This is a genomic window from Nocardia carnea (genome assembly GCF_029869215.1).
GTDB lineage: Bacteria > Actinomycetota > Actinomycetes > Mycobacteriales > Mycobacteriaceae > Nocardia > Nocardia carnea_B.
Genome location: NZ_JARWPM010000297.1, coordinates 1 through 43,822 on the forward strand (window position 1 = coordinate 1; position 43,822 = coordinate 43,822).

39 protein-coding genes are annotated in these 43,822 nt (G+C 69.8%); 22 read left to right on the forward strand and 17 right to left on the reverse strand.

The features are described from left to right. Positions 1–41 precede the first annotated feature (41 nt). Positions 42–647: a UdgX family uracil-DNA binding protein gene (locus tag QH276_RS20940; RefSeq protein ID WP_432278803.1), complete on the forward strand. Its 606-nt coding sequence runs from the start codon at positions 42–44 to the stop codon at positions 645–647. A 13-nt stretch (positions 648–660) separates the two neighbouring features. Here the strand turns inward: QH276_RS20940 and QH276_RS20945 are convergent, their stop codons facing one another. Beyond that, positions 661–2,238, reverse strand: coding sequence for a Na+/H+ antiporter (locus QH276_RS20945; RefSeq protein ID WP_280396537.1), 1,578 nt, complete (start codon positions 2,236–2,238; stop codon positions 661–663). Positions 2,239–2,480: 242 nt separating this feature from the next. On the opposite strand from QH276_RS20945, the gene QH276_RS20950 reads away from it, so the two are divergent. Genes QH276_RS20950 through QH276_RS20965 form a run of 4 tightly spaced genes read left to right on the forward strand, consistent with a single transcriptional unit; the run spans position 2,481 to position 7,236 of the window. Then, positions 2,481–4,331, forward strand: a complete 1,851-nt coding sequence (locus QH276_RS20950) for an SCO2524 family protein (protein WP_280396538.1) — start codon at positions 2,481–2,483, stop codon at positions 4,329–4,331. 10 nt (positions 4,332–4,341) lie between these two features. After that, on the forward strand, positions 4,342–5,256 hold the full coding sequence (locus QH276_RS20955; RefSeq protein WP_280396539.1) for an SCO2523 family variant P-loop protein: 915 nt from the start codon (positions 4,342–4,344) through the stop codon (positions 5,254–5,256). After that, positions 5,256–6,263 carry an SCO2522 family protein gene (locus QH276_RS20960; protein ID WP_280396540.1) on the forward strand — a complete coding sequence of 336 codons (1,008 nt, stop codon included), beginning with the start codon at positions 5,256–5,258 and terminating at the stop codon, positions 6,261–6,263. The genes QH276_RS20955 and QH276_RS20960 overlap by 1 nt, the downstream gene beginning before the upstream one ends. Positions 6,264–6,276: 13 nt before the next feature. Next, positions 6,277–7,236 carry an SCO2521 family protein gene (locus QH276_RS20965; RefSeq protein ID WP_280396541.1) on the forward strand — a complete coding sequence of 320 codons (960 nt, stop codon included), beginning with the start codon at positions 6,277–6,279 and terminating at the stop codon, positions 7,234–7,236. Between the two features lie 9 nt (positions 7,237–7,245). Here QH276_RS20965 and QH276_RS20970 read toward each other — a convergent pair whose 3' ends face one another. Further along, the gene (locus tag QH276_RS20970) at positions 7,246–8,070 is read right to left on the reverse strand and encodes a hypothetical protein (RefSeq protein ID WP_280396542.1); all 825 of its coding nucleotides are present in this window, start codon (positions 8,068–8,070) and stop codon (positions 7,246–7,248) included. A 16-nt stretch (positions 8,071–8,086) separates the two neighbouring features. Then, positions 8,087–8,548 (reverse strand): GNAT family N-acetyltransferase, encoded by a 462-nt coding sequence (locus QH276_RS20975; RefSeq protein WP_280396543.1) that lies wholly within the window; start codon positions 8,546–8,548, stop codon positions 8,087–8,089. Between the two features lie 341 nt (positions 8,549–8,889). Here QH276_RS20975 and QH276_RS20980 point away from each other — a divergent pair, with 341 nt between their 5' ends. Then, positions 8,890–9,576 (forward strand): NUDIX hydrolase, encoded by a 687-nt coding sequence (locus QH276_RS20980; protein WP_280396544.1) that lies wholly within the window; start codon positions 8,890–8,892, stop codon positions 9,574–9,576. Positions 9,577–9,591: 15 nt separating this feature from the next. Here the strand turns inward: QH276_RS20980 and QH276_RS20985 are convergent, their stop codons facing one another. The 7 genes from QH276_RS20985 to QH276_RS21015 form a co-directional block, all read right to left on the reverse strand. Continuing rightward, positions 9,592–9,879, reverse strand: a complete 288-nt coding sequence (locus QH276_RS20985) for a hypothetical protein (protein ID WP_280406865.1) — start codon at positions 9,877–9,879, stop codon at positions 9,592–9,594. A 58-nt stretch (positions 9,880–9,937) separates the two neighbouring features. Further along, a complete protein-coding gene (locus QH276_RS20990) occupies positions 9,938–10,648 on the reverse strand; it encodes a phosphodiesterase (protein WP_280406866.1) in 711 nt (236 codons plus the stop codon). Next, positions 10,641–11,495 carry an SDR family oxidoreductase gene (locus tag QH276_RS20995; protein ID WP_280400816.1) on the reverse strand — a complete coding sequence of 285 codons (855 nt, stop codon included), beginning with the start codon at positions 11,493–11,495 and terminating at the stop codon, positions 10,641–10,643. Before QH276_RS20995 ends, QH276_RS20990 begins: the two co-directional genes overlap by 8 nt. Positions 11,496–11,531: 36 nt before the next feature. Further along, entirely contained in the window at positions 11,532–12,593 is a 1,062-nt protein-coding gene (locus QH276_RS21000; RefSeq protein ID WP_280400815.1) for an NAD-dependent epimerase/dehydratase family protein, read from the reverse strand. 390 nt (positions 12,594–12,983) lie between these two features. Continuing rightward, a complete protein-coding gene (locus QH276_RS21005) occupies positions 12,984–15,431 on the reverse strand; it encodes a molybdopterin oxidoreductase family protein (protein ID WP_280400814.1) in 2,448 nt (815 codons plus the stop codon). Between the two features lie 43 nt (positions 15,432–15,474). Further along, the gene (locus QH276_RS21010; protein WP_280400813.1) at positions 15,475–15,987 is read right to left on the reverse strand and encodes a carboxymuconolactone decarboxylase family protein; all 513 of its coding nucleotides are present in this window, start codon (positions 15,985–15,987) and stop codon (positions 15,475–15,477) included. Continuing rightward, a complete protein-coding gene (locus tag QH276_RS21015) occupies positions 15,977–17,062 on the reverse strand; it encodes an NAD(P)H-dependent amine dehydrogenase family protein (protein WP_280400812.1) in 1,086 nt (361 codons plus the stop codon). The genes QH276_RS21010 and QH276_RS21015 overlap by 11 nt, the downstream gene beginning before the upstream one ends. A gap of 222 nt (positions 17,063–17,284) precedes the next feature. Between QH276_RS21015 and QH276_RS21020 the strand changes: the two genes are divergently transcribed. The 3 genes from QH276_RS21020 (at position 17,285) to QH276_RS21030 (ending at position 20,254) form a co-directional block, all read left to right on the forward strand. Continuing rightward, positions 17,285–17,764, forward strand: a complete 480-nt coding sequence (locus QH276_RS21020; protein WP_280400811.1) for a hypothetical protein — start codon at positions 17,285–17,287, stop codon at positions 17,762–17,764. Next, positions 17,761–18,978 carry a flavin-dependent oxidoreductase gene (locus tag QH276_RS21025; protein WP_280400810.1) on the forward strand — a complete coding sequence of 406 codons (1,218 nt, stop codon included), beginning with the start codon at positions 17,761–17,763 and terminating at the stop codon, positions 18,976–18,978. The genes QH276_RS21020 and QH276_RS21025 overlap by 4 nt, the downstream gene beginning before the upstream one ends. A 127-nt stretch (positions 18,979–19,105) precedes the next feature. Next, complete coding sequence (locus tag QH276_RS21030) at positions 19,106–20,254, forward strand: hypothetical protein (protein WP_280400809.1); 1,149 nt, start codon at positions 19,106–19,108, stop codon at positions 20,252–20,254. A gap of 12 nt (positions 20,255–20,266) precedes the next feature. On the opposite strand, the gene QH276_RS21035 is transcribed toward QH276_RS21030, so the two are convergent. Then, a complete protein-coding gene (locus QH276_RS21035) occupies positions 20,267–21,043 on the reverse strand; it encodes an AraC family transcriptional regulator (RefSeq protein ID WP_280400808.1) in 777 nt (258 codons plus the stop codon). Between the two features lie 139 nt (positions 21,044–21,182). Between QH276_RS21035 and QH276_RS21040 the strand changes: the two genes are divergently transcribed. The 5 genes from QH276_RS21040 (at position 21,183) to QH276_RS21060 (ending at position 25,663) form a co-directional block, all read left to right on the forward strand. Further along, positions 21,183–22,049 (forward strand): alpha/beta fold hydrolase, encoded by an 867-nt coding sequence (locus tag QH276_RS21040; RefSeq protein ID WP_280400807.1) that lies wholly within the window; start codon positions 21,183–21,185, stop codon positions 22,047–22,049. 238 nt (positions 22,050–22,287) lie between these two features. Further along, positions 22,288–23,061: a DUF72 domain-containing protein gene (locus tag QH276_RS21045; RefSeq protein WP_280400806.1), complete on the forward strand. Its 774-nt coding sequence runs from the start codon at positions 22,288–22,290 to the stop codon at positions 23,059–23,061. 228 nt (positions 23,062–23,289) lie between these two features. Then, the gene (locus tag QH276_RS21050; protein ID WP_280400805.1) at positions 23,290–24,264 is read left to right on the forward strand and encodes a TIGR03557 family F420-dependent LLM class oxidoreductase; all 975 of its coding nucleotides are present in this window, start codon (positions 23,290–23,292) and stop codon (positions 24,262–24,264) included. Between the two features lie 97 nt (positions 24,265–24,361). Next, a complete protein-coding gene (locus tag QH276_RS21055) occupies positions 24,362–25,444 on the forward strand; it encodes a Vms1/Ankzf1 family peptidyl-tRNA hydrolase (protein ID WP_280400804.1) in 1,083 nt (360 codons plus the stop codon). A 27-nt stretch (positions 25,445–25,471) separates the two neighbouring features. After that, complete coding sequence (locus QH276_RS21060; RefSeq protein WP_280400803.1) at positions 25,472–25,663, forward strand: hypothetical protein; 192 nt, start codon at positions 25,472–25,474, stop codon at positions 25,661–25,663. A 295-nt stretch (positions 25,664–25,958) separates the two neighbouring features. Here QH276_RS21060 and QH276_RS21065 read toward each other — a convergent pair whose 3' ends face one another. After that, on the reverse strand, positions 25,959–26,753 hold the full coding sequence (locus QH276_RS21065; protein WP_280400802.1) for a VOC family protein: 795 nt from the start codon (positions 26,751–26,753) through the stop codon (positions 25,959–25,961). A 347-nt stretch (positions 26,754–27,100) separates the two neighbouring features. Here QH276_RS21065 and QH276_RS21070 point away from each other — a divergent pair, with 347 nt between their 5' ends. Genes QH276_RS21070 through QH276_RS21085 form a run of 4 tightly spaced genes read left to right on the forward strand, consistent with a single transcriptional unit; the run spans position 27,101 to position 31,658 of the window. Continuing rightward, positions 27,101–28,480 (forward strand): GntP family permease, encoded by a 1,380-nt coding sequence (locus tag QH276_RS21070; protein WP_280400801.1) that lies wholly within the window; start codon positions 27,101–27,103, stop codon positions 28,478–28,480. A 21-nt stretch (positions 28,481–28,501) separates the two neighbouring features. Next, positions 28,502–29,743: a CaiB/BaiF CoA transferase family protein gene (locus tag QH276_RS21075; RefSeq protein WP_280400800.1), complete on the forward strand. Its 1,242-nt coding sequence runs from the start codon at positions 28,502–28,504 to the stop codon at positions 29,741–29,743. Continuing rightward, positions 29,740–30,669 carry a hydroxymethylglutaryl-CoA lyase gene (locus tag QH276_RS21080; RefSeq protein ID WP_280400799.1) on the forward strand — a complete coding sequence of 310 codons (930 nt, stop codon included), beginning with the start codon at positions 29,740–29,742 and terminating at the stop codon, positions 30,667–30,669. Before QH276_RS21075 ends, QH276_RS21080 begins: the two co-directional genes overlap by 4 nt. Further along, complete coding sequence (locus QH276_RS21085) at positions 30,666–31,658, forward strand: 2-hydroxyacid dehydrogenase (protein ID WP_280400798.1); 993 nt, start codon at positions 30,666–30,668, stop codon at positions 31,656–31,658. Before QH276_RS21080 ends, QH276_RS21085 begins: the two co-directional genes overlap by 4 nt. 170 nt (positions 31,659–31,828) lie before the next feature. Here QH276_RS21085 and QH276_RS21090 read toward each other — a convergent pair whose 3' ends face one another. From QH276_RS21090 to QH276_RS21105, 4 genes are all read right to left on the reverse strand, one after another. After that, complete coding sequence (locus QH276_RS21090; RefSeq protein WP_280400797.1) at positions 31,829–32,608, reverse strand: IclR family transcriptional regulator; 780 nt, start codon at positions 32,606–32,608, stop codon at positions 31,829–31,831. 107 nt (positions 32,609–32,715) lie between these two features. Next, positions 32,716–33,168 (reverse strand): Ig-like domain repeat protein, encoded by a 453-nt coding sequence (locus tag QH276_RS21095; protein ID WP_280400796.1) that lies wholly within the window; start codon positions 33,166–33,168, stop codon positions 32,716–32,718. Between the two features lie 104 nt (positions 33,169–33,272). After that, positions 33,273–34,736 carry an MDR family MFS transporter gene (locus tag QH276_RS21100; RefSeq protein WP_280400818.1) on the reverse strand — a complete coding sequence of 488 codons (1,464 nt, stop codon included), beginning with the start codon at positions 34,734–34,736 and terminating at the stop codon, positions 33,273–33,275. A 241-nt stretch (positions 34,737–34,977) separates the two neighbouring features. After that, a complete protein-coding gene (locus tag QH276_RS21105; protein WP_280400069.1) occupies positions 34,978–36,432 on the reverse strand; it encodes an FAD/NAD(P)-binding protein in 1,455 nt (484 codons plus the stop codon). Between the two features lie 150 nt (positions 36,433–36,582). Here QH276_RS21105 and QH276_RS21110 point away from each other — a divergent pair, with 150 nt between their 5' ends. Next, positions 36,583–37,746 carry a helix-turn-helix transcriptional regulator gene (locus QH276_RS21110; RefSeq protein WP_280400068.1) on the forward strand — a complete coding sequence of 388 codons (1,164 nt, stop codon included), beginning with the start codon at positions 36,583–36,585 and terminating at the stop codon, positions 37,744–37,746. A 40-nt stretch (positions 37,747–37,786) separates the two neighbouring features. On the opposite strand, the gene trpB is transcribed toward QH276_RS21110, so the two are convergent. After that, positions 37,787–39,028, reverse strand: a complete 1,242-nt coding sequence (gene trpB, locus QH276_RS21115) for a tryptophan synthase subunit beta (protein ID WP_280400067.1) — start codon at positions 39,026–39,028, stop codon at positions 37,787–37,789. 396 nt (positions 39,029–39,424) lie between these two features. Here trpB and QH276_RS21120 point away from each other — a divergent pair, with 396 nt between their 5' ends. The 3 genes from QH276_RS21120 to QH276_RS21130 all read left to right on the forward strand — a co-directional run bounded on the left by QH276_RS21120 (position 39,425) and on the right by QH276_RS21130 (position 43,609). Continuing rightward, positions 39,425–40,795, forward strand: coding sequence for an NAD-dependent succinate-semialdehyde dehydrogenase (locus QH276_RS21120; protein WP_280400072.1), 1,371 nt, complete (start codon positions 39,425–39,427; stop codon positions 40,793–40,795). Next, on the forward strand, positions 40,792–41,856 hold the full coding sequence (locus QH276_RS21125; protein ID WP_280400066.1) for a tartrate dehydrogenase: 1,065 nt from the start codon (positions 40,792–40,794) through the stop codon (positions 41,854–41,856). The genes QH276_RS21120 and QH276_RS21125 overlap by 4 nt, the downstream gene beginning before the upstream one ends. A 595-nt stretch (positions 41,857–42,451) precedes the next feature. Beyond that, complete coding sequence (locus QH276_RS21130; RefSeq protein ID WP_280400071.1) at positions 42,452–43,609, forward strand: cytochrome P450; 1,158 nt, start codon at positions 42,452–42,454, stop codon at positions 43,607–43,609. Positions 43,610–43,822: the final 213 nt, after the last annotated feature.

Genomic DNA, 43,822 nt, shown 5'->3' on the forward strand with positions numbered 1-43,822 from the left:
TCCCCCCCCCGGCGGGCGCCCCCGGGCGCGCGGGTAACCCGGTGGGCGCGGCCGCGTGCGCCCCCGCCGCGCCCGATCTGCCCGCCGGCGGGGGGGCCGCGGCGGGCTGCCGCGGCTGCGACCTGTACCGCAACGCGACACAGACCGTGTTCGGGGAAGGCCCTGCGGACGCCCGCGTGGTGATGGTCGGCGAGCAACCCGGCGACCAGGAGGATACGAGCGGCCTGCCCTTCGTCGGACCGGCCGGGCGGCTGCTGGACCGGGCGCTGGGCGAGGCGGGTTTCGACCGCGGCGAGATCTATGTGACCAACGCGGTGAAGCATTTCAAATTCGTCGAGCGCGGAAAACGCCGGATCCACAAGCAGCCGAGCCGCACCGAGGTGGTGGCCTGCTCGGCGTGGCTGGCCACCGAACTCGAGCTGGTGGACCCGGAGCTGGTGGTCTGCCTGGGCGCGGTCGCGGCCAAGGCGGTGCTCGGACCGGCCACGACCGTCGGTGAACTGCGCGGCCGGGTTGTGGCGCGCGGCGCGTACGGTGTCACCGCGACGGTCCACCCCTCGTCGGTGCTCCGCGCCCCCGACCGCACGACCGCCTACGCGGATTTCCTCGGCGATCTGGCCCATATTCGCGAAACCGCCCTGCGCTGACCCGCCTTTTCCGCTATTTCGGCCCGAGATCGAGTCGCCGGGTGACACGGTCGACCAGGTCGGGCGGCATCCCGGGTTCCCGGCGCGCGTCCATCGCCGCGCGCCGCCCGGCCGCCCTGAGTTCGGCTCTGACCCGTTTGACGGTGGCGGCCATCCGCGCAGTGCGTTCGGCCTGGGCGCGTGCCTCGTCGCCGGCTGCTTCCGGGTCGGCCCGCGCCGTCCGCTGCCGTACTCCCTCCCGGAGGCGCTCGTAGAGTTCGTCCGGTATGTCCTCGGTCTCGGCGAGTTCCTTCAAACGCGCCAGCTCCGCGTCGACGACCCGCTCCCACAACCGGCGTTCCAACTGCCGTTCGGCCCGGGTATCGGCGTGCACGCCGGTGAGCCGGACGATCAGCGGCAGGGTCGGCCCCTGTACCAGCAGCGTGAACAGGACCACGGTGAACGCGGTGAACAGGATCTGGGTGCGACCCGGGAAATCGGCGCCCGCCTCGGTGAGCAAGGGGATCGCCAGTGCCAGCGCCACGCTCGCCACCCCGCGCATCCCGGTCCACCAGGTCACCACGGTTTCCCGCCAGGTGTACGGTTCGTCGACGTCTTCGTCGTGCCACCGTGTACCGCGCAACCACAGGGTGATCATCAGCCAGGCCAGTCGCAGCCCCACGACCACGGCCAGTACCGCGCCGGCGCCCGCGACCAGTTGCGGCCATTCGTCACCGGTCGCCGCGAGTACCGCGCTGAGTTCCAGGCCGATCAGTCCGAAGGCGAATCCGCTGATCAGCAGTTCGGTGATATCCCAGAACGAATCGCCGACCACCCGGTAGCCGGTATCGCCGAATTCGGTGGCCGCGTCGGTCAGGTAGAGCGCGCAGATCAGCACCGCCAATACGCCCGACCCACCCCATGATTCGGCGAACCCGTAGGCGGCGAACGGCAGCAGCAGGCTCAGCGCCACCTGCCAGGTCGGCTCGGCGAGCCGGCGGGTGAGTTTGCTGCCCGCCAGGCCCAGTGCCCATCCGACGGCCACGGCGACCACCGCCGAGACCACGAATTCGAGGCCGGCGTGGGCGGCGGAGAAATGCCCGGTCACCACTGCTTGGACCGCGACGGAATAGACGACGATCGCGGTGACGTCGTTGAACAGGCCTTCCCCACCGAGCACCACGACCAGCCGCCGCGGTAGGCCGAGCCGGCCGGCCAGGGCCGTCGCCGCGACGGGGTCCGGTGGGGCGACGATGGCCCCGAGCACCACCGCCGCGGCCAGTGGGAGCGCGGGGTACCAGGCATGGAACATCGCGGCCACCGCCGCCGCGGTGGCGAGCACCAGGCCCACCGCCCGCAGCACGATCGGTTCCCAATTCTCCGCGAACTGCCGCCAGGAGGTCCGGCGTGCGGCGGCATAGAGCAGCGGCGGCAGTACCAGCGGCAGGATGAGATCCGGTGGCACCCGGACCTCGGGGACGAACGGCAGCAGCGCGAGGACGCAGCCGAACAGGGTCATCAGCACCGCGGAGGCCACACCGATCCGGCGGCCCACGGCCTCGGCGAGAACCGCGGCGAACAGGATGACGAACGTCAGCACCAACTGGTCCATGACCGTCCAGTCTGCGGCTCCGCGTGCGCGCAATGCCGCAGCGGAGCCGAAACCGGCATCCGGCGTGGCGTGCCCCCGGTCTCGGCCGTGACCGGCCGGAAATCGGAAGAATATGTCCGGCAGGCTATTTCACGGCAACCGCGGAACTCTCCGTTTCCTTGGCCTTGCGAACGAATTCGAGGCACACTCTAGATATCAGAAGGGTCGACGCGGCCGGTCGGACGCGGGGGCGAGGGGCACAGATGAGAATCAGGCCGCGGCAACAGCTGTTGGATCTGTGGCAGGCGGTACTCGCCTGCTCCTACCGGGACGAGACATGGACCTGGGGTGGCCGGGACGGGTCGAATTCGATCAGCGACGCCGAGCAGCTGCTGTGCCTGTTGTATCCGGCCACCGAACTCGACACCTTCGCCGTGGACCAGCCCAACGATATGGCGGTCGATACCCGGCTCGCCCTCGAACCGTTCGGTGAGGAGACCAGGATCGGTGGTGTCCTGGTCGGCCTGATCGAGGACTATCTCCAGCGCTACACCGGGCCCGACGGCGAACCGCTCTTCGCCGCCGGCAGCTATCTGCACACCGCCGGCGACGAACCGCTCACCGAGCAGCAGCGCAACCTCGAGGTGGTCGACTCCTATTCGATGTCGCTGAGCCTGTGTATCGCCGCGCTCCGTTTTCTGCGCGGTTACCAGCGCTTCGTCAGCGGTGAGGTGCGCCGCGAGGCCCGCCGGCTCAGCGAACGGATACCACAGGTGATCGACGCCGTGGGCCTGCGGCTCACCGCGGCGATGGCGGGTCTGGTGCGCAGTTTCGTGATCCACACACCGGAACCGAAATCCGAGGCCGGACAGGCCATCCTGCATATGCTGAACCAGAACAACGCACCGGCCGACGAGGTGATCGGGCGGCTGTCGGCGCGACTGGAGCGGTTGCGCGTACAGGCGGCGAACGAGGTCCGCCTCAGTCAGGCCAGCGAGGTCGATGTCGCCGACGACGAGCGGCTCTTCGAATGCGGCTGGGGCTGGGGTATCGTCCGCACCGCCGAACCCATCGAATTCGTGCCGGGCCGGGTCGGCCGGGCCGCGGGGCATGCCGAACCCCGTCCCTACCTGTATTTCACGGCCGTGGCGCTGGACGGTATCGACGATCTGTCCTCCCAGCGCATCCGGGAACTCGATCTGCTCACCGACGAACAGCGCAAACTCGCCGACGCACTGCAGCTGCGCTTCGAACTCGCCCGCAACTACTGGTCGACCGTGGCCCAGTTCGGCGGCGGCCGGTGGCCGCTCGAGGACATCCCGTGGCGCACCTCCGACGGTGAGGAGTCGGACTATTTCAGCCTGACCGTCACCGCGATGCTCATCCAGGACCTCGTATACCGCGACAGCACCGAGGATCTCGCGCGGACGGTCGCCGTCTTCGATCAGCTGGCCCGCCGGGGACGGATCACCAGCCGGCTCACCGCCGGGGACGCCGCGGCGATCCTGCACTTTCCCGGGGTCCGGCTGGGCCTGTCCGGCAGTGAGGACGTCAGCGGCGGTGCCCCGCTGCACTGGTATGTGCCCGATTTCGTGACGATGATGCTGAAACGCTGTCTGCAGGCCGCCCGGTTGCGCACCGATGTCGCCACCCGCGACCAGCTGATGGCCCTCGCCGAAGCGGCCATGGATCATCTGGACCGGCGGGTCGTGCGGGAGGGACCGTATGCCGGGCTGTGGGACGATCCGGTCGCGGTGCTGGGGCCCACGGTGGCGGCACCCGCCGGGCCGTCCTGGTTCGTCACCGAACGGGTGATGGAATGCCTGGTGATCGCCTACGACACCTTCCGCGAACCACCGCTGGCCCCGACCAGTATGGTCGCGCGCGCCATCGACCTGATGAGTGAGGCGGAGCATCTGCTCAATCAGGAAGAACTCGAGGTGGAAGGCGATGACCTGACCCCGAAACAGGCCGCGGTCAACCGGATCCGGCAGTCGCTGGACCGGGCCCGCACGGTGTTGCGTGAGCGGCCGGGCACCGCCTACAGCCTGGCGACCCAGGCCCTGATCCAGCTCGACGAACTGGCGTACGCGCGCCAGGACGCGACGCGGTGAGGCGGGAGAGGTGCTGATCTTCTCCACGTCCGACAAGGGCGGCACCGGACGCTCGGTGACCAGTTGTAATCTGGCCTACCGGCTGTGCGTCTCCGGCCGTAACGTCGCCTATGTCGACTTCGATTTCGGCTCCCCCACCGCCGGCGCGCTCTTCGAGATCAGCGCGGTGGAACGTGGTATCGCCGATGGTGGGGTGCACTCCTATCTGCTCGGCGAGAGCGGAACGGTGTCCCGGGTCGATGTGGGCACCGCCACCGACCGCGCCGAACTCAAACGGATCGGGCCCCGCGCCGGACGGCTCGTCCTGTTCCCCGGGGACGAGGGCGGCGCCGAATTCCTGACCTCCGGCGATGCCGTGGTGACGCGCTGCGCGGAACTGCTGGTCGCGCTGGAGCAGGAGTTCCGGGTGGTGTTCGTCGATCTCAGCGCGGGCCGCTCGGTCGCGCTCGAGCTCGCCCTGCAGGCCACCGCACTGCCACAGCTGCGCCGCCGGACGGCCCGCTGGCTGATCTTCCATCGCTGGACCCGCCAGCACATCCTGGCCGCGGCCGGGCTCGTACACGGCCCGCACGGCCTGTTGCAGACCGGCGCGGTCTGCGGTCACGATCCCGAGGAGTTGCTCGGTTCGACCCGCTATGTGCGCACCGCCGTCCCGGCCGCCCATTCGCAGCCGACCGCCCAGCGGGCGGCCCAGGCCGCCTGGTTGCAGGAACAGGATGTGGCGCTGCGCCGGCTGGCCACCGCGAACCGGCTCGGTTCCACCGCGGTCCTGGGCGCCACCCCCATGGAACCGGTGCTGCAGTGGCGCGAGCAGTTGATCCTCGACAGCGATGTCAACGCCCATATCGCCAATCCCGAAACCGCGCTGGCCTATACCGAGCTGGCCCGCCGGCTCGTCGATATCGCCACGTGGGAGCGGCTCTGATGCGAGACAGCCAGGCCTACAGCGAGGCCACCGAACAACCGCGGATCGAGCCGGTGCCGTTATCGCATCTGTCGATCGAGGTCGGTCATTTCTATCTCAACGACATCCTGGGCGATCCGGACCGGGTCCGTGCCGAATTCCGCCGGATCGTCCCGCTGGTGGCGGCGTTCGTCGAATCGGCCCGCGTCCGGTTCGGTCCCGGCGTCCGGGTCAGCACCTGCTATCTCATCGACGACTATTTCCAGCCCGATACCGATCCCGCCGAAGTGCTCGGCAAACTGCTCGGCGCGGCCGCCGAATCGGGTTTGACGATCGACTATCTCGCCCGCGAGTCCGGTTGCTGGCAGGCCTCGCCGTTCGCCGACGGCGTGCCGGCGGGCGAGCCGATCCCGGTCGCGGAAATGGTGGCCGCACGGATCGTCGCCGAACCGGCGCCCCCGGACACCGGCCGCCGCCCGCCCACCGCCGAATCGGGCTGGTTGTGCAACGGCCGCCGCTCCTCCGAACACGAACAGGCGCAGGCGATGCGCAGCCGTGCCTATCAGCCGCCGGAGGAATTCGGCCGGCGCGAGCATTCGATCTTTCTCGATGTGCAACTGTGGAGCAATCAGGTCGTGGCGGGGCGCACGGAGACCCGGTGGTCGTGCCCGTTCCTGGCCGCGGTGTGGCATCTGCTGCGCCTCGGGATGCTGCGCTACCACGGGGAGGTGATCGCGGAACCCCAGCAGTGGCACGGTGAACCCTGGCCGCGCCGCTGGCACGAGGTTCCGCCGGTGGTACAGCTCGAGCCCGGCGCGGCGCCGTTCGCGGCCTACCAGACGCTGTCGATGCTGCCGAAACGCTATATCGGAATCGAGCACGCGGTGCGGCTGGTGCTGGATCATCTGGATCTCGACGACGATGTGGTCGAGCAGACCATCGCGGCGGGCGCTGCCGAAGCGGTCCCGGTGACCGTCCCGCGCAAGATCAGCGAGCGGCTGTCGCACCTACTACTCGACGGGTCCTGAGATGGTGTCGGCCGTGCCCCTCGTCGTTCTCGGCGAGGTGCGTACCTGCCTGCTGCCGTCGGCCGCCGCGCTCGCCCGGGACGAGGCGGGGGAACTGCTGGCGCTCATGCCCGGTCGCGCGGTCCGCTGGCGGGAGCGGCCGGGTTCGCTCGGGGTCTCCCCCACCACGGCGGTCGGCGTCGATTGCGACCTCCCGCTGGGCGCGGAGACCGCGCGCATCGTGGGTACCGTGGCGACGAGCATCGCGCTGACCGGTGGGCGGGTGCTGCAGTCCTCGGCGCACACCCGGGTCCAGCGGGCCGCGGAACGCCGGCGGCAGACCTGGTCGCACTACATCAGCCAGAAGGGCGTCACCGAGGTCATCACCCGGATTCCGGAGCGCGAAACCGCCGGAAGCTTGTTTGCCGAAACGTATCTCACGCAGCCGCCGGAGGCGAAACATCTCGACCTGGCCTCGATCAGTGAACGTCAGCTCGCCCGGGTCCGCGCCGACCCCCGGCTCGACCAGAATCCGCCGGTGCAGGCCGGCACGACACGGTTGCGCTGGGCCGCGCGGATCGGTGGCAGTGCCGGTCCCACCGCCACCCTGCATCTGAACGACGACACCGTCCGATCGGTCCGGCTGATCCTGCGCGACGAATCCGATATCGCCGCGGCCCAGCGTTTCTGCGAGGATCTCGCGGCACACGACTGGCTGCTGACCGTGCTGGCCGGTGCGCTCGACGAAGCGGACCGTTACCCACCGCACAGCCGCGAGCGGATGGATATCCTCGCGCCCGCCCTCGAACATCTGTCCGGGTTGTGGATGCCGGGGGCCCATACCCCACCGGTACTGCGCGCCCTGTGGAAGGACTTCCAGAACGATCCGGGATTCACCAAGCAGTGGACCACGCTGACCGGCCGGTTGCGCGACAATATCGCGGTGGCCACGTTACATGCCCTGCGGCACAAAGTTTTCGACACCGACTGGTAGCCGGCGGCATCACATCCGGAACCACTTTCGCACCAGGAGGGCGAAGAACACCGACATCGAGACGACCCCTGTCCATCCCTCCACCACGAACAACGTCCGCGCGATCCCGGACAGATCCTTGGTGTCGTCCTGCCCCGGTGGGCTCAGGAAGCTCGTCACACCCAGGTAGATCGTGGTGCCGACCTCCTGATCCAGCGGCAGCGCCAGCGCGATCCCGGTGAACACCGAGATCTGCGCGACCACCCAGCCCAGCAGCCAGGAGGGCCGATAGCCGTGCCCGCACAAGATATCCGAGCCGAACCCTGCCCACCGGCGCAGACCCACCGGCAGCGACCGCGTCTCGGCCCGGGCGAGTAGCAGGCCGCACCGGTCCTCCGACTCGTTGTCCTCGTTGATCCGGTACAGCGCCATCGCCCGCCGGTAGGCCAGCACCGCGTGGCTGGGCAAGCGAGCCGCCGTCAGCTGGGCGCCGAGCTGTTCGTATTCCTCTGCCAGCAAGGTGTTCTGCCGGCTGCTGAGCCGCAGCGGCCCACGGAATTCCACCTCGGCGGCGAGCAGGGCGGCCACCACCGCGCTGGGTACGCGCCATTCCTCCTCGTCGGCGGGCGGATGCCGGGCGGCTTCGTAGAGATGCGGGAACACCAGGGTGTCGGAGTGCCGGCGGCGGGTACTCGGCGGATCGTAATCGTCCAGCACGGCCTCGACGTGGGTGGCGAACTCGTCCAAGGCCATCCGGCCGGGATGCTGTTGCCGGTCGAGCTGTTCTGTGTAAGCCGCTGCGTGCCTTGCGATCCGGGTCGACACCGACGCCACGAACGGCGAGATATCGCCCATGACGCCAGTGTAGCGATCAGGGACACAGTTGGTATTCGTAGACGTCGCGCGGTTCGCCCGGACCGAAATAGGTGTCGTGGTGTTCGACGAAATCGAAACCGGCCTGTTTGAACAGGCCACCGGCCGCATGATTGTCCGGGCGGACGGTGAGGAAAACGGTCTTCGTGCCCAGCTCGCGGCATACGTGCAGGGTGTGGTCCAGCAGGGCCCGCCCGTAGCCTGCACCCTGGTACCGCTTGGCCACAGCGAAGGTGAAAAGCAGTGCGCGTCCTCGCTTTTCGAGAGTGAGGGCGTAGCCGATGACCGTTCCCTGCAGTTCCGCGACGAGCCATTCCCCGCCGTGTAGTTCGAAGAGCTGGCGCAGCATCAGGTACAGGTAGGGCTCGGCGAAGACCTCGGCCTCGATGGCCGCGATGTCCTCGAGGTCGGCAAACCGGGCCTGCCGGTATTCCGGCTGCGGCGCCTCCGCGATATCCATGTGCTCCCTAATGCCAGGGCATAAGCCGTCCGATTCCAGCCTAGAACGCAACGCACGAACCGCGTCAGTCTAGAGCTGCTGCGCAATCGTTCTGTAACCCGCCGGTTCTCTTTCCGGCATACCCGGCGACGGCCGATCGACACGGCCGCCCGGTCACGAACCACCTCACCCACGCGACGGCGGACACGCGCCGGCGGGCGGCTACCGCCCGGTGAGATCTGCCAGGCGGGGTTACCCGGATCCCCCGCGGCCGGCCGAGCCCTTCCGGCGCGGGATCAGCCGCGACCGCGGGAAGATCCCGCGGTGTGGGAGCGGCCCGGACGGCCGATCGCGGATGCGGCATGATCGAATTCATGGCCGCCGACCCGGGACCTCGGGTCCCCGAAAATATCGAAGAGTTCCGTGCCCTGGCCCGTACCCGGCTGGCGGCGTTCCCGCGGATCGCGATGCCGGACGCGGCGACGACCCGCCGCGCCGCCGTCGCGCTGTGTGTGGTGGACAACGGCGGATCGCTCGCGGTGATCGTGATCAAACGGGCCTACCGGGGTCGCAATGCCGGGCAGTGGGGCCTGCCCGGCGGGCGCGTGGAACGCGGGGAAACGCTGGAACGCGCGGCCGCCCGCGAATTGCACGAAGAGCTGGGGCTGATCGCCGACCCCGCCGATACGCTGGGCATTCTCGACGATTTTCCGGCCGCGTCGGGTTTCGCCATCACCCCCATCGTCACCACACTCGCCGATATCGCGGATCTGCATCCGAATCCGGATGAGGTGCATTCCGTGCATTTCGTGGACCTGCACAGCCTGGCCGCCGACGGTACGCCGCACTGGGTGCGGCGGGACGGGCCCGCCGATTCCCCGGCGACCCCGGAGACCGGGCTGTTGCAGATGCGCCTGGCACCCGAGATGACCATCCACGCGCCCACCGGCGCCATGCTGTGGCAGTTCCGCGAGGCCGTGCTGCTCGGCACGCCGTCCGAGGCCGCCCGGGTGGCCCATTTCCACCAGCCCGATTGGACTCATCACTGAGTTACCGGGCGGCGGTCAGTGCCGGCGCGGTGGGGCGTCGGGTGCCGCGCCCGATCGCTGGCCTTCCGGGGTGATATCGGGCTGTTCCTCGGCGAGCCGTTCGTCGAGGGATTCGCCGGCCCGCTGCTCGCGGGGCGGGGTGGCGTAGCGGTCGGCCGCGGACCAGTCGTCGGGCGGATCCATCCCTTCTTCCAGCGGGTCAGCGGCCAGTTCGTCTTCGTCCAGCTGTTCCTCGGTCGGCGGGACGCTCGCCCATTCCGACACCTCGGCGGATTCCTGACCGGTATCTTCGGTTCCGTTCATGGTCGCCGGGTTGCCCCGGGTGGCCGGTCGAAACAGGATGCGGCCGAATTCGGCCGGTTCAGGGCTGGGTGCCGATCGCCCGGCCGGTTTCGCGATCCTCGGCGCCGCGGCCGCGGCGACTGCCGGTGTAGGCGGCCTCACGGATCCGCTGCACCACCTGCGGGACCGGTTCGACGTCGGCGGGATGGTTGAGCATCGGATCGAAGAAGTCGGTGCGATGTTCCTCGGGATCGGCTGCCCGCAGCGCCAGCTCACCGGCGAGTTGCACGCCGCCGCGCATTCCCGCCACCCCGATATCGAAATCGACCTGGCGGTCGCGCAGATGCTCGTCGAGGTCCGTGAGCGACGCGCTTGCGGGATGCGATCCGGCGGGATCGGCGAAGATCCAGCGCAGACCGGTATCGGGGAACCGGTACGGCAGCAGCGAACCGTAGCGGGCGTGTGACCAGCCGCGGGCCGGTGTCACGACGAACCTGCCCGCCATCCCCCGGCCGGTGGTGGCGAGGGCGAAATCCCAGGGGTGTTCGTCGCGGTCGAGGACGCGGAAGGCGAGGCCGAGGATATCCGGAAGGCCGCCGGGGGTGCCCGTCCCCTTGGACAGCCGCGCGATCACCGCGCGGTCGCCGGTGCCGAACAGCGGGGCGAATTCCGGTTCCGCACGGAATCGGCCGGTGAGGCGTACGCCGCGCGGATGGAAGAACCGGGCATGGCGCACCCGGGCACCGGTATCGAAGGCGGTGCGTACGACGGGAGTGATGGGGTCAGGCATCGGCCACCTCCTGTGCCGTATCCGGCCGGCGCCAGCTCTCGTCGCCGACCAGCTGACTGGTTTGCGGGCCCATGAGCAGCATGCCGCCGTCGACGACGTAGGAGGCGCCGGTGACGTATCCGGCCGCCGGGGTGGCCAGGAACGCCACCACCGAGGCGACTTCGTCGGCATGACCGGGCCGGCCCAGCGGTAGTCCCGGCCGGGGATGTTCCCGCGGATCGGCATCCTCCTGGCCGGTCATCGGGGTCGAGATCTCGCCCGGCGCCACCGAGTTCACGGTGATGTGGTGTTCGGCCAGTTCGAGCGCCAGCACCTTGGTGAGTGCGCCGAGACCCGCCTTGGCGGCGCAGTACGGCGCCGCCCCGACCTTGGGCGCGTGCTCGTGGACGCTGGTGATATTGATGATCCGGCCGCCGCGGCCGGCGTCGATCATATGCCGGGCGGCGCGCTGGGTGCACAGGAAAGCCCCGTCGAGGTCCACGGACAGCACATGCCGCCAGGTGTCGAAGTCCATTTCCATCGCCTTCTGCGCGGACCCGGTGCCCGCGGCGTTCACCAGCACGTCCACCCCGTCCAGTTCCGCGGCGAGTTCGTCGATCGCGGCGGTACTGGTCGGCAGATCGCCGAGGTCCAGGCGGCGGACCGCGGCGCGCGCACCCCGGTCCCGGGCCAGCGCGGCGGTGTGCTCGGCCCCGGCCTCGTCCGAGTGGTAGGTGATTCCCACATCGACACCGCCGCCGGCCAGCGCTACCGCGACGGCCCGGCCGATCCCCGAATCGGAGCCGGTCACGACGGCGCGCAGCGGCGCGCCGACACGTTCTTTCGGTAGTGGAGCGATAGTAGCCATGGCCTGCGGCTACCCGGTCCGGCCGCGGTGACACAGTTATTCGTCGACCGGATCGCGGCGACCGACTCCGGAGGAGATCTCCCGGTGCCGCGCCGCGCCGCCGGCCTCCGCGGCCAGCGGTGGCGTCGGGCCGCCGGCCCCACGGCGGAAGGCGTCGAGGAACTGCCGCAGCGTATCGGTGGCCGCGGTCTGCGGGGTCCAGTCCAGTTCGGCCCGGGCGCGCTCGGTGCTCATCACCGGCAAGCACATGAGCGCGTCGAACAGGCCGGGGTTGGCCGGGACGAGTCGCAGGTGCCAGGCCGCGGCCAGTGCGCTGCGCACGGCGCCCTGCGGGATCGCTACGGTGCGCAGTCCCAGCGTGCGCTCGACCTCGGCGCGGTCGAGCAGTGGTTCGGCGGCGAGGTTGAACGCACCGCGCACGTCGCGGACCACCGCCGCCGCGTAGGCGCGGCCGACATCCGCGGTGTGCAGGGTCTGGAACCTCAGCCCGCGCGGATACGGCAACACCGGGAGCAGGCCGGGGCGGATCAGCCGGTTGGGGACGAACGGCCCGGCGAAGAGGCGGCGTTGTTCGGCGGCCGAGGCGTCCTGGAACAGGAAAGCGGGCCGCATCCGCACCACCCGGCATCGGCCGTGCCGTTGTTCGAACAGGTCCAGCAGCCGCTCGACGTAGGCTTTCTCCACCATGTAGGAGGCACCGGGCCAGCCCTCGGTCGGCCAGGCCTCGTCGACCGGCTCGTCGCCGGTGGCCGGTGAGTACGCCCCGATCGAGGAGGCGTAGATCAGCGCCGGTACTCCGGCGGTGGCCACGGCGTCGAGCACCCGTTCGGTACCGCCCACGTTCGTCCGCCAGGTTTCGATCGGCTGCCGGGTCGGCTGGAACGACCAGGCCAGATGGATCACCGCGTCCGCGCCCCGGAACAGTGCGCCGAGATCGGAATGCCGCACATCGGCACTCACCCACTCGACCCCGCCTCTCTCGCGGTCGGGCCGGCGGCGGGCGAGGCCCGCGATCGAGGTCACCGCCGGTTCGCCGGCCAGGGCGTCGAGCACCGCGATCCCCACATTGCCTGTCGCCCCCGTCACGACTACACGCATCGGCACTCCTTCGAACGGTCGGATCGGCGACGTACCCTCTCCGGCGCGCACGACACCCCGGGTCGCCCATCGATTGCCGCGCGCGATTCGCACGCAACCGATTCGTTGTAGTGCCCTGCCCGCGGGCCTCGTGATCTCCTGACCGGCGGGTGCCGCCGGCCCCGCATCCCCGCCGACTCGGTGATCGGACAGCGAAGGGCTCGGCCCATGAATCCGCTACCACTGCGAGCGCTGTGCCACGACCTGTCGCGTGGCGCCCCGCCCCGGTAGCCGTGCCGCTGTCCTCAGGGACCGCATTCCCCCCGGCGGCTCAGCCGGGCGTGCCGGACGTTCGCTCGGCCACCGGCAGCGATCGTTCCCGCGGGATATGGCACCGCGGGAACGAATATCTCAGCGGCGACTGCCCGCCGGGGCGGGAGTTTCGCTGCGGACTTCCGCATCCGCTCCCCCGGCCGTGCGGCGGATCGCGCCGTCCAGCGGGGCCGACGCCGTAGTGGTCGGTGCCGGGGCGGGGCCGGTCCCGGGACCGAGGCGGCGGATGGCGGCCGCGGCGGTTTTGAAGAGCGGCTGTTTGGACACCGGGTCCCAATCGGTGACGGTGAGTTCGTTCGCCGCGCGCTCATGCCCCGCGCCCTCGGCGTCCCAGTAGCCGTAGTGGAACGGCAGGAACAGCACACCCGGCCGGATGCCGCTCAACCGGGCGCGGCCGTGCACGACTCCGCGCGCGGTGGCGACCTCCACCGGATCGCCTTCGGCGATACCCGCCCGCGCGGCGTCGGCACCGGAGATCTCCACCCACACCTCGGGCGCGGCCGCCTGCAGTTGCGGGACCCGGCCGGTCTTGGTGCGCGTGTGGAAGTGGTAGAGGGTCCGGCCGGTGATCAGCGCGAACGGCCGCTGCTCATCGGGTCGTTCGGCGGGCGGCAGAAATCCGGCGGACTTGATCATCGCCTTGCCGTGGGGGTTCAGGGCCCGGTACTCCTCGGGTTCCAGCGGGGTACCGGTGATCAGATCCTTGCCGTAGGACTCGCAGTAGTCCGGGGCGCTCCAGAAGTTCCCGTCCGCGTACAACCGCTCGGTGCCGCCCGGGGCGTTCTCGGTGCACGGCCACTGGATCCCCGAATCGCCGCGCAGTTTCTCGTAGGTGAGACCTGTGTAGTCGCACGGCCGCCCCGCCGAGCATTGTTTCCAGGCGTCGAACGCGGATTCGGCATCGTGCCAGGAGGGCAGGGGTGCGCCGGCGCGGTCGCGGAAATCCATCCGGCGGGCGTAGTCCAGCAGGATGTCGAGATCAGCGCGTGCCTCGCCGGGCGGTTCCACCGCCTTGGCGGACAGGTGCACGGTGCGGTCCGCGTTGGTGAAGGTGCCGGTCTTCTCGCCCCAGCCCGCGGCGGGCAGTACGACATCGGCCAGTTCGGCGGTTTCGGTGCGGAAGATGTCCTGCACCACCAGGAACAGCCGCTCCTGGGACAGGATGTCGCGGATCCGGGCGAGTTCGGGCAGCGAGACGGCCGGGTTCGTGGCGCTCACCCACAGCATCCGCAGGCTGCCCTGTTCGGCGTATTCCAGCATCTGCATCACATGCGTCGGCGGGCCGTCGTGCGGAATCCGCCCGGGCGCCACGTTCCAGATGCGGGCCAGGTCGGCGATATGGGTGTCGTTGGCCCAATTGCGGAATCCGGCGATATCACCGTCCGCGCCGCATTCGCGGGTGTTCTGGGCCGTCGGCTGGCCGTTCATCTGCAGAATTCCGCAGCCCGGCCGGCCCAGCATGCCGCGCAGCAGATGAATGTTGTTGACCTGCACCGCGGCGGCCGTCGCCTGATGCGACTGGTAGAAACCCTGCAGCACCGTGGACAGCAGCCGCCGCGCGGACCCCAGCAGCCGCGCGGCGGCCCGGATATCGGCGGCCGGCACGTCGCATATCCGTTCCGCCACCTCGGGCGGGTACTCCGCGACCTGTTCGCGCAACCGGTCGAAACCGACCGTATGCGCATCGATGTACTCCCGGTCCAGCCAGTTGCTGGTGACGATCTCGTGCAGCAGCGCGTTCATGAGCGCGAGATTGGTGCCGGGCAGTGGGGCCAGGTGCACCGTGGCGTGCTCGGCGACCGGAGTGCGGCGCGGATCCACACACAGCAGCGCGGGCGGATCGTCGCCGGCGAGCCGATCCAGTATGCGCGACCACAGCACGGTCTGCGTTTCGGCGACATTATGGCCGAACAGGGCGATCGTATCGGCGTGGTCGATATCGGTGTACGAGCCGGGCTGGCCGTCACATCCGAAGGATTCCTTCAACGCGGCGGCCGCGGTCGCCGTGCACAGACGGGTGTTGCCGTCGACATGGTTGGTGCCGATGGCGCCGTGCGCGATCACGCCGAGCGTGTAGTACTCCTCGAGGAACAACTGCCCGGAGGTGTAGAAGCCGAGCGCGGACGGGCCGTAATCGGCGAGCAGGTCCGTGCTGTGCCGCACGATGCGCTGCATCGCGGTATCCCAATCGGTTTCGACGAGCGTGCCGTTCTCCCGGATCAGCGGCCGGGTGAGCCGGTCGGCCGCGGCGTTGGCCTGCCAGCCGAACAGATCCTTCGGTCCGAGCCGGCCGCGGTTCACCCGGTCGGTACCGCGGCCGCGGACACCGACGATGCGGTCGCCCCGGACGGCGATATCGAGCGCGTCCCCGTTGGAGTGCAGTACCGACGCCGACGGCACCCAATGCACGGTATCCGGGTCGACGCCGTCGGCCAGGTAGGTGTCCACCCGGGCCGGCCAGGGTTGTCCGGGGGCGTACGGCGTCCGGGCGCCCCACGGTTCGGCGATACGGTCGCGAGTGTCCATACCGCGCGCGTACCCAGCGCGGGTGAGCTCAACAGGAGCCGGATCAGGCGCCGGGACGGGCGGCCGGAGAACCGCCGGAATGCCCCGGCAGGACGCATACCGCATCGAGGCCCAGGACGTGGTTGAGCCGGCCGAAGGCGAGCCACGAACCCAGGCACATACTGAGCTCCACGATTTCGGCCTGGCTGTAGTGCGCCGTCATCCGGGACCAGAAGTCCTCGTCCAGATTGTGGTGGTCCAGGGCGTAGCGCTCGGCGTATTCGGCGGCCAGCCGGGCCCGGTCGTCGAGGGCGCCGGTGACCCGCCAGTCGGTGACGGCGTCGGCGAATCCCTCCTCCACCTTCTGCCCGTCGCGTTCGGTGCGCCAGTCCAGGCAGAAGACGCATCCGTTGATCTGCGCGATCCGTAGGCGCGCGGCCTCGAATTCACGCAGTCCGAGCGTGCTGTGCTCGTACACCGCCAGCGAGAGCTTCGAGGCGGCGAGCCCGATACCGGGCACCATCTCACCCCAGACGTAGCCGATCGGATCCTTGCCTTCGGGGATGTCAACGCGCATGGGTGTTCCTTCCGAGCTTGCCGGCCGCCGGCCGCAGCGGGACGTCGAATGCGTCGTACAGTCCGGGTGCGGCGCCGACGAGCCAGTCGATCGCGCCGACGAGGCGCCCGACCGCGGTCGCGTTACCACCGGCCGCGTAGTTCCCGCCCTCGTCGGTGGCCTCGACCGTGACCTCGATCCGCGGGCGCCCTTCGATGATCACCCGGTGCGCGCCCGACCCGTTGGGCGGGGCGGGCCACTCCGGTGCGCAGGACGGGTGGATGCGGGTGATGTGCTCGACCACGATCCGCGGTTCGCCGCCCACGATGCCCTGCACTTCGAACCGCATCGCCCCCTGGGTGCCGGCCTCGAAAACGCCCATCGTCGCGGTCTCGACCGAGGTCTGCAGCGGGAGCCGCTGTACCGTCTCCCGGATCTCGTCCAGCTCGACCCCGAGCGCCCGGGCCATGAGCCGCACCTGCCCGCCCCAGACCATGGCCGGCACCCCGGGCGCCACCATGGGGGGCACCTGGTCCATGGGCTGCCCCATGCCCACCAGGTAGCGGACCGAATCGGGCTGGTCGTAGGTGGAATAGTCGAAGATCTCCTGGCAGCGCACCACGTCGACGACGCTGCCGAGGCCGCTGATCAGCACCGGCAGGACATCGTTGCCCCAGCCGGGGTCGATCCCGGAGACGAACAGCGATCCCCCGCCGGATTCGACGGCGGCCAGTACGGGGTCGCGGACCTCCGGCGGCGCGCTGCGCTGGTCGTAGAGGGCGTACAGCGCCGGGGTCACCACCACCGCGCCGGCGCCGACGGCCCGGACGATATCGGCGAGCGCGGCATCGGGCCGGATATCGCCCGACGCGGCATACACCACGGCAGCGGGCGAACTCGCCAGAACGGCATCGAGATCGGTGGTGGCGGCGACGCCGAGCATGCGGTCCAGGCCCGCCAGTTCGCCCGCGTCCCGTCCGCGCTTCGCGGGATCGTGGACGACTACGGCCGTGAGCGTCAGGTCCGGGTGGGCATCGACCGCGCGGATCGCGGCCCGGCCCACATTGCCCGTGCCCCAGACGACCGTCGTTATCATCGCCGGATTCTAACAAGCGCTTGGTTGTGAAGGAGCAAATCGAGAGTTCCCCCCGCGATCGCCCCGCGACAGCCCGTCACCGGCCGTGATACCCGCGCGAGCACGACGTGTCCGATATCTCCACCGGTGGAGATGCCGCCCGTCCGCCACCCCCGTAGTGTCCATTCCGTGGCGGAATTCCCAACGGACACAATAGTTTCGGGCCTACCGCCGGTTACCCGAATGTTACTGCGCGCTGACGGTTCGATGACGCGATTGCTGGAAGCCCTGATCGACCGGCCGCTCGCGCTGGACCTCACCGATCAGCACGTCACCACCGGCGGCTGCCTCTCGCCGCCGGTCCGCGCGGCCCTCGGCTGCGCCGCGACCGAATCCGTCGTCATCCGCACCTCCACGCTCGTCACCGCCGAGGGGGCCGCGGTCTCGCTCAACAAGGTGGCGATCGTCGCCGGTGACGACGAACTCACCGCGCTGCTGACCGACCATCGGCTGCCCATCGGGCACAGCCTGGCCGCCGCCGACCGGTATCTGGCCCGGACCGTCCTGGGTTCCGGTGTCGCGCGCTGGCCCGCCTGTGATGGCCCGGAAGATCTGCCCTGCGTCTACAAGGAGAGCGTGCTGCGCGACCAGCGGTCCCGGCCGGTGGCACATCTGCACGAACGCCTCAGTCCGAGCTTCGTACCACTCGAGGAGAAACGATGAAGGTCCTCGTCGTCGGCGCCGGTATCGGCGGCCTGACCACCGCACTCGGGTTGCACGACGCCGGGATCGACGTCCGGGTCATCGATCGGGTGCGGGCATTGCGGCCGCTCGGAGTCGGTCTCAATCTGCTCCCGCACGCGACCGCCGCGCTGACCGAACTCGGGCTCGGCGACGCGCTCGCCGCGAATGCCGTCGCCACCTCCGAACTGATCCATTTCGACCGGTTCGGCAACGAGATCTGGCGCGAGCCGCGCGGTATGGCGGCGGGGCATCCGTTCCCGCAGTATTCCGTGCACCGCGGGCGGCTCCAGCAGTTGCTGCTCGATGCCGTCCGGGAGCGCCTCGGAGACGGCGCGGTCCGCACCGGCTGCCGCTTCGCCGGCGCGGTCCAGGACGACACCGTCGTGCGCGCGGAGGTGTACGAGGGGGACGGCGCGGCACCGGTGGAACTCACCGCGGATGTGCTGATCGGCGCCGACGGCCTGCACTCCGCGGTTCGCGCCGGGCTGTACCCGGAGGAGGGACCACCGCGCTGGAACGGTATCCGGATGTGGCGCGGGGTGGCCACGGTGCCGCCGTTCCTGACCGGGACCTCGATGGTGATGGCCGGGAGCAATCACGCCGCGAAACTGGTCGCCTACCCGCTGTCGCCGCCGGCCGGGCCGGGCGACCGCGTCCCGGTCAACTGGGTGGCCGAGGTCCGGATGCCGGAGGGCGGACAAGGCGAGGCGAATTGGACCCGCACCGGCCGGCTGGGCGAGGTCGCGCCGTACTACCGCGACTGGCGAATCGGCGATCTCGACGTACCGGCGCTGCTCGCCGCGAGCGAGACCATTCTGGAGTACCCCATGGTCGATCGAGACCCGTTGCCGCGCTGGACTTTCGGTCGTATCACCCTACTCGGCGACGCCGCGCACCCGATGTATCCGATCGGGTCCAACGGCGGATCCCAGGCGATCCTCGACGCCCGGACCGTGGCGGCCGAACTCGCCGGGGCGGCCGATCCGGCCGCCGGTCTGCTGGCCTACGAATCGGCGCGCCGGGAGGCCGCGAACGCCGTGGTGCTGGCGAACCGGGATATGCCGATGGACCGGACGCTGCGGATCGTCGCGGAACGCGCGCCCGACGGGTTCGAGCGGATCCAGGACGTATTGACCGAGGCGGAACTACGGGCGATCACCGACGGTTACCGCCGTACCAGCGCGGTCCGCTGACCGGCGGGTCACGGTCCGGGGAGGCGGTCGCGCCGGTGGGAAAGGCGATCGGTTCGGGCACGTTCCTTACCGAATCCTCATCGGGAGGCGGGTGATTCCGCCAGAAACCGACCGTAGAGTCCGCGCCGTGATCCGAATCCCCGCCCGGGCGGCGTCCCTGGCCCTCGTCGTTCTCGTCGGCGGTGCCGCCGGCGCCACCGCCTGTACCCGCGCCACCGCCGCGCCGACCGGTATCGCCCTGGTCAACGCCGATACCGGACCGACCGGCGCCCGAGTTGTCGACGCGGTGCGGCAGACCGGCGGCTACGACTGGCACGCGCTTCCCGCCGGCGCCGCGCAAACCGGCGACTACGCCGCGGTGATCACCCTGCCCGCGGACCTCACCGACGCCATGGCGACCTTGGCCGGTGACGCACCGCGCCGCGCCCGGCTCACCGTCGAGTTGCACGACGACGCCGATACCGGCACCGTGGACGGCGCTGTCGCGAGCGTTACCCGGCAGATCGGTGCCGCCGGGATCACGACGGCGCTGGAGGCCACCGCCCGCGCCCGCACCCATATCTCCTCGGCACAATTCACCGCCCAGCTGCTCGGCGCGGGGCTGAGCGCGGCGGTGGCCGGCACCGAACAGTTCGACGCCGGATCCGCGCAGCTCCTCGACCTGGCCGGGGTCGCCGAAACCGGTGTCGCCCGGCTGACTTCGGCCATCGACAGCCTGACCGCCACGCTCGACGACGTGGCCGGGCAGGCCGTTGCGCTGGCCACCGCCCTGGATGCCACGGATATCACCACGACGCAGGCCCGGGACGCGGCGGCCGCCACCACCGCCGTGCTGGACCGGATCCTTCCGCTGCTCCGTGGGCTGCCCCTCGCCGGCGCGGACCCACTGGCCGATGTCATCGCCGAACTGCAGGCCGGCCGGGATATCTCCGATCAGGCGGCCACACTGTTGACCGCACCCGGCGGCACGGAAGCCGGCACCGGACTCGGCACCGCACTGCACGATCTGGCCGGCCGGCTCGCCTCGATCTCCGATCAGCTCGGCCAGGGCAGTGCCCTCGCGGGCGACCTGCCGCAGCGCGCCGAGGCGGGCGCGGCACAGCTGCTCGAGGCGGCCGGCCTCCTGGAATCGGGAATCGGCCGCATGCAGCACATGGTCGCGCTGCTCGGCACGGAGACGACGCAGGCCGCGGCGGCGATCGCACCCGCCGGCGCCGCAGCGCAGCCGGCGCTGGCGCAGGCGCTCAGCGACCCCGTCGAGGTGGTCCGGAAATAGGCGCGGCGGTGGTCACTGTTCGATGATGTGCAGGTCCCCGCCGATCCGGGTGAAAGCGGTGGGGGTGAGCCCGAACATCGCCCGGAAGGTATCACTGAAATGCGAGGGGGAAGCGAAGCCGGCGTCCGCCGCCGCCCGGGTGAGGTCGTGCCCGGCAGCGTAGGAGCGGGCGATGTGCACCATCCGCGCCCACTGGACGTAGCGGCGGAAACTGGTCCCGGTCTGCGCGGCGAAGGTCCGTAAGAAGTAGGAGCTGGAAAGTCCGGCGGCGCGCGCGGTTTCGCCCGCTCGATACGGCCGGGACGGATCGGCGCGAATGGCGTTCGCGGCGGCGGCGATGCGCGGATCGCGGATTACCGGGAGCGGGATACTGGCCACGTCGAGCAGGCGTTCGATATCCGGCTCCGGCTCCTGGCACAGGGCAATGAGATCGGCCTCGCGGTGGTGCGCGTACGGGTAGGTATCGGCCAGGCGGGTCATTCCGCCCAGACAGCGGGCCAGCACGGTGCTGGTGGGGTCGAAGAAACAGAACAGCATGCGGCCCTGGGTTTCCACGACGTGATGGGTCACCCGGGCGCGGAACAGGAAGCTGCGCGCGGTGATATCGGGGAGCCCGTCCACCCGTACCCGAAACGGCGCCTCGATACCCACGCCCAGCGCGGGGATCGCCGTCGAATGCGCGTCGAGTCCCAGCCCCGGCCCGAGGTAGACGGCGTGGCCGAGGCGCACCCACAGCCGTGCCGTACCCGCCGGCGCAGCGCACGTTTCCGGAAGTGCCGCCCGCGTCATATGCGCGACGATACCGGCGCGGGAGCGAGTAGCGGCACAGCCGGCTCGCTCACGAGACCGAGCAGCACGGGCAATCCACACACGGTTGCGGCCGCCGGGCTCCGATGTCCGACGACCCTCGAAGGAAGGCAGGGCGAAGATGACCACAGACCGGATCGAGCCGGGCACGGCGATGAAGCAGACGACCGTCGACGGTGCCCGGTTGTGCTACGCCGAGGCGGGCGCCGGCGACCCGTTGGTCCTGTTGCACGGCTGGCCGCAATCGCACCGGACCTGGGACCATCAGATCGGACCGTTGTCGGCGCGGCGCCGGGTACTCGCCCCGGATCTGCTCGGCTGGGGCGAATCGTCCCGGGACACCGGCTTGTCCTGCGACTACGACATCGAGGTCGACCGTATCGCGCGCATACTCGACGCCCTCGGCCTCGACCGGGTCGACCTGGCCTGCCACGACTACGGCGGTTTCCTCGGCCTGGGCTTCGTCCAGCGTCATCCCGATCGCGTCCGCCGGCTGGCGATCCTGAATTCGCGGGCGCACGGCACTTTCACGCTGCCGTACCGGCTGTTGTTCGGCGCGTTCACGGTCGGGTCGCGGTATCGTCCGACCCGCCGGCTGCTGGCCACCCCACCGGTGTATCTCGTCCACCGGATCGGTCTGGCGCCCTATCTGCGCAACGGCTCGTTCGATCGCGAGCGGCTGGACGGTTATCTCGGCTTCCTCCGCACGCCCGAAGGCCGGCGCTGGTACACGCATTTCTTCGCCGGTTACCAGGTGCGGGTACGCCCCGAACTCGGTGCGCGACTGGGCGAGATCACCTGCCCCACCACCGTCATCTGGGGCACCCGCGATCCGGCGATCCCGGTACGTACCGCCGAGGAACTCGCCGGCCGGATACCCGGCGCGGAGCTGGTCCGGGTGGACGCCGACCATTTCCTCATGGAAGAGCGCCCCGCGGAAGTCACCGCCGCCCTGCTGCGCTGGCTGGACCGCCCCGTGACCTCCTGACCGCCGCCCAGCGACTCGACCGCCGCCGGACAGCGAGCCGGCTCCGCCGAGACAGCGACGGCGCCGCGGCAGCGACCCGGACGGCCCCCGCGCAGTGAATCTCGCATCTCGCACTCGTACGGATGGCCGGGCCTCGGAGTGAGTAGTGCTTTCCGGGGTAGCCGGTCGCTATGACGAGAACCGACCGGCCGCTGCTGTACGCGCCCCCGCCCGGTCACGGCAGGCGACGGGGATAGCGATGCCGTGGCATATCGGGACGTCCGGCTGGCAGTACCGGGATTGGCGCGGGATCCTCTACCCGGACGGCCTGCCGCAGCGGCTGTGGCTCGAGCATTACGCCGGTCAGTTCGCGACGGTCGAGAACAACAACGCCTTCTACCGCCTGCCCAGCCGCGAGGTCTTCGCATCCTGGCACGACCGCACACCCGCGGATTTCGTCTGCGCGGTGAAGGCGAGCCGTTTCCTGACCCATATGAAGCGACTGCGCGAACCTGCCGAACCCGTGGCGCGATTGATGCGGCACGCCGAAGGGCTGGGCGACCGGCTCGGGCCCGTCCTGCTGCAACTACCCGGCACCCTGCGGGCCGATACCGAGCTGCTGGAAACCTGCCTGCGCTGTTTCCCAGCAGGGGTCAGGGTGGCGGTGGAACCCCGGCACGATTCGTGGTGGGTCCCCGGGGTGCGCGCGGTACTCGAACGCAACAAGGCAGCGCTGTGCTGGGCCGATGCGGGGTCACGTCCGGTGACACCGTGCTGGCGAACCACCGAGTGGGGCTATCTGCGCCTGCACCACGGCCGCGCGCAACCGCCGCCCCGCTACGGCCGGCAGGCGCTGCGTACCTGGGTCGAGCGACTCACCGAAGCCTGGCCCGGCGACCCCGACCTCTACGTCTATTTCAACAACGATCCCGGCGGCGCGGCCCTCCACGACGCCCTCGCCTTCGCCCGTCTCGCCGCGGCCGCCGGCGCCACGGTCACCCGGACGCCCGCCCGGCTTCCCACGACCGCCTGACCAATTCCGGCCCGGGGTTCGCTGCCGACCCCCGCAGACCCCCGGCCGGCGCGGCCAGGGTTCACCACCGGCTACCCAGGCCTCCGACCGCGACCCTGGGTCCACTGCCGGCCACCGCAGAGCCCCGGCTCGCGGTTTCGCACACCGGCGCACGGGTACCGCGCACACGTCCGGTATCCGCGCGCGCTCCGTCCGTGCGCGTTCCCCACTACAGCTTCCGGAGGAACCATGCAGATCGGGTACAAGCTGGCCGCCGAAGCCTTCGGGCCCCGCGAACTGGTCCGCCAGGCCGTCCGCGCCGAAGAAGCGGGCTTCGATTTCGTCGAGATGAGCGACCACTATCACCCCTGGCTGGACAATCAGGGGCATTCACCGTTCGCGTGGTCGGTGCTCGGCACCATCGCCGCCGAAACCGACCGGATCGGGCTCGCCACCGGCGTCACCTGCCCGACCGTGCGGTACCACCCGGCGATCGTCGCGCAGGCCGCCGCCACCGTGGCGCTGCTGTCGGAGGGCCGGTTCACCCTCGGGGTGGGCGCCGGGGAGCGCCTCAACGAACATATCGTCGGCGAGGGGTTCCCGGTGGACGTGGCCGGCCGGCACGCGCTGCTGCGGGAAGCCCTGGAGATCATCCGGTTGCTCTGGCAGGGCGGCTACCAGTCCTACGAAGGCCGCCACCTGCAACTCTCCGACGCCCGGGTGTTCGACCTCCCCGACGAACCACCGGTGATCGCGGTCGCCGCGGGCGGCGGGCAGGCCGCCGAAATCGCCGCCGAACTGGGTGACGGCCTGTTCGCCACCGAACCGCGGCCCGAACTCGTCTCCGGCTACCGCGAGGCAGGCGGTGACGGACCGCGCTACGCGGAGGTCCCGATGGCCTGGGCGCCCGACGAGCACACCGCGGCCAGTGCCGCCCACGAGACCTCGCGCTGGGCGATGACGGGCTGGAAGGTGATGAGCGAACTACCGAATCCGGTGAACTTCGCCGCCGCCTCGGCCACCGTCCGGGAGGAGGACATCCTGGAGAAGTTCGCCTGTGGTCCGGACCCGCAGCGTTATCTCGACGTCGCCCAGCCGTTCGTGGACGCGGGCTTCGACCATCTCGTGATGCAGAACGCCGGCCCCGACCCCGACGGTTTCCTGGACTTCTTCCGCGCCGAACTCGACGAGCCGCTGCGCAAACTGACTCCGCAGGCGGCCTGAACCCCGGTCGCCGGCAGCCCCGGCCCGGCCGGAGATTCGATTCCGGGCTCCACGATTCGATCCGGCCGCGCCGGGTAAGCGCCCCCACGTGACTGGCATGAGTATTCGAGAAATAGCGCAACGACCCGGTCCGTTCGCCTCGCTGTACATCGACGCCGAACACGACACCGAGGACGCCGAACAGCAGCGCGCCCTGCGCTGGCGGGCCCTCGCCGAACGCCTCGAGGCGGCGGGCGCCACGGACCGCATGATCGAAGCATTGGCGGCGGCCGTCACCGGTAGCCCGCCCGAGCCGGGCCGCGCCGGCCGCGCGCTGATCGCGGATTCGGAACGGGTGCTGATCGACCGCCGGCTGCCCCACCCGGTGCAACCAGAGATCGTCCGGGTATCTCCCCTGCCCTATCTGCTGCCGCTGATCGAGTACGAAACCGAGGAGGTTGCGCACGCGGTCGCCGTCGTGGACAAGGTCGGCTCGGAGATGTACGGGGTCGACGACGACGGCAACGTGGTCGGCGAAACCATCGAGGGCGAGGGTCATCCGATCCACAAGGTCCGTCACGGCGGCGGCTGGTCGCATTTGTCGATGCAACGCCGCGTGGAGGAGAAAGTACGCCGCAATGCCGCCGATGTCGCCACGGAACTGAAACGCCTGGCGGAACGGATCCGGGCGCGGGTGGTGGTGCTGGCCGGTGATGTCACCGCCCGGGCCGAGGTCCGCCGGGCCCTCGGCACGCTTCCCGCACAGGTCGTGGAAGTGGAATCGGGCGGTCGCGCCGCCGGCACCGATACCGGCGAGTTCGACGCCGAAGTCCGGGAACTGGTGGCCGCCGAGGCCCGGCAGCGGCGTGCGGAAACGGTGGCCCGGTTCGACAAGGCCCGGGGCCGCGACGACGGACCGGCCGTCGCCGGGCTCTCCGCGACGGTCTCGGCGCTGCTGGCGGCGAATACCGAGAACCTGCTGATCAACGCAGCAGCACTGGGTGACCGTACGGTCCGGCTGGACCCCGAACCGGTCCGCGACCCGGGCGCGCTCGGCGCCCTCACCGATAACCCCGAGCACACCTGCCGCGCCGACGAAGCACTACCGGTGGGTGTGCTGGTCCGCGGCGGCACGATCACCCCGGTCGACGAGGAGGCCGCCCCCAGCGAGGGCGTCGGCGCCCTGCTGCGGCATACCTGAACCGCCGCCCGAGGCAGGAGGTCAACGATGGAACGAGGTAGCAGTAAACACGGCCCGGCCCGCGACGACGAGCTCGCCCACGAGCTGGAGGGCACGCTGCGCGGCAATCGGTCCAGCCGCGCCGAGGAATGGCACGATCCGGAACCGCCCGCGGACGACGACGACCTCGTCAACGAGCGCATCGACCGGACCGAACGCCCCGAAACCGGCGGGACATGAGCCGCATCGATGCCGGCCCCGCATCGCTACCGGGTGTGTGGCCGGATCCGTCCGTGTACTACGACGACCGGCTCGCGTTGTCTCCGGGCCCGCGGCTGCTCCGGTAACGGGATTTCCTCGGCTGCTCCGGTGGCCTCGGGCCGCTCGGATACGGTGTGATCCCGGGCTGCTCCGAAACGGCGTACCCGGAAACGGCGGCTACGAGGGAAATCGGAAGCCCCGATAGCCGCCGTTGCCGGCAAGCCGACCGGTATGACTTCCCCGCGGCGAGCGACCCGGGCTGCGCGGCCGCCGGTCAGGACGGGGCGGCCGATTGCGCGATATCGATGATGCCGAAAGCTTCTCCCTGCGGCGCGGCCAGTATTCCCATCCGGCCGAACGGGCTGTCCTGGGCGCCCATCAGCACGGACGCGCCGAGTTCGGTCGCCTTGTTCAGCGCCGCGTCCGTATCGGCGACCTGGAACCACGCCAGCCAGTGCGCCGGGTCGGCGCCGGGCGTCCGCGTCGAATCGTTGAGACCACCGACCGGCTCCCCGCCCGGCTCCAGGGCGAAGGTCGCGTAGGTCATCTCCGCCCCGTCCCCGACCTCGGTGAAATGCCAGCCGAACACCGTCGAATAGAAGCGCTGGGCCTGTTCGTAGCCGTCGGTGTGCAGTTCGTTCCAGCAGTAGGCGCCGGGCTCGTTGTAGATCCCCGCCCCGAAATGTTTCCGTGCCTGCCAGACCCCGAACACCGCCCCCGTGGGGTCGGCGGCGACGAACATCCGGCCGATGTCCATGACATCGAACGGTTGCGCCAGCACCGTGCCGCCCGCCGAGCCGACGGCCGCGGCCGTCGCGTCGGCATCGTCGCTCGCGAGATAGGTCGTCCAGGTCGACCGCATCACCTGCCCGGGCGGTTTCGGCCCGATCCCGGCCGCCGGCCGCCCTTGTAGCATCGCCATGAGGTACCCACCGGCCTCCGGCGCGGTAGCGGCGACCTCCCACCCGAACAGCGCACTGTAGAAGTCGCGGGCGCTGGTCGTCTCGTCGACCTGACAGTCCACCCAGCACGGTGTACCGGCGGGCCAGGCGCTTTCACGTATCGGCATAGCGTGTCCTCCGCTGATGGGTTCACACGAGTCGAATGGTTCGCGGGCCGGCTCCGGCCGGCGAGGCCCCAGCACGATATGGGACGCCGAACGCAGAGAGGATCCCTGCGGATGCCTGGTAACCATAGTGGTCCCGCCCGGAAAAGGCAGCCCCGCGAGATCACCGGCGTGCCCGGGCCGAGCGCACGGTGACCGGAGGACCCAGTGCCCGCGAGCATCAACGCCTTGCTTATATTGTGAGTCTCCGCTCATAATATGAGCCTGCTGTGGCCTGAGTCACGGCGTACTACCCCCGCGCGCCGCGTGGGGACAGCACTCACCCGAGTGCGACTCGATGGGAAATGCACATGTCAGACCTTGCAACGATGCTCAATACGGCGGCGGCGATCCTCGCCGTGGTCGTGCTGATCACTCGGTTCAAATTCAATCCGGCGGTATCGCTGGTGATCGGCGCGGCCTATCTGGGGCTCACCTCCGGGCTGGGGGCCGCGAAAACCGTCGAAACCATCAGCACCGGATTCGGCGACATCATGGCCGAGGTCGGCCTGCTGGTCGCCTTCGGTGTGCTGATGGGTGCGATGCTGCAGGAAACCGGCGCGATCCAGCGGCTGGTGGGGGTGCTGGTGCGCCTGCTGGGGGCCAACCGGATGCCGTACGCGATGTCGCTGACACTGGCGACCTTCCTGCAGTCGATCTACCTCGACGTACTCATGGTGATCTCGGCTCCGCTGGCTCGCAGTACCGCCGCCAAGATCGAGAAGAAGGGCACCGCCAAGATGGCGACCGCCCTGGCGATCGGCGGCGAATGCGGCATCGTGCTCACCGTGCCCGGTGTGGGTGCGCTGGCCCTGGCGGGCCTCCTGGGTGTTCCGCTGGGCAAAATGCTGCTCTTCGGTCTCGTCCTGGTGATCCCCACCGTGGCGATTTCGGTGGCGGTGATGTGTTTCCTGTTCGACCGCGGCTGGTGGAACGAGGAGCGCGACGAACAGCAGCTTCCGTTCGAACCGGACGCCGCCACCGAGAACGACTCCACCGCCGGTACCGGGGGTGTGGCCACCAAGACCGCCGCCGAAACGCGCACCGAGACTCCCCTGCCACTGCTGTTCGCACCGCTGTGCACCGCGCTGATCCTCATCGCCGTCGGCGCGATCCTGGACGTCGCAGAGGTGCACAACCCGGTGATCGAATTCCTGTCCACCCCGGTGATCGCCCTGCTGATCGGACTGCTCGGCACCAGTTTCGTCGGCCGCCGCGCGGTCGGGATCGAACGCGTCCAGCGTTGTATCGCGACCGGGTTCAGCGAAAGCGGCCAGATCCTCATCCTCACCGGCGTCGGTGGTTCGCTGGCGGCCACCATCTCCGCCATCGGGCTCGGCGATATCCTCGGCGAATACTTCACCGCGAGCAGCGCCGCGCCGCTGCTGATGGTCTGGGTGATCGCCGCCGTCCTGCATATCGCGGTCGGTTCGGTGACCATTTCGGCGATCACCGCCGCCGGCATCCTCGCCCCGGTCGCTCCGGCCCTCGGGATCGATCCGGTCCTCATCGCGCTGGCCGCCGGTGCCGGTTCGCTGTTCGCCGTGCACGTCACCAGCAACACGTTCTGGCTGCTGCAGTCGCTGATGGGACAGACCACCCGCGGCACCCTGAAGTCCTGCTCGGTGGGTGTCTCGGTCGCCTCGGTGGTGGCGATCCTGCTCATCATGCCGCTGAGCCTGGTCCTGTAGAACCCGCAACGTTAGGAAGATATGAGCAACGCCGAGATTCGCCCGCTCGCCGGTATCCGGGTCCTCGAACTGGGTAACTACATCGCCGCACCGACCGCGGGCCGGATGCTCGCCGATTTCGGCGCCGAGGTGATCAAGGTCGAGCGGCCGGTCACCGGTGACGAACTGCGCCGGTGGCGACTCTACGACGGTGATACGTCGATGCTGTACCGCACGATCAACCGCAACAAGAAGTCGATCGTGCTCGACCTCAAAACCGAGGCCGGCCGCGGGCTCGTGCTGGACCTGATCCGCGAATGCGATGTGTTGCTGGAGAACTTCCGGCCCGGAACCCTCGAGAAGTGGGGGCTCGGGCCGGATGATCTTCAGGAGGTCAACCCCGGCCTCGTCATCACCCGGATCTCCGCGTACGGCCAGACCGGCCCGCAATCCGCGCGACCCGGCTTCGCCGCAGTCGCCGAAGCGGTGGGCGGCCTGCGCGAACTGGTCGGCGATCCCGACCGGCCGCCGGTACGCACCGGGGTCTCCATCGGCGATTCCATCGCCGGTATCTACGCCGCGTTCGGCACGGTGATGGCGCTGTTCCAGCGCGAACGCAGCACCGTCCCCGTCCCGCTGCCCGAGCGCATCATCGATGTCGCGCTCAACGAATCGATCCTGTCGGTGATGGAATCGCTGGTTCCCGATTACCTCGCCTACGGGGTCGAGCGGCGGCGGGTGGGCGGCCGGATGGAAGGTATCGCACCCTCGAACGCCTACCCCTGCAGCGACGGGTACAGCATCATCATCGCCGGGAACGGCGACGGGATCTTCCAGCGCTATATGGAACTGATCGAACGTCCGGACCTCGCCGCCGACCCCGATCTGCGGGACAACGCCGGCCGCTGGCGCCGCCGCGAGGAACTCGACGCCGCGATCTCCGCCTGGACCGTCCGACACACCCGCGCGGAGGCCCTGAAATTGCTGGACGCGGCCGGTGTGCCGTCCGGCCCGATCTATACCGCGGCCGATATCTGCGCCGACGAACAGTACGCGGCCCGGAACATGATCCAGCAGTTCCCGGTGGATACCGGCGCCGCCGAACCCGCCACGGTCGGGTTCCCCGGCATCGTCCCGGTGATCGGCGGCGCCTCGTTGCCGATCCGTACAATCGGACCGGACCTGGGTGAACACACACGCGAGGTACTCGCGTCGGTGCTGGGCCTCAGCGACGGCGAAATCGACACCGTCACAGGCACTTCCGATACAGGGGTTACCGTATGACCTTCACCTACACACCGGCCGCGACACTGCGCGACGTGACACTGCGCGACGGTCTGCAGCTCACCGGGAAACTGCTGTCCACCGAGCGCAAGGTGGAGATCGCCCGCGAACTGCTGGCGCTGGGTGTGCCCGAACTCGAGATCGGGTCCATGGCCCGCCCCGACCTGGTGCCGCCGCTGGCCAACACCCTCGACGTGATCGCCGAACTCACTCCCGAAGAACTGGCCCGATGCTGGGTGTGGGTCGCCACGCCCCGGCATATCGAGAAGGCCGCCGCGGCCGGAGCACGCAACTTCCAGTACTGCTTCTCCGCCTCGGATTCGCACAACAAGGCCAATATCGGGCGCACCACCGAGGACAGTGTGGCCGCCATGCCGCGGGCCGTGGAACTGGCCCGCGACTGCGGCGGAACCATCCAGCTCTGTATCGCCACCTCGTTCACCTGCCCGTTCGAGGGCATGATCGACCCCGAGCGGGTGCTGGGTATCGCCACCGACCCGCGCACCGACGGCGCCGCCGATATCGTCGTCTGCGACACCCTCGGCCAAGCCGTTCCGGCGCAGGTCCGGCAGCTGATCCAGGCGGTCGGCGCCACCACCCCGGACCGGCGCATCGTCTATCACGGCCACGACACCTGGGGTCTGGGTGTGGCCAATACGCTGGCCGCCATCGACGCGGGCGCCGGGATGGTCGACGGCTGCCTGGGCGGTCTCGGCGGTTGCCCGTTCGCGCCCGGCGCCAGTGGCAACACCGCCAGCGAGGACATCCTGTTCGCCACCCGCCCGGAGTGGCTCACCCCGGAAACCCTCGCGCGCCTGATCGGAATCAGCGAGCGGATGCTCGCTGAACTCGGCGAACCCAACCGGTCCAAAACCGCGCAGGGCGCACGGTCGGAAGCGCACGCCTTCGAATGGGTTATCGCGTGACCGCCGATTTCCTGGTCACCACTGCCCTGCCCGAGCCAGGGATGCGCCTGCTCGAGGCGGCCGGAACGGTGCGGGTCGCCGGAAACCGGATGGGCTACGACGAATTGGCCGACGCCTGCGCCTCCGGTGACTACCGGGTGGTGGTGGCACAGTTACGCGACGAATTCGACGCGCCGCTACTGGACCGCGCGAAGATCAGCGGAATCAGCAATTTCGCGGTGGGCTACAACAATATCGATATCGCGGCGGCCACCGCGAACTCCATCGTGGTCGGCAACACCCCGGGCGTGCTCACCGACGCCACCGCGGATATCGCGATCCTGCTGATGCTGGCGGTGGCACGGCGGGCGGTCGAGGCCGACGCCTTCGTTCGCGCGGGAAAATTCCACGGCTGGGAACCGGAGCTACTACTGGGCCACGATGTCAGCGGGAAAACACTGGGCCTGGCCGGATTCGGCCGGATCGCCCGCGCCACCGCCCGGCGCGCGCTCGCCTTCGGGATGACGGTCGTGTTCTGCCCGCGGCCGCCCGGCGACCGCGCGGTGAGCGAGGCGGAACTCGGGGAATTCGCGGGCCGGGTACGGCACGTATCCTGGCCGGAACTCGTCGCGACCAGCGACTACCTCTCGGTCCACGTCCCGCTCAACGAGCAGACCCGCCATCTGGTCGACGCCGCCGTACTGAACGCCATGAAACCGTCGGCGATCCTGATCAACACCGCGCGCGGGCCGGTCGTCGATGAACAGGCACTGGTGGCGGCGCTGCGGGCCGGCACCATCGCCGGCGCCGGGCTCGACGTCTACGAGGACGAACCGCGGCTGGCGCCCGGACTCGCCGAACTGCCCAACACCGTTCTCCTACCCCATGTCGGTAGCGCCACCGTGCCGGTGCGCGCCGAAATGGCCCGCCGCTGCGCGGAAAACGCGGTCGCCATGGTGCGCGGCGAGCTACCGCCGTATCCGGTCAACCCGGAGGCGCAAGCCCGCTGAGCGACAACGGCCGGTGGAGTACCGCCCGGCCGGCGGAGTTGCGTGCCACAGCAGTCTTTCGGCCATTCCGTCGCACGCCGGGCGAGCCGTGGCACGGCCCGTTCGGGTGGTGACACGGCCGAGCCGTGCAGCGTCTCCGGCCCGAGCCGCTCACGGCCCGCAACCGCAACTCAGGCCGGGATCCGGCCCCCCAAGGTGCGGGTGACCCGCTCGGCATAGCCCACCAGCAGGTCCACCCATTCCTCGCAGCGCTCGCGCGGCATCCGGATCGTCGGACCGCTGATCGTCAACGCGGCCACCACGTGTCCGGACGCGTCGAAGATCGGCGCCGACAGTCCGGATGCCGAATCCTCGCGTTCCCCGGCGCTGATGGCGTACCCGTCGGCCTTGGCCTGCGCGATGAGCGCGCGCAACTCGGCGGGGCTGGTCACCGTTCCTTCGGTGAGCGGTTCCAAGGGTGCCGCGAGTACCTGCTCGGCGAGGTCCGGGTTCCAGGCCAGCAGAATCCGGCCCGCCGAGCCGGCATACAGCGGAATGATCTTGCCGACGTACATGTCCCGGCGCAGCGCGTGCCGGGTCTCGGCGATCGCGACGCATACCCGGAAACCGTGTTCCGCCCGGAAAACGCAAGCCGTCTCCCCGGTCTCGTCGCGGATCTCGCGCAGTACCGGGTCGACAATCGACAGCAGATCCAGCCCTTTCACCGCGGTCGCCGCCCAATAACTCATCCGCAATCCGATCCGGATCTGATCACCCGCGCGATCCAGCAGCCCCTGCGCGACCATATTCGTCACCAGCCGCTGCACCGTGGAGGTCGGGAAACCGGTGGCCTGCTGGATCTCCCCGAGTGTCAGCGACGGCCGCGCCAGCGAGAAGGCATCGAGTATCTCGGTGATCTTCACCAGCACCAGCAGCGGCTGATGGTTCGCGGCGCTGTCGTCCCTGGGCATACGCCGAATCTACGCCGCGACCCGGCGGTAGCGCTGACGGGCCGCCTCGGCACTCCGGCCGCGCACCGGCAGCCGGAGCCCGGGCAGCCGAGGCGACGATCCCGCCGTCAGAGGCACAGTCCGCCGACTTGGAGTCCCGGTCGGGCGGTCACCTGCGTTCCGGTCGCGACCGGGAGGAAATCGGGCAGGCCGTCGGAATAGGCTGCGCTCAGCCCGTTCGCCCCGGGCGTGCTCGCGGTCCAGGTGAGATTCGCCATGCCGTACAGCACGGGCACTTTTCCGAGGAACACATCGCCGTTGCCCGGGACACGATTGAAGAACTGGACCGTCCCGGTCTCCACCGGCCTACCATCCGGCAAGGTCACGGTTGCTTCCAGCCGGACACCGCATCCGGTCGGCACGGTATCCCCCGACGCGGTGGTCGGTTTACCGCTCACCGCGAGGGTGATGATCGGCGCCACCGCCGCATTCGCCGCGGGTGCGGACAGCAGCGGCACGGCCAGCACGGCCACCGCACCGCAAACCGCCGCGGCACTCCTCCGAAACGTCTTCGCCAGCATGGACTTTCCGCCTCTCCATCATCGGTCGAGCGAGTTCTCCGGCCCAATCCTCGCACCCGCCGGTGCGATACGCCGCCCGAACGCGCACGCCCGTGTGGCGGCGCTCAGGCCTGCACCAACTCCGCCTCGCTCTCCTCGTCGATGCCGTCTGCGTCCGGTGCGCTGGACCGGTTCGGCAACAGGATCGCCATGACGATCACTACCACCGCCAGGGCCGCCGAGACCGCGAACGCCCACTGCATACCGCCGAGCTGCGCCGATACCGGGTCGGCTCCACCGTCTTCGAGGGTGCCGGCCCGGGTCGCCAGCACGGTCACCACCAGGGCGGTGCCCAGCGCGGCCGCCACCTGCTGCAACGTGCCCAGCATCGAGCTGCCGTGCGAGTACAGATCCTCCGGCAGCGCGCCCAGCGCCAGGGTGAACACCGGGGTGAAGGCCGCGGCCAGCCCGATCATGAGCAGGATGTGCAGTCCGAGCAGCTGCCAGTACGGCGTGCTGATCGAGATCTGCGTGAAGCCGGCCAGCGCGGCGGTGATCGCGATCGACCCCGGAATCACCAGTACCCGGCCGCCGAACCGGTCGAACAGGCGGCCGATCACCGGCCCGAGCAAACCCATCGCCAGCCCGCCCGGCATCACCAGCAGGCCGGTGAGCAGCGGCGAGAGCTCGCGCAGATTCTGCAGATACAGCGGCAGCAGCATCATCGAACCGAGCATCGCCAGGAAGGCCACCGCCATGAGCACCAAGCCCTTGGCGTAGGTGGCCGACCGCAGCACCCGCAGATCCAGCAACGGGGTCCCGGTGCGCTGCAACCGCAGCTGCCGCGCCACGAACAACCCGATGAGCACGATCCCGGCCGCGGTGATCAGCGCCGGGGTCGCGATACTGCCCGCCTCGAACCCGCTCAGCCCGTAGACCAGGCTGCCGAAACCGAGCGCCGCCAAGACCACACTGAGCCAATCGATCGCACCGGCCTCCGGTTCCCCGACGTTCTCCAGGCTGCGCAGCCCGAACCAGGTCACCACGCCCGCGATCGGCAGCACCAGCACGAACAACCACCGCCACGACGCCACCTGCAGCACCAGGCCGGATATCACCGGGCCCATGGCCGGCGCGACGGAGATGGCGAGCGTGACGTTGCCCATCACCCGCCCGCGATCGTGTTCGGGCACCACCGTCATCAGCGTGGTCATCAGCAGCGGCATCATGACCGCGGTCCCGCCCGCCTGCACGATCCGGCCGATCAGCAGCACCGCGAACGACGGCGCCACTGCCGACAGCGCCGTACCGGCGAGGAACACCCCCATCGCGATCGCGTAGGCGCGACGGGTGGTGACCCGCTGCAGGAACCAGCCGGTCACCGGGATGACTGCCGCCATGGTGAGCATGAACGCCGTGGATACCCATTGCGCGGCCCGTTCGGTGACCTCCAGATCGTTCATCAGCCGCGGAATCGCGTTGATCATGATGGTCTCGTTGAGGATCACCACGAAGGTCGCGATCACCAACAGCCGGATCACGGCCGGGGTGCCCCCGCCGGCCCGGCGAACTGGGATACGGGCGGGCATGGAGTACCTCCGGGGATCGGGAACGGATGACGCCGGCCGGGGCAGGTCCTCGGCGACATGCCCCGGCCGTCTGTGAGATGAGACGAGCACAGGTCCCCGTGCTCATCGGTGAAGCGTCAGTGTTTCTTACGGCTACGACACGGATCAATCGATTTTCCGGCCACCGTATTCCCGGTTACCGCCGCGACCAGGCTGTTCGGCGTTCTCATCACGAGCGGTCCGCTCTCTGCTGTGAGCGACGTCATGCCGGGACCCCGGGCGCCACCGGCCGGCCGCTCGCGGACAAGGCGCCCGCGATGAACGCCGCCCGTGCCGCCAGCCCGGCGATACCGGTGGTGACGAACGAACCACCGCCGGCCAGATCACCCAGGACGTGCACGCGCGGATCGGCGGGGACGACTCCACCCTCCGGATGACGAGCGGCCAGACCGCCTGCCACCAGGGAGTCGACCAGCGATCGGGCCGCGGCGGGGATCGCCTGCGGCGGCGGATTGACCGCGTTCACCACGATGTCCGAGGTGCGGCCCCCCACGGCGGTCTCGATCCGGAAGCGGCCGGCCACCGGCGCGACGACACGCACGCCGGATGTGAGTTCGAGCCGGCCGGTATCCAGCATCTCGAGCACGGTCACGGCGTTGACCGGGACCATCGGCGAGGCGACCGCGGTGGCCGTCCGGAAGTGCTGCCGCAGCCGGGCCCTGTCCCCGTCGCGCAGCAGCGGCCACACGGCGGGCCCCAGACGATGCACGGATTCGCGCACCAGCCGCCGGCCGATCCCGGGGTCGTCGATCGTCTCGATCTGGTGCCGCAGCCGCGCGACCGGATCCGCGGCGGTGTCGAGAAGGTCCGCGGCGAAATCGTCGAAACTCTCCCCGGCGGCGGTGAGTTCCGCGCGCCCGAGGTCGGCGAGATCGGCCCAGGTGACGAATCCTTGTGCCCGGTGCAGGGCGGCGATCCGCTCGCCGGTCACATACTCGAAAACCCGCGGGGCGGGCCGCTGCCACACATACGGCAGGGTCCCGGTGCGCGACAGCAGGTCGATGCGGCCCGTATGTCCCCGGGCGGCCAGCGACACCGCGATATCGACGGCCGTGAGGCCACTGCCGATCACCGAGACCGAACTCTGCGGCGGGATCTCGCCCAGCGTGCGGGCCAGCGGGTACGGGTCGTGGATATATCCCGGGCTGCCCGCCAGACCGTACAGGTCCGGAGGTGTTCCGCCGCCCACGCACAGCACCAGCCGGCTCGCCCGGTACTCCTGCTTCCCCGTCGTGGCGACGATCCCGCCCTGGTGCGACCTGATACCCGTGACCCGGTCGGGCACCACGGCGGTATCCCAGCCCTGCGCACGGAGCGCCGCCAGAGCCGTTTCCGCCGAATCCACCAGGTAGCGGCCGTACAGTGCGCGCGGCACCAGCCGCTCACCCAGCCGCGGGTCCAGATACGCGGCGCCCTGCTCACCCAGCCAGCCGAGGTAGTGGCCGACATCGCCGCCCCGGATGGACATGAGCTGCGGAATCGCATTCACCAGCACCGAATCCAGGTCCGGTGCGTAGGGGCGGCCGCGCCACAACCACGGCGACGGCTCGAACACGGTGACGGAACCGGGACGCTCCCCTGTCGCGGCCCCCGATACGGCCAGCGCGTCCAGCAACGCCACCGCCGCCGACCCGCCACCGATTATCGCGATATCCATGATTTCCTCTCGATCGACTGCTTCGACCTTCGCCGCGGCGGCGGCCGGGAACCATCCCGCGCGCGCGGGATACGGGATCGGGCCACCCCCTCGAATGGGGGGTTGGCGGTGGGACCCCCACCGGGCAGGCTGGAAGCCGGAGGAACGCCGATGAATCAGGGATACGAACCCGTCCTGGCCGCCGCCGGCCGGGCCGCCGACAGCATGGACTTCTTCGGCCGGGTCTCGGCCGGTATCCGCAGGCTCGTACCGTTCGATTCGGCCGTCTGGACCGCGGCCGATCCGGAAACCGGGCTGATCACCGCGCCGATGCTGGTGGAGAACCTCGGATCGGGTGAAGGATGCGCCGCCTACTGGGAGAGCGAACTGCTCGAGGAGAACGTGGTGCCCTTCCGCGATCTGGCGCGGGCCCCGATCCCGGCCGCCGGGTTGCGCGCGGTGACCGGCGACCTGCCGGCGCGCAGCGCGCGTTTCCGGCGGCTGTTCGCCGACCGGGGTATCGCGGACGAACTGCGGGTCGCGCTGCGGATCGGTGACCGGCCGTGGGGTCTGGTCAGCCTGTTCCGCGGCGCCGGCGCCTTCTCCGCCGCGGAGGTGGGCCTGCTCGCCGACCTCGCCGGGCCGCTGGCCACGCGGTTGCGTCGTTTCGCCCGGCCGGCGCCCGCGGCGGTCCACACCGGCTCACCCGCGCCCGGGTTGATCCTCTTCGACGAGACGGGCACCGCGATATCGCTCAACGCCGAGGCCGGGCAGCACCTCGCGCTGTTGCCACCGGGGCCGTGCGTACCGTCGGCGATCGGGGTCGACATCCCGATCTGGTTGCAGGGCACGGTACTCCGGGCACGGGCTCACGCGGCGGGTTTCGAGCACGGCAACGCCCGGTTGCGCATCCGGAACATCGAGGGCCGCTGGCTGTGCTGCCATGCGTCGAACCTCGCCGGTAACGGAACCGGACCCGGTCCGGTCGCGCTGATCATCGAACCTGCGACCCCGGCGGACCTTGCGGTGCTGATCGCCGAAGCCCACGACCTCACCACCCGGGAACTGCAGATCACCCAGCTCGTCGTGCGGGGTCTGACCACCGCCGAGATCGCCGGCACGTTGTTTCTCTCGCCGCATACCGTCCGCGATCACATCAAGTCGGTCTTCGCCAAGGTCGAGGTGTCCAGCCGGGGCGAACTGGTGGCCCGGTTGTTCACCGAACACTATTGGCCGGCCCTGCCGGATCCGGTGCGCGTCTCCGCGCCGGGTGATCCGCCTGCGCTCGCCCGGCCGGCCGGGCCCGTCGAACGCACTGCGCCACTTCGCACCTGACCGCCGGCGGTTCCGGCCGGCCCGGCATCCGGGCCGGGGTTCAGTCGAGACCCAGCCGCTGCGCCGCGACGTCGAGATCCTTGTCGCCGCGGCCGGAAAGGCACAGCAGGACCACCGAGCCCGCCGGTAATTCGCCCTGCGCGGCGAGGTCGAGCAGGTGACCTACCGCGTGGGCGGATTCGAGGGCGGCGATGATGCCCTCGGTGTGGCCGAGCGCCTGCACACCGCGCAGGGCCGTCGCGTCGGTGGCGGCCGCGATCTGCACGCGGCCGGTCTCCTTCAGATAGCTGAGCTCGGGACCGGCGCCGGGATAATCCAGCCCGGCGGCCACGCTGTGGGTGACCGAGATCTGCCCGTCGTCGTCCTGCAGGAGATAGCTGAAGCTGCCGTCCATTTCCCCCGGCGACCCCGCGCTCAGCGACGCCGCGTGCGCGCCGGTGCCGAGGCCGTATCCCGCTGCCTCCACACCGACCAATCGGATCCCGGCGTCGCCCACGAAGGGATGGAAGGTACCGACGGCGTTGCTGCCCCCGCCCACACAGGCGAGCACGATATCGGGCAGCCGGCCCTCCTCGGCCACTATCTGGGCACGCGCCTCCACCCCGATGATCGTCTGGAAATCGCGCACGATACGGGGATACGGCGCCGGTCCGGCGGCGGTGCCGAACAGGTAGTGGGTGGTGTCCACATGGGCGACCCAGTCGCGGACGGATTCGCTGATCGCTTCCTTGAGCCGGCGCGTGCCCGACTCCACCGCCCGGACCTCGGCCCCGAGCAACCGCATGCGCACCACATTGTGGCGCTGGCGTTCCATATCGCCGGCACCCATGTAGATGGTGCAGGCCAGTTCGAGCATCGCGCAGACCGTCGCCACCGCGACCCCGTGCTGTCCCGCCCCGGTTTCGGCGACGATACGGCGTTTGCCCATCCGTTTGGCCAGCAGACCCTGCCCGAGCGCGTTATTGATCTTGTGCGACCCCGTATGGGCCGTATCCTCGCGCTTGAGATAAACCTTCACCCCCGGCACGCCGAGCCGGGCCGCGAACCGCGGCACCTGGTGCAGCAGCGTCGGCCGCCCCACCCGGGTGCGCAGCAGTCCCGCGAGTTCGGTACTGAATCCGCTGTCGGCACGAGCCTGTTCGTAGGCGGCGTCCAGTTCGATCAAGGCGGCCATGAGCCCTTCGGGAACGTAGCGGCCGCCGAATCTGCCGAAGCGGCCGCGTGCGTCCGGCAGGTCCTCGTGGTGCGAAAAACTGTGATCCACCCCGTGACCCACGACCATCCGGCACCCACACTCTCGATTCCCAATTCCGCTTCCGCGATTCTGTGCCCTCGGCGCAAGCGGCGGGTCACCTCCCGGCAACGGCTTAGTTAACAGTACTGAAGGTATTGCCGCCGAGGCTCACCGCCGGCGGGAAGAGCCTCCGCACGGGCTGGGTATGCGGATCGCGATACACGCCCATCCGCGCACCGGACCCGGCCCCGGTACCGCGCCTGCGCCGCCCGCGACTATTGTAGGATTGTCGACAATTCAGCCCAGATTGTTTCCGGGCGCCGACAGGGAGGAGCCGACGCCGTGCTCACCGAGGACACACTCACCGAACCCGAACGCGCCGCGGTGGCGTCGGTACCCGACGGTCTGTTCATCGGGGGCCGCTGGCTCCCGGCGGCGAAGTCCATGCCGGTACTCGATCCGGCCACCGGCCGGCAGCTGCGCACAGTCGCCGATGCCACCCCCGAGGAAGGTATCGCGGCACTCGATGCCGCCGCGGCCACGCAGCAGGCCTGGGCCCGCACACCCGCCCGGGAGCGCAGCGATATCCTCATGCGCGCGCATCGCCTGCTGCTCGACGAGGCCGACCGCCTCGCCTTGATCGCCACCCTGGAGATGGGCAAACCCCTGGCGGAGGCCCGCGGCGAAATCGCCTATGCCGCCGAGTTCTTCCGCTGGTTCGCCGAGGAAGCGGTCCGGCTCGACGGCGGCTACATGCCCGCCCCGGGCGGCGGCGCCCGCTTCCTGATCACCAAACAGCCCGTGGGCCCGAGCCTGCTCATCACCCCGTGGAATTTCCCGATGGCGATGGGTGCCCGCAAGATCGGACCGGCGCTGGCGGCCGGCTGCACCTGCGTGGTGAAACCCGCCGAGCAGACACCGCTGTGCACGCTGGCGCTCGCCGAGATCCTGCAGCGGGCCGGCGTACCGTCCGGCGTGGTGAACGTCGTGACCACCGCGGACCCCGGCGCGGTGATGACGCCGCTGATCCTGGACCCGCGCTCCCGCAAACTGTCCTTCACCGGATCGACCGCGGTCGGCAAGATACTGCTGGAACAGTGCGCGCGCACCGTGATGCGTACATCCATGGAGCTGGGCGGTAACGCGCCGTTCCTCGTCTTCGACGACGCCGATCTGGACGCGGCCGTCGAGGGTGCGGTGGCGGCGAAGATGCGCAATATCGGGCAGGCCTGTACGGCGGCCAACCGCTTCTTCGTCCAGCGTGAGATCGCCACCGATTTCGCCACCCGGCTCACCGCCCGGCTGGCCGAACTGCCGCTGGGTCCCGGGACCGAACCCGGGGTCGTGGTCGGGCCGTTGATCGACGCCGACGCCGTGGCCAAGGTGACCGAACTGGTCGCCGATGCCCGCGCCCGCGGTGCCCGCGTCCTGCTGGGCGGCTCTCCCGTCGACGGGCCCGGCAACTTCTATCCGGCCACGGTGCTCACCGACGTCCCCGACGATGCCGCGATCTGCCATACCGAGGTCTTCGGGCCGGTCGCCTGCCTGACCACCTTCGATACCGAGGACGAGGCAGTGGACCGCGCCAACGACACCCCCTACGGCCTGGTCGGCTACGTCTACACCGAAAGCCTGCGCCGCGGCCTGCGGGTGTGCGAGGCGCTCGACACCGGGATGGTCGGCCTGAACCAGGGCGTGGTATCCAATCCGGCCGCGCCGTTCGGCGGGGTGAAAGAATCCGGACTCGGCCGCGAAGGCGGTCTGGTCGGTATCGACGAATTCCTCGAGATCAAATACATCGGAGTCCCCCTGTGAGTTCCTATCGGATCGCGACCATCCCCGGCGACGGCATCGGCGTCGACGTCACCGCCGAGGCGGTCAAGGTCATCGACCGGGTGCTGCCCGGCATCGAATGGACCGAATTCGACTGGTCCTGCGAGAACTATCTGCGCACCGGCGCGATGATGCCCGCGGACGGCCCGCGGACCCTCGCCGGGTTCGACGCGATCCTGCTGGGCGCCGTGGGTTTTCCCGGCGTCCCGGATCACATCTCACTGTGGGGTCTGCTGATCCCGCTGCGGCGCGCCTTCGGCCAGTACGTCAACCTGCGACCCGTCCGGTTGCTGCCCGGCACCGAATCGGCCCTGCGCGACCGCACCGCCGAAGACCTGGATCTGCTGATCGTGCGGGAGAACTCCGAAGGCGAGTACTCCGAGATCGGCGGTAAGCACAATCCGGGCCGCCCCGACGAATTCGTCCTGCAGGAGTCGGTGTTCACCCGCGCCGGCTGCGAACGGATCATCCGCTACGCCTTCGAACGGGCCGGTGAGCGCACGGGCCGACTGTGCTCGGCGACCAAATCGAACGGCCTCATCCATTCCATGCCCTACTGGGACGAGATCTTCGACCGGATCGCCGCCGAATACCCGGCGGTGCAGACCCGGCAGATGCATGTGGACGCCCTCGCCGCCGAAATCGTGCTGCACCCCGACCGGCTCGACGTGATCGTCGGCTCCAACCTGTTCGGTGACATCCTCTCGGATCTGGCCGCCGCCGTCACCGGCGGTCTCGGCCTGGCGCCCTCCGGCAATATCAACCCGGATCGCGACGCCCCCTCGATGTTCGAGGCCGTCCACGGCAGCGCCCCGGATATCGCCGGACAGGGGATCGCCAACCCGGTCGCGCAGATCCTGGCCGGTGCCATGCTGCTCGACCACCTCGGCGAGCACGAGGCGGCCGCAGCCGTCGACCGCGCAGTGACCGATGTCCTGGGAACGGGCGGGCCCCGCACCCCCGACCTCGGCGGGAACGCCACCACCACAGAGGTCGGCACCGCGATCGCCGACCGGGCCGCGGCCCTGCTCCCCGCCGGCTGACGTCGTCGGGCGCCCGGCACGGCCGGCTCCTCGGGTGTGGCCGCGGGTTTGCCTGGCGGCCACACCGCTGCCGCGACCACCGACGCCCGGCTCTTCGCAATGAGACTGGCCCGTAAAGGATAAGGGAGCACGACGCCACCGTTCCGGCTGCTGAGCCGCAGGGCTGTGAGTATGATGCTCCGACGTGGAACCTGTTGTGTGCGAATGCCTCGGTGGGAAGAACCGGCCGGGAGCGGCGCTATCGCCCGCCCGGTGGTACCCGGACGCAGGCACCGGTAGCGCACTCGCAGTCGTACCGGTATCCGCCGTATGAACGGCGGCAACCGTCCACAGGTGTACAGGCAGATGTCTTCCGGCGCACTATCGTCTCGAGTTCGTGTGGAGGCATTCCCTACCCGCCGTCGGCGGAAGCCATAACGCTGCCACGGGCCAGCACAGCCAGATGCCCGAGACCTCGGCATATTCGTCGTAATCCTGTTACGTACCTGGAGTCATCGCATTGACCACACACTTCGAATCACCGCACCACCAACCTCGGTACGCCGGAAACCAGCCGGTACCCACCATCCACGACCCGGGCCGGGTACCGCTGTACATGGAGGATTTCGCCGCCGACCCGCACCGGACCTACTCGAGTATGCGGGCCCGGCACGGTTCGCTGGCTCAGGTGGAACTGGCGCCCGGCGTCCCCGCGACGCTGGTGATCGGCTACCGGACCGCCGTGCGGATCGGTAACGATCCCGCCCATTTCCCGGCCGACCCGCGCACCTGGGAGCAGAGCGTGCCCGATGCGTGCCCGGTGAAATCGATGATGCAGTACCGCCCGAATGCCCTGCGTACGGCCGGAACCGAACATCTGCGCTACCGCGGGGCCACCGTGGACAGCATCAACGAGATCGACCTGTACAACCTGCACACCGAGATCGAGCGAATCGCCGTACCGGAAGTCAACTCGTTCTGCGAAACCGGCCAGGCCGACCTGGTGAGCCAGTACGCCGTTCCGGTCACCTTCGCCTACCTCAACAGCATGGTCGGGTGTTCGGCGGAAATCGGGAACCGGGTCCGCCAGGGTATGGCGACAATGTTCGAGGGTGACCCGACCGGCGAGGGCAACCAGATGTTCGTCAGCGCGCTGTCGGATCTGATCATGCTCAAGCGGGAGCAACCGGGCAACGACGTCGCCACGCGTCTGCTGCGGCACGGGGCCGGATTGAGTCACGAGGAACTCGTACACCAGCTGGTCCCCATCTACGGGGCGGGAATCGAACCCCTGGCGAACCTGATCGCGAACACCCTGTTGCTCATGCTGAGCGACGACCGGTTCGGCGGTGAGGCGGCGTTGACGACAATCGACGCGCTCAACGAGTTGCTCTTCAAGGACCCGCCGCTGGCGAACTTCCTCATCACCTATCCTCCACAGCCGATCCTCGTCGAGGATGTCTGGTTGCCGGCTCATCAGCCGGTTGTCACCAGCATGGCGGCCTGCAACAACGATCCCGAGATCGCCGGCAATTTCACCGACAACCGCTCGCATCTGGCCTGGGGCACCGGACCGCATGCCTGCCCCGCGCGGTCGGTCGCGTATTCGGTCGCGCAGAACGCCATCGATCAGTTGCTCGATATGCTGCCGGAAATCCGGCTCGCGTGCCCCGCCGAGGAACTGGTCTGGCGGCCGGGGCCGTTCCACCGTTCGCTGGCGAGCCTGCCGGTGACCTTCGAACCGTCCCGGCCGTTCACTCCCGTCTCCGGGTGAACGACTGATACGCCGACGGGGGCCCCCCGGGGGGGGGGGGGGGGGGGGGGGGGGGGCGCCGCCCGCCGGCGCGGCGGGGGGGCCGGCCCGCGCCCCGCCCCCCCCGGGGCGCGGGCGGCGTATCAGGCGTTCACCCGGAGACGGGAGTGAACGGCCGGGACGGTTCGAAGGTCACCGGCAGGCTCGCCAGCGAACGGTGGAACGGCCCCGGCC

Coding starts and splice junctions, on each gene's coding strand:
- QH276_RS21080 (WP_280400799.1), top strand. CDS start 29,740: ATGACCTTCACCTACACACCGGCCGCGACACTGCGCGACGTGACACTG.
- QH276_RS21095 (WP_280400796.1), bottom strand. CDS start 33,168: ATGCTGGCGAAGACGTTTCGGAGGAGTGCCGCGGCGGTTTGCGGTGCG.
- QH276_RS21130 (WP_280400071.1), top strand. CDS start 42,452: ATGGAGGATTTCGCCGCCGACCCGCACCGGACCTACTCGAGTATGCGG.
- QH276_RS20985 (WP_280406865.1), bottom strand. CDS start 9,879: ATGAACGGAACCGAAGATACCGGTCAGGAATCCGCCGAGGTGTCGGAA.
- QH276_RS21000 (WP_280400815.1), bottom strand. CDS start 12,593: ATGCGTGTAGTCGTGACGGGGGCGACAGGCAATGTGGGGATCGCGGTG.
- QH276_RS21100 (WP_280400818.1), bottom strand. CDS start 34,736: ATGCCCGCCCGTATCCCAGTTCGCCGGGCCGGCGGGGGCACCCCGGCC.
- trpB (WP_280400067.1), bottom strand. CDS start 39,028: ATGGTCGTGGGTCACGGGGTGGATCACAGTTTTTCGCACCACGAGGAC.
- QH276_RS21110 (WP_280400068.1), top strand. CDS start 36,583: ATGAATCAGGGATACGAACCCGTCCTGGCCGCCGCCGGCCGGGCCGCC.
- QH276_RS21015 (WP_280400812.1), bottom strand. CDS start 17,062: ATGATAACGACGGTCGTCTGGGGCACGGGCAATGTGGGCCGGGCCGCG.
- QH276_RS20980 (WP_280396544.1), top strand. CDS start 8,890: ATGATCGAATTCATGGCCGCCGACCCGGGACCTCGGGTCCCCGAAAAT.
- QH276_RS21060 (WP_280400803.1), top strand. CDS start 25,472: ATGGAACGAGGTAGCAGTAAACACGGCCCGGCCCGCGACGACGAGCTC.
- QH276_RS20950 (WP_280396538.1), top strand. CDS start 2,481: ATGAGAATCAGGCCGCGGCAACAGCTGTTGGATCTGTGGCAGGCGGTA.
- QH276_RS21045 (WP_280400806.1), top strand. CDS start 22,288: ATGCCGTGGCATATCGGGACGTCCGGCTGGCAGTACCGGGATTGGCGC.
- QH276_RS20975 (WP_280396543.1), bottom strand. CDS start 8,548: ATGGATATCGCGGAGGCGCCGCAGCCGGAATACCGGCAGGCCCGGTTT.
- QH276_RS20995 (WP_280400816.1), bottom strand. CDS start 11,495: ATGGCTACTATCGCTCCACTACCGAAAGAACGTGTCGGCGCGCCGCTG.
- QH276_RS21090 (WP_280400797.1), bottom strand. CDS start 32,608: ATGCCCAGGGACGACAGCGCCGCGAACCATCAGCCGCTGCTGGTGCTG.
- QH276_RS21040 (WP_280400807.1), top strand. CDS start 21,183: ATGACCACAGACCGGATCGAGCCGGGCACGGCGATGAAGCAGACGACC.
- QH276_RS20945 (WP_280396537.1), bottom strand. CDS start 2,238: ATGGACCAGTTGGTGCTGACGTTCGTCATCCTGTTCGCCGCGGTTCTC.
- QH276_RS21120 (WP_280400072.1), top strand. CDS start 39,425: ATGCCGGTACTCGATCCGGCCACCGGCCGGCAGCTGCGCACAGTCGCC.
- QH276_RS21020 (WP_280400811.1), top strand. CDS start 17,285: ATGTTACTGCGCGCTGACGGTTCGATGACGCGATTGCTGGAAGCCCTG.
- QH276_RS21055 (WP_280400804.1), top strand. CDS start 24,362: ATGAGTATTCGAGAAATAGCGCAACGACCCGGTCCGTTCGCCTCGCTG.
- QH276_RS21070 (WP_280400801.1), top strand. CDS start 27,101: ATGTCAGACCTTGCAACGATGCTCAATACGGCGGCGGCGATCCTCGCC.
- QH276_RS21105 (WP_280400069.1), bottom strand. CDS start 36,432: ATGGATATCGCGATAATCGGTGGCGGGTCGGCGGCGGTGGCGTTGCTG.
- QH276_RS21065 (WP_280400802.1), bottom strand. CDS start 26,753: ATGCCGATACGTGAAAGCGCCTGGCCCGCCGGTACACCGTGCTGGGTG.
- QH276_RS21075 (WP_280400800.1), top strand. CDS start 28,502: ATGAGCAACGCCGAGATTCGCCCGCTCGCCGGTATCCGGGTCCTCGAA.
- QH276_RS20990 (WP_280406866.1), bottom strand. CDS start 10,648: ATGCCTGACCCCATCACTCCCGTCGTACGCACCGCCTTCGATACCGGT.
- QH276_RS21005 (WP_280400814.1), bottom strand. CDS start 15,431: ATGGACACTCGCGACCGTATCGCCGAACCGTGGGGCGCCCGGACGCCG.
- QH276_RS20960 (WP_280396540.1), top strand. CDS start 5,256: ATGCGAGACAGCCAGGCCTACAGCGAGGCCACCGAACAACCGCGGATC.
- QH276_RS20970 (WP_280396542.1), bottom strand. CDS start 8,070: ATGGGCGATATCTCGCCGTTCGTGGCGTCGGTGTCGACCCGGATCGCA.
- QH276_RS21050 (WP_280400805.1), top strand. CDS start 23,290: ATGCAGATCGGGTACAAGCTGGCCGCCGAAGCCTTCGGGCCCCGCGAA.
- QH276_RS21010 (WP_280400813.1), bottom strand. CDS start 15,987: ATGCGCGTTGACATCCCCGAAGGCAAGGATCCGATCGGCTACGTCTGG.
- QH276_RS21035 (WP_280400808.1), bottom strand. CDS start 21,043: ATGACGCGGGCGGCACTTCCGGAAACGTGCGCTGCGCCGGCGGGTACG.
- QH276_RS21025 (WP_280400810.1), top strand. CDS start 17,761: ATGAAGGTCCTCGTCGTCGGCGCCGGTATCGGCGGCCTGACCACCGCA.